A 55,945-nucleotide genomic window follows, 5' to 3' on the forward strand; every position below is an offset into this window, starting at 1 on the left:
CGGGTCGAGCCCGGCGGCGCTCTGCTCGACGCCCGGCCACGTGCCGCCGAGCACCCGGGTCGCGGCCGCCCGGACGTTGCCCCGCCCGGTCTCACCCAGCAGCGTCAGCAGGATCTGGTCCGCCGACGGGCGCAGCCGCGGGTCGCGGCCCAGCGTCGCGGCGACGACGGCGCGCAGCTCGGACGGGAGGCCGGAGAGGTCGGGTTTGCCGACGAGCACCCGTTCGGAGATCTCGTAGAAGGTGCCCTCGCCGTACGGGTGCACGCCCGTCGCGGCGTAGCCGATCAGTAGGCCCCAGGCGAAGATGTCGGTGGCGGGCCCGACCGGGCTGCCCTCCATCTGCTCGGGGGCCATCCAGCCGAGCGACCCGAGCACGATGCCGGAACGGGTCCGGTTCGCGACGGCGTCCAGCGCGCGGGCGATCCCGAAGTCGATCACCCGGGGGCCCGAGTAGGACAGCATGACGTTGCTGGGCTTGAGGTCGCGGTGCACGATCCCGGCGCCGTGGATCGCGGTCAGCGCGCTCGCCACGCCGATGGCGACGCCCTGCAGCGTGGACGTACCCAGCGGGCCGGACTCCTCGACGACGGTGTCCAGCCGCTTGCCGTCGATGTACTCGGTGACGAGGTACGGCTGCCGGGCGTCCGGGTCGGCGTCGAGGACCTCGGCGGTGCAGAAGGGCGCGACCCGCCGGGCGGCCGTCACCTCGTCGCCGAATCGGGCCCGGAACTCGGGGTCGTTGGCCAGCTCGCCGCGGATCACCTTGATCGCGACCCGTCGGCCATTGGAGTTCCGGCCGAGGTAGACGGCGCCCATCCCACCGGCGCCGAGCCGGCTCAGCAGCTCGTACCGGCCGATCATGCGCGGGTCGGACGAGCGCAGCGGCTCACCGGGAACCGGCGGCCCCGCGGCCCGCTCCGTCCAGACCGATCGCTCCGACACTGGCACCCCGCTCGTCGACCTCATTCTATCGTCCACGATCGTCCGCACATCCGGACCATGATCCGGATCGCATGGCGCTCGACTCCCTGGCGGCCTGAAGCTTCCGAAGGCTCCCGAAGACCACTGGACCAGGCCACTGAACCCGTCTCCTGAGCTGGTCTCCTGAGTCCGTCTTCTGAGGACGGTGATCCTGGACCTCTGGCCTTGTACTGGCCGACGGTAACCCGCCGGCCAGCGCCCGCCGGCAACTTGTCTAAGTTCTGACCTTTCCAGCGCAAAAGGCGCGACGGTCGTCACAGTCCACCGGCCACCGCCGACCACCGCGGGCGCTACCGCCCACGTCCGGCGGTCAGCGCGACGCGAGCCGGCCGACTCTCCGACAAGCCGGATCAGGGCACGTGACCCGGGCGTCGGGCAGTATGAGGGCCCAGGAGTACTCCAGTGGCATCGAACCGGAGCCTGGGCGGCCCGAGCGGAAGGACTCCGCCGGGCCGGGGCGTTGTCCTATTAGATCCTTGGGGCAACGGCCGCCGGGCGTGCATAGGAAGATCACTTCCGCACGCCCTTGGCCCTCTGGCACGGTCGGGCCATCGGTGGTCCGGGCCCAGCCGGGCCCGGAGCGATCCCCAGGGCCGGAGCCCGGCTGCCAGCGGATGGAGATACGGCATGGGTGACACGTCCGTCGACCAGTCGGTCGACATGCTCATCGTCGGCGCCGGCCCGGCCGGGCTGTTCGGCGCTTACTACGCGGGCTTCCGCGGCATGTCGGTCGCGCTGATGGACTCACTTCCCGAGCCCGGCGGCCAGGTGACCGCCATGTACCCAGAGAAGGTCATCTACGACGTCGCAGGCTTTCCCGCCATTCGTGGGCGTGAGCTGGTTAACGCCCTGGTGGAGCAGGTAGCGCCGTTCAACCCCACCTACCTGCTCGGCCACCAGGCCGCCGAGATCGACCACCAGCCGGATGGCGTGCTGGTGACCAGCGCACAGGGCCTGCGGGTGCATGCCAAGGTCATCGTCATCACCGGCGGCCTCGGCACCTTCACCCCGCGCCCGCTGCCGACGGGCACCGAGCACCTGGGCCGGGGTCTGGTGTACTTCGTGCCTCGCCTGGACGACTACCGCGACCTCGACGTCGTGGTCGTCGGCGGCGGCGACAGCGCCTTCGACTGGGCGCTGGCACTCGAGCCGCTGGCGAAGTCGGTCACCATCGTGCACCGCCGGGACAAGTTCCGCGCCCACCAGCACACCGTCGACCGCGTGAACGCGTCCTCCTGCGAGGTGCTCACCTTCACCGAGGTCGCCAGCATCACCGGCGACGATCGGATCGAGAAGGTCGAGCTGGTGCACAGCAAGTCCGGCGAGCGTCAGGTCCGCGAGGCCCAGGCCGTCGTCGCGGCCCTCGGCTTCACCGCCGACCTCGGCCCGCTCACCCGCTGGGGCCTCAACATCGACAAGCGGCACATCGTGGTGGACACGACGATGTACACCGGCGTCGAGCGCATCTTCGCCGCGGGCGACATCACCGAGTACCCCGGCAAGGTCCGCCTGATCGCCACCGGCTTCGGCGAGGTCGCGACCGCCGTCAACAACGCGGCCCCGGTCATCGACCCGTCCCTCAAGGTCTTCCCCGGCCACAGCTCCGACGACGGCACCCCCGCCGCCTGAGGCCCCGCGCGGCGGTTGATCGCCACCGGGACCACGCCCGCCCACCAGACGGTGGCGAGTGCGCTTGATCGCCATATCTGTATGGCAATCCGCACTAACGAAGGCTCGCAGTTCGGATTCGGCTACAGATCTGGCGATCTTCAGTGCCCTGAGGGGCGACGCCTGTGTGGCGGCGCAGACTGGGGGCATGCGTGGGCTGCTGGTCATCGGGCACGGGTCGCGACGGGAAGAGGCCAACGCGACCGTGCGGGCCCTCGCGACGGCGCTGGCGGCCGAGCCGACGGTTGACACCGCAACCGGAACATCGCCGGCCTGGGACGCGGTGGAGGCGGCCTTCCTGGACGTGCTGCGGCCGGACATCGCCGACGGGTATGCCGCGCTGGTCACGGCCGGATGTACCGAGATCGTCGCGCATCCGTTCTTCCTGTTCGCGGGAAAGCACACCGCACGGGATATTCCGGACGCGCTGGCGGCGGCCCAGGCGAGGCATCCACACACCACCTGGACGGTGACCGAGCCGCTCGGCCTGCATCCCGGCGTCGTCGCGACGGTCCGGGCCCGCATCGCCGATCGCCTGCCCTAAGTCAGGTCTGGCGGTCCTCGGGGGGCGCCGCCAGGCGGCAGAGGGCGGTGACGAGGCCGGCGATGCCGGGCTCGTCGGCGACCGCGTCGACCCGGATGCCGGCCTCGCGGCAGGCGACGACCGTGCGCCGGCCCATCGCGGCCACCAGGAGGCCGGGCGGCAGCGGGCCGTAGAGCTCGGCGGTCACCCGGGCGGCCGTGGACGAGGCGAACGCGACGGCGTGGAGCGCGGCGCGGCGAAGCTCGTGGGCGATCATCGGGTCCGCCTGCGCCGGGATGTCGGTCTGCAGGGTGATCCGGCGGACCGTCCGGACGCCCATCGGCGGCGCGGCGGCGGCGCAGACGGCGACCCGCAGGCCGGTCACCGGGATCTCGGGGACTATGACGTGTGCCACCTGCACCTGGGCCGAGGACGGGACGTTCGCGAGCCCGAGCGCGTCCAGGGCCGCCACGGCGGACTCGGACGCGGAGACCAGCGTGAGGCCGGCGAGCGCCCGGACGTCCCGCCCGGCGCCACGAAGCAGCGTGACCACGGCGGACACCTCGTCCGCGTCAGCGAGCACCAGCGCGTCCGCGCCAGGCAGCGCCTCCAGGAGCGCGCCCGCGTCCGGTACCGGTGCCAGGCGCGACACCACCGTCTCGACCACCTCGGCGCCCTGGCGGCGCAGGTCGCGCGCGAGCAGGCCGGGGCGGTCCCTGGTGCGCGGCACCAGCACCCGCATGCCCGTCAGCGGGCAGGCGGCGCCGTCCGCCGGCGCCGTGGGCAGCGCCAGCCGGCCCGGCTGGCCACCGCGCTCCTCCGGGGCACCCCGCCTGTCCACGTCCTCGCGTTCCTCCTGCTCACGGTCAGGCCCCGGCCCTGGCCCCAACCCTGGCTGTGGCCTCGACCCGGGATTCGGCTCTGGCCCCGGTTCTGGCCATGACCGCGTTCTCGTCCTGGCCGGCGCCGGGAGGCGCGGCGGGAGGGGACGCGCCGACGCTGGCCGGGAGGCCGTGCCGCGGGCGTCGATGCGGGCCGCGACGTCACCGACGACGATCACGGCCGGCGACCGCACCCCCGTCTCGACCGCGTCCGCGCCCAGCGACTCCAGCGTGGTGCGCAGCACCCGCTGGGCTGGGGTGGTGGCGCGCTCCACCACGGCGACCGGGGTGCTCGGCTCGCGGCCGGCCGCGAGCAGCGCCTCCGCGATCGCGACCAGGTGCGCGACCCCCATCATGATCACGACGGTGAGCGACGGCGAGACGAGCGCCGACCAGTCCACCGTCGAGTCCGGGTGGCCCGGCGGCAGATGGCCGGCGACGATCGCGACGTCCTGGGCGATGCCCCGGTGGGTGACCGGGATGCCGGCGTAGGCCGGACCCGCGAGCGCGGACGACACCCCCGGCACGACGGTCACGCCGATGCCGGCCGCCGCGCACATCTCGGACTCCTCGCCGCCCCGACCCAGCAGGTAGGGGTCACCCACCTTGAGCCGCACGACCCGGGCACCGCTACGCGCGCGGTCGACCAGCACCGCGTTCGCCTCGTCCTGGCCGCGCACGTCCCCATCCGGGCCGACGCGCACGATCTCGGCGCCGGCGCGGAGGTAGCCGTGCAGGGGGGCATCCGCCGCCAGGTCGGTGACGATGACATCGGCGCCCGCGAGGAGTTCGGCACCACGCACGGTGATCAGGCCGGGGTCGCCGGGGCCCGCGCCGACCAGCCAGACGTGACCACGGCGCCCTCCCCCGGCGCCGCCCGAGCGCGACGAGGTCCCGGCGCCGTTCCGCCCCCCGCTGGCCACCCACGGAACGTTACCGACCTAGGGCGCCAACCCGCCGCCCAGTCGCCCCAAGGGCATTGCTCCCACCCAACCCACGGGTCTTCGCGAGCATGTCGACGAGGACGGCCTCGCCATCGACGCGGCGACGACGAGCTTGGTGCCGAACTTGTCGACGCGCTCGACCCAGCCGGCTGTCGGCGACCTGGAAGCGTGCGCAGGCGTTCGGGCAGCCGTTGATGTTGATGCCGATCGGCTCGTCGAAGTCCGGCAGGCGGCGTTCCAGCTCCTCGAGGAGGTTGCCGGCGTTGGCCATGCTCCCCAACCGGACCGGTCAGCCCCGACCTCGCGGCGGCTTCGAGTCGTGCGGCCGGCCGGAGCCTCTGGACTGACCGACGGACGACGGCCGCGCCGCGGTTCTCGGCTTGCCCGAGCCAGGCTCGCTCGGCGACGGGTCGGGCGCGGTGGACAGCGGTTGGGATGCCGCCGGCTCGCCGATCCGCTGGCCTGCCGGATCGGTTCCCACAGCGACGGGCGCGGCGGTCGTCACCGGGTCGGCCGGTGCGGGCACCGTCGAGGCAGGGGCTACGGAGGCCGTCAGCGGCGACCGCTGCGTGTTGGCCGTTCCGGGAGAGCTTTCCGGCGCCGCGGCGACCAGTGCGGTCGCCGTGACGGCAAGTGCGGCGGCCGCACTGGCCGCCGGGAGCAGGACACGCCGTCGCCGCGCACCCGTCCCGGCCCGGGATGCGGGTCGCGGGCCGGGCCTCGTCTCGGCCTGGTCGGCAGGGTGGCCAGCCCAGGCAGGCAGGGATTCGGCGGACCGGTCCCCGCGCGCCGCCCCCTCGGTCGGCCCGAGGACGGCGGCGGCGGTCGAGCCCACCGCGGGTCGCACGCGTAGATCCGTCGTCGGCGCATCCGCCGAGGGCGCGTCGAGAACCGGCCTGTCCGCGCCGGGACCACCCGGGGTTCCCTCAAGCTGCCGCAGGATCTCGCTCGCGGTGGGACGACGCCGCGGGTCCTTGTCGAGGGCCGCCGCGACAAGGCCGCGCAGGCTGCCCCGGATGGCGCGCAAATCCGGAACGGTGTTGACGGTCCGGTAGAGCAGCGCCTCGACCGGACCGTCGCCGAACGGCGACCGCCCGGTCGAGGCGAAGACCAATGTCAGCGCCCAGGCGAAGATGTCGGCCTTGGGGCTCGGCCGGCCACCGTCGACGAGAAGCTCCGGAGCGATGTAGCCGAGGCTGCCCAGCACGATGCCGGACGCGGTCACCGTCTCCGGCAGGCCGGCCACAATGCCGAAATCGATGATCTTCGGACCGTCGGCGGCCAGCATGATGTTGCTGGGCTTGAGATCCCGGTGTACCACGCCCGCCTCGTGGACCGCGCGCAGCGCGTCGGCCACCCCGGCTGCCAAGGCACGCAGCCCGTCATCGGACATCGGCCCGTCCGCCAGCACCGAGTCCGTCAGCGTCAGCCCTGGCACGTACTCGGTCGCCAGCCACGGCTGCTCGGCGAGCGGGTCGGCGTCCAGCAACCTGGCCACCCGCGGGCTGTCGATCGCCGCGACGACGACGACCTCCCGGGCGAACCGGCGGCGCAGGGCCTGGTCGCCGTGGTGGTCGTCGCGCAGCACCTTGACCGCGGCCTGCCCGCCCCAGGGGTCCGAGCCGAGGTAGACAATGCCCATCCCGCCGCTGCCAAGCCGAGCACTGAGCCGATAGTGGCCTACGGCTGTCGGGTCGCTCGCCCGCAAAACCTTGCGGGTCCCATCGCTCGACGACATAGCCACCTCGCTCACAGCGCACTCGACCGGCGCTCTCCCCCGCGTCACCAGCACAAATCGGGATGGGTGGGGCGTTACCCGTCTCATCGGCCGCGAAACGACGTTCGCGACGCCGTGAGGGATCGGGCCGCCGGGACCATCTCGGAGCGAGCGGCGGGGGGTAGGCGGCGGCGATCGAGCGCCGGCGGACCTCCGCCCTTGCCCAAACCATCCGGGCGAGGGCCCCACCTACTGGTCACACCCAACAGGCATTGCTCCCGCCCGGCCCGCGGCGAGGGACCCAGCTATCTTTGCTGGCGCAAAAATAGCTGGGGAGCAATCAATGGATTCCGCACTCGGTCTTGGTGGAGCCGGCCCAGCGGCCGGCGCGGCCGGCGCCGCGCTGGGTGCAGGGCCAGCAGCCGACCGACTCGTAGCCGTCGGACAGCAGCGGGTTGACGATGACGTTGTGCTCGGCGACGTAGCGTTCGACGTCCTCGTCCGTCCAGGTCGCGAGCGGGTGGATCTTCACCTTGCCGCGCCGCTCGTCCCAGCCGACGACCGGCAGTTCGCGCCGGCCGGCCGACTCGGCCCGCCGCGAGCCGGCCGCCCAGGCCTTGTACGGGGCGAGCGCCCGGTCCAGCGGGACGACCTTGCGCATCCGGCAGCACAGGTCCGGATCGCTGGCGTACAGATCCTTGCCGTGGACGGCGTCCTGGCCGGCGACCGTCAGCTGCGGCCGGACGCTGATCAGCGGCAGGTTGTAGGTGGCGGCCACCGCGTCGCGGGTCCCGACCGTCTCGGCGAAGTGGTAACCGGTGTCGATGAAGACGACCGGCACGTCCGAACGGATCTTCGCGAGCATGTCGACGAGGACGGCTTCGGCCATCGACGCCGCGACGACGAGCTTGGTGCCGAACTCGTCGACGGCCCAGCGCAGCACCTCCTCGGCGGGTGCGTCGGCGAGGTTCCTGCCGGCGTGCTCCGCGCGGGTCTTCAATCCGGCGTCCATCAGCCGTTCTCCTCTGGTGCGGTGGTGCCAGTTGTGCGCGGGGTGCGAGAGGTGGTGCTGGTGGTCGTGGTGGCGCTGGCGAGCGCGGTGAGGCTCAGCCGGAAGGAGCGCTGGCAGGCGCGGCACGCCCAGTGGCCGTGGCCCTCGCCCGTCGCGCCCTCCGGGATGTCGGGGACGAGGTCCTCCTCGCCGCAGTACGGGCAGTAGAAAGGCACCGCGCGACCCGTGCTCGCCATCTCAGGTTCGCTCCCGGGGTGCCTGCCGGATCGGCGGAGCCTGCGGAGCCGATCCGGCAGGTCCGGCTTCACTCGCTCCTGCGCTCACAAGGTGCGCCATGACCGCGTCGTGGGTGAGGATCGACTCGTCCGCTCGCTCGACCCAGTCGGCGAACGCCTCGCCGTCGGCGCGCTCGGCCTGGTAGGTCTTCAGCAGCCCGACGACGTAGTCGACCAGCTCGGCCGAGGTGATCTTCAGGCCGCGTGACTTGCGGCCAAGCCGCGAGCGGGTGCCGAGATGTCCACCGAGGTGCAGCTGGAAGCCCTCGACCATCTCGCCGCCCGGCCCGGGGACGAGCGACCCCTTCAGGCCGATGTCGGCGACCTGGAAACGGGCGCAGGCGTTCGGGCAGCCGTTGACGTTGATCCCGATCGGCTCGTCGAACTCGGGCAGCCGCCGCTCCAGCTCCTCGATGAGAGTGGCGGCGTTGGCCTTGGTCTCGACGATCGCGAGCTTGCAGAACTCGATGCCGGTGCAGGCCATCGTGCCGCGGCGGAACACGCTCGGGCGCACCACCAGGTCGAGCGCCGCCAGGTCCTGCTCGAGCGCCGGTACGTCGCTCTCGGCGACGTCGAGGATGACCAGTTTCTGCGACGTGGTCGCACGGATGCGGCCCTGGCCGTACTGGTCGGCGAGGTTCGCGACGGTCGTCAGCGTCGTCCCGGTGAGCCGGCCGGCGCGCGGCGCGAAACCGACGGCGAACCTGCCGTCCGCCTGCCGGTGGATGCCGACGTGGTCGCGCCCTTCGGAGCGCGGGGGCGCCGGCGGCGGGCCGTCCGGCAGCGGCGTGTCGAGGTACTCCTTCTCCAGGGTGGCCCGCACCCACTCGGTGCCCATGTCCGCGACCAGGAACTTCAGCCGGGCACGGGTGCGCATCCGGCGGTAGCCGTAGTCGCGGAACAGGGAGGCGACGCCATGCCAGACCTCGGCGACCCGCTCCGGCTGCACGAACGTTCCCAGCCGGACGCCCAGCTTCGGGTTCGTGGACAGGCCGCCGCCGACCCACAGGTCGTAGCCGGGCCCGAGCTCCGGGTGGACGACGCCGACGAAGGCGATGTCGTTGATCTCGTGGAGCGTGCAGTGGTCGGCACAGCCGGACATCGCCGACTTGAACTTGCGCGGCAGGTTCGCCAGCGACGGGTCACCGACGAAGCGGCGCACGGTCTCCTCGATCGCCGGGGTGGCGTCGATGATCTCGTCGCCGTCGACGCCGGCGAGCGGGCAGCCGAGCATGACGCGCGGGGTGTCGCCGCAGGACTCCTCGGTGGTCATGCCGGCGCCCTCGAGCGCGCCCCAGATCGCGGGGACGTCCTCGATGCGGATCCAGTGCAGCTGGATGTTCTGCCGGTCGGTGACGTCGGCGACGTCCCGGCCGTAACGGGTCGAGATGTCGCCGATCACCCGCAGCTGGTCGGACGTCATCCGGCCGCCGTCGAGGCGGATCCGCTGCATGAAGTAGGAGTCCTCGATCTCCTCGGGCTCCAGGATCGCGGTACGGCCACCGTCGATGCCGGGCTTGCGCTGGGTGTAAAGACCCCACCAGCGGAATCGGCCGCGCAGGTCCTGCGGGTCGATGCTGTCGAACCCGGTATAGGGGTAACGGTTGAGAATCCGGTCACGGACCTCGAGGCCGCCCTGGTCCTTCTTCATCCGCTCGTTGGCGTTGAGCGGCTCGGTGTAGCCAAGGGCCCACTGGCCCTGGCCCTTCGGACGGGCCGGACGGGCGGGCCGTGCAGGAGAAGTCATCTGATCTCTCGCGACGCGGTTAGCGGAGCGCCGAACGGCTGGACGGCGCCAGGATCCGGGAACGTCCCCGGCAGGCAGGACGGACCCAGGGAACTGGGCCGTGACCGGCGAAAGGGAACGGCGGGGTCAGCAGGCGCGACGACAGCAGGCGCTGGCTACCCGGAGCAGGTCGACGTGTAGCCGCTCGACCAGCAGAAGCTCCGGAACATCCTCAACCGCCATGGCCAGTGGCCGCATGGTCGGTTGGGGCGCAGACATGGGACCTATGGTTTCACAGATGTGACCGCCGTGCCGCAGTTGTGGCCTAATCGATCCTCTGCACGCTGAGCTAACCACAATTACCCACCGGATGAATGGGAATAGTGGATGCCGGCGCAGCAGGGGCGGCGGATCGCGGGGATCAGCGGCTGGGGGCCGGACGCCGGCAGACGGCGCGCAGGCGGTCGACGAGCGGGCCCGAGCCGAGCCCCTTCTCCATCACGTCGTCGGCTCCGAGCGCGAGAGCCTCGTCGCGCACGGTGTACGCGGAGAAGCCGGTGAAGACGACGACCCGGGCGGCCGGCGCCAGCCGGCGGACCCTGGGCAGCGCGGCGATCCCGTCGAGCACCGGCATCGCGACGTCGAGGATGACGAGATCGGGACCGGTCTCGGCGACGAGGTCGATCGCCTCGGCGCCGTTGGCGGCCCGGCCCACCACGGTGAAGTCCGGCTCCAGGTCCAGCAGGAGGCAGATCAGGTCGCGCACGCCGTCGGCGTCATCCGCGACGACCACTCGCAACGGGCCCGCCCCGTGGCGGGGCACCGCCCCTTCGGCGCCAGCCCCGGCCAGGCCCGGACCCACGGCCCGGGACGGCTCGACGACCCGGGGACCACTCCCTGGGCTTCCTGGACGCGCGACACCGTCCGGACGGATCTCGCTTCCGACGGGGAAGCTGTCCGGACGGCGACGAACAGCTTGGAGCGCCTCGATCTCAACCGCCTCGGTCTCAACCGCCTCGGCGCCCGTCTGGAGGTGCCGGTCCACTCGTACCGTTCTACCGGACCACACAAGGTGTGCCCATCGTCATTCAGGGTGGTATTCGCGCATGGCCCGGGCGGGGGCCTCACCACGCCCCGGGCGCCCCGGAAGCCGTCGCGATGTGCAGTCGCGCCACATACAACCAGTAATCAAGGTGACCGTACGCGTATGGGACCTTTGGCCTCTAGCCGGATATGGTGCTCGACGCAATAGACTGATCACCAACAGTGACACGCACGTGGGTCATGTGGCGACATGGTCATGCGGCGACCTAATCCCGTCGGTAGGGCCTCCTCGAAGGGCCTCGCCGGTCGGCCTTCGCGGCATGGTCGCCGTACAGCCCGACTGTGCGGCGGGCTGCCGCATCGCGACAGTATGACCGCGGCCGGGACGAGTGGAGCGCAGATGCGGCATTCGGGCAACCGGCAGAGCAGCCGTGGCCCGGAAGGCGCGGCCACCGCCGAGGAGATCTTCCATCAGGAGGTTCGTCGGCACAGGTGCGCCCGCGGGCTCTCCCGTGACGACGTGGCGCGGCGGACCGGCTACAGCCGTCAGTACGTCAGCCAGCTCGAACAGCCGAGCAAGGGAATTCCTCCTCGGCCCGTGGTCGTCGCCGTCGACGCGGCGCTGAGCGCCGACGGGGCGCTGGTCGCGCTGCGCGACCAGGCCATGGCGGCGCGCGCCGAACGGGCCGGCCGGCCGCGCGACCCGGAGCGTGAGTCCCGCCGCCGGGTCGACGACCTGCTGCACAACCGCCGCCGCGACAATGACCTCGACTACCTGGACCGCATGGTGGGCGAGCTGATCGCGATGGCGGACGGCCTCAGCCCCCAGGACGTCTGCGACCAGGTCCTCGACCAGCAGGAGTTCGTCGACGCCCTGCTGCGCACCCCGATGCTGCCGCACCAGCAGTTCCGGCTCTACATGATCGCCGGGCACCTGGCGGGGCTGCTCGCGATCGCTCTGCTCGACATGGGCGACCTCGGCGGCGCGAGCACCTGCTGCCTGGAGGCCGCGGTCTTCACCGAGCTCACCGGCCACGAGGGGCTGCGGGCCTGGACGCTGGCGGTCAACCGGCTGGTGGGTGAGGCGGCGCGGCACGCGGAAACGGTCGTCCACCGCGACGGTGACGACCGCGCGGACCCGTCCCGCGAGGCGGGCCCGGCGCGGTTCATCGACCCGGCCGCCTTCGCCGACCAGCTGAAGCTCACCGACGAGGCCGAGCTGGCCGACACCGGCCAGATCTTCCTGGCCGACGGTTATGTCGACGGCTATGACGAGCCCGACCGGATCGGCTACGCGGCCACCGCCGGCGCCACCGAGGCGTCGTCCGACCCGATCATGCGCCGCGCCGACGAGCTGGCGGCCGGTCGGCCGGACGCCCACGAGCGGGCATTTCTCGACGCCGAGCCGGCCAGCCCGCCGTGGCGCGGCCTCTCGGACCTGATGACCGCCCCCGGCGGGCGGGCCAGCACTCCGCGGCTGGTCGCGCTGGTCAAGGGCCGGATCGCCCGGTTCGCCACCACCAGCGCGCGGCGCGAACGCCCGCCGTACGGCATCTCGCGCGCGTTCCACCCCCCGGTCTAACAGGGGTTCAGTCTGACGAAGACCCAGTCCGACGAGGGCGTCCGAGCCCCCGTCAGACGTCGGCGAAGAGGATCTCGCGCAGCGGGGGGACGGCGCCGCGGGTGCTGGCGCGGCGCGCGAACTCGGTGATGCCCTCGAGCTGACGGGGGCCGAGCCGGAAGTCCAGCGTCGTGAAGTAGCGGACGAGCGAAGCCGGGTCGAAGACCTCCCAGCGCGCCGCGCTGGTCGCGACCGTCGTCACCTCGGCGAGCGCGAGGTCGAGGCTCGCCCGGAAGGCGCCGTGGACCTCCTTCACCAGACCGGGGTGTGCCCGCGCGAAGTCGCGGCGAGCCGCCCAGAGGGCGAAGACCATCGGCAGGCCGGTCCACTCCCGCCAGGCCGCGCCCAGGTCGAGCACGGTCGGCTGGTGGCCCGGCCCACCCTGCTCGTGCTCGTAGTAGGCCCGCAGTGCGACGTCTCCGATCGTCACCGCCGCGTCGGCCTCACGCAGCATCATCGGCACGTCCGGCGGCATCGTGAGGTAGTCGGGACGCACCCCGAAGCGGTCCTCGAGCATCATCCGGGCCAGCAACACGCTGGTGCGCGACGTGGAGCCGAGCGCCACCGAGCGGATCTCGCCGATCGGCACCTGGGTGCTCAGCACCACCGACAGCACCGGCCCATCCGAGCCGACGGCGAGGTCGGGCAGCACGACGAGCTCGTCGGCGTGCCGCAGGTACTCGACGAGGCTGATCGGGCCGATGTCCAGGTCCCCGGCGACGAGCGCCTCGCTCAGGCGGTCCGGCGTGTCCTTGAACAGGTCGAGGTCGAGCAGCGCGCCCGAGTGCACCAGGCCCCAGTAGAGGGGCAGGCAGTTGAGGAACTGGATGTGACCCACCCGCGGCCGGCTCGGGACGCCGGCCGCCCCGGTATGTGGGCCGTCCGCCCCGTCGGGCGCCTCGCCCGCGGCGGCCTCGGAGGCGCCGACGCCGTCGACGCCGCCGGGACCTGCCCGCAGCGTCACTGCTGCCCCCGGCGGGCCTCGAACGCCCGCTGCGCGGCCCGTCGCTGGCGCAGCGCGAGCGGGAAACTCATCACCCCGCTGACGACGAGCGCGGCGAAGAAGGCGAGCCACCCGTTGACGCCGAGCAACAGCACGGCCGCCAGCACCCCGCCGAACAGCACGGCGCGCAGCGCGAAGTAGCGGAGGTTGATCGCAAGCAGCCCCGGCGGCGCCTTGGACGAGGCCACCAGGCCCGTCTCGGGCTTCAGCGGCACGGACTTGGTCATCTGCCCCTCCAGTACTTCCGGCGAGCCATCCGGTGATTTCCAGAATTCTCCGGAACTAACGACGACGGGGACGCTTACGTACCCATCCCAGCCGGAGCAGCACGCTTGGGTAACAGGCCAGGCAGACGATGACCGTCAGCAACCCCAGCAGCGAAGCCGGGCCGAGCCCCAGGCCGAGCGCGTGCAGGACAAGGTAGACCGCGATCCCGGGCACCAGGATCACGATGAACGCCAGTACGAAGATGGACCCGATGCCGGCGTGGCCGGGCGGGAGGGGAGCCGGACGCCCCGCCCGGTCCGGGCCGGGCGCCGGCCGGCCGGCCGGCGCCGAGCCCGCGGACGTGACCGCGGGCGACGACGGCGCGCCGCCGGGCGCCTGGGCGGCCGCGGGAGTCCTCTCCTGATCGGCGGTCACGTCAGCCCTCGTTCACGCGTCGATCGGCTGGGGAACGTCGCGGCGGGCCGGGTCCGGACCGTCGAAAGTGCGGATCACCCGGTAGCGGGTGTCGCGCTCGACCGGCTGGAAGCCGGCGTCGCGAATCAGCGTGAGCAGGTCGTCCCGGGTCATCGTGTTCGGTGTGCCGAACCGGTCGGCATCGTGAGTGATCTTGTATTCGACGACCGAGCCGTCCAGATCGTCCGCGCCGAAGTTCAGCGCGAGCTGGGCGGTCGTCAGGCCGTGCATCACCCAGAAGCACTTCACGTGGTCGATGTTGTCGAACAGCAGCCTGGAGACAGCGAACGTCTTGAGTGCTTCCGCGCCGGTGGCCATCGGCTGGTTCATCAGCCGGTTGCGCGGGTCGCCGGCGGCGTCGTGCTGGAAACGCAGCGGGATGAAGACGGTGAAGCCACCCGTCTCGTCCTGCAGCTCACGCAGCCGGAGCACGTGGTCGACGCGGTGCCGGGGCTGCTCGACGTGGCCGTAGAGCATCGTGCACGGCGTGCGCAGACCCTTGGCGTGCGCGAGCCGGTGGATGCGCGACCAGTCTTCCCAGTGCGTCTCGTGACCGACGATCTGCTGCCGGATCTCCCAGTCGAAGATCTCGGCGCCACCGCCGGTCAGCGACTCCAGACCCGCGTCGATCAGCTCATCGAGGATCGCGTCCGCGGTCAGGCCGCTGATCTTCTCGAACCAGTGGATCTCGGTCGCGGTGAATGCCTTGAGCGCGACGCCCGGCAGCGCGGCCTTCAGCTCGCGCAGCGAGCGGGGGTAGTACCGCCACGGCAGCGTCGGGTGCAGGCCGTTGACGATGTGCAGCTCGGTGATGCCGGACGGCTCCATCTCCTTGGCCAGCCGAACGGCTTCCTCGATGCGCATCGTGTACGCGTCGGCCTCGCCCGGCTTCCGCTGGAAGGAGCAGTAGGCGCAGGAGGCTGAGCAGACGTTCGTCAGGTTGAGATGCCGGTTGACGTTGAAGAACGTCTGGTTCCCGTTCTTGCGGGTCCGCACCTCGTGCGCGAGACCGCCGAGCCAGGCGAGGTCGTCGGTCGCGTACAGCGCCTCTCCGTCGGCCTGGTCCAGCCGTTCTCCGGCAAGGACCTTCTGCTCGAGCTCCCGCTTCAGTCCGGCATCCATAACGAAGAGCGTAGACCCACGGACGACGCGATCATCAACGACGAGACCACCGGCACAAGGGACGCCGGGCCGCCGGCCTCCCCCTGCGTCTCCCTACCCGGCCGAGCTGGCCGAGCTACTTGCCCGGCTTGGCGGTGTCGCGGTGGGCGACGCGCTTCTGGATGCGCGCGATCGGCCAGGTCACGACGGAGGCCGCGATCATCCCGATCAGCAATGCCCAGAGGACGTAGAAGCCGACGAGAATGAGAACCACTGTGATCACGGCGAAGACCGCGATCCGGATGAGGAAGTAGGGAAGCGCCGCCTTCAGGTCTGCCGGCTCGTGCACGGGCTTCTCAGGCTTCTCGGCCGTCGCCTTCTTCGGCCTCACCGTCGTCACGGGCCTCGCCTTGGCCTCCGACGCCTTCGACTTGGCCGACGCCTTCGGCTGCGCCGCGGCCCCCTGGTTCCGCCCGCGTGCCATCCCGATCTCCTTCAGTCCCTTGGTCCGCCGAGGCGCTGGCCCATTCCGGTGCCCGCGTCCGCGTCCGCCCCGTTTTCGCCGTTCTCGCCGGTCGGCGTGTCGTCTACTGTGCCAGGTCCCGGCCGGTACGTACGCGCCGCGCCGAGTTCTCCCGCCCACCGCCGGAAAAGCGTGTTGGGCACACCCGCCGCGTCGAGCACCCGGCCGGCGACGAAGTCGACGAGCGCCTGCGCGTCCGCCGCGCCGGCGTAGAAGCCGGGACTCGCCGCGGCGACGACCGCGCCCGCGTCGTGCAGCGCCAGGAGATGGCGCAGCGTGGCACCGGTGAACGGCATCTCGCGTGGCACCACCACCAGGCGCCGGCCCTCCTTGAGGGTCACGTCGGCGGCGCGCTGCAGCAGGTCCTTGGACAGGCCGAGCGCGATTCCCGCGATCGACGCGGTGCTGGCCGGTACGACGATCATTCCCCGGGTCGGGTAGGAACCGCTGCTCGGCCCGGCGGCCAGGTTGTCGGCGCCGTGCACCCGCACCAGCCGAGCGGCCTGCTCGGCGATGAGCCCGCGGTCGGGACGGCCGGCACCGGCGAGCGTCGTCCCGAGCCACTGGGCGAGCGCCCCGGGCCACGCGCCGTCGCCGTCGCGCCAGGCGATCCCGGTCTCGTCCAGCAGGGTGAGCCGCGCGGCCCTGGAGAGCACCAGGTCCACCGGTCGGTCGGCGGCCAGCAGGCCGCGCAGCACCGACGCGGCGTACGGCGTCCCGCTTGCCCCACTGACCCCGACGACCCATGGGCGCCGCGCCTCGCTGGGGCCCTCACCAGGCCCGTCGCCGAGCTCCTCGCTGGACGCGGCGCCGTCGCGGACGTCGCCCGACCATCCGCCGGGGAACGCGGTCACGCGGCGAGGCCGCGCGCGATCAGGTCGAGGAGCGCGAAGCCGAACAGCGCTATGCCGACGAAGCCGTTCGCCGTGAAGAACGCGCGGTTGACCTTGGACAGGTCGTTCGGGGTGACGATCGCGTGCTCGTAGCCGAACGCGACCGCGGTCAGCCCCAGCCCCACCCACCAGAGGGCGCCGAACCCCTCGGCCAGCCCGAACAGCACGAACAGGGCGAACGTCACGACGTGGGTGACCGCCGAGGCGACGAGCGCCGCTCGCACCCCGAACCGCGCCGGCACGGACCTGACCCCGATCCGGCGGTCAACCTCGACGTCCTGGCAGGCGTAGATCAGGTCGAAGCCGCCGATCCAGCTGCCGACCGCCAGCCCGAGCAACACGGCGTGCCATGACCAGTGGCCGGTGATCGCGATCCAGGCGCCGATCGGTGCCACCGCCTGCGCGACCCCGAGGACCACCTGCGGGAAGTTCGTGAACCGCTTGGCATAGGGGTAGACGACCAACGGGGCGACGGCCGCCGGGGCGAGCGCCAGACACAGCCAGCCGAGGGCCGCCGCCGCGGCGAGGAACACCGCCAGCGCCACGACCGCCCCGATGATCGCGGTACGAACGGCCACCACACCGGTGACCAGCTCCCGGTGCGCGGTACGCGGGTTACGGGCGTCGATCTCCCGGTCGATGATCCGATTGGCCGCCATCGCGAACGTCCGGGCGGCGACCATCGCCACGGTCACCAGCGCCAGATCGGCCCAGTGCACCGACCGCGAGACCCGAAACCCAGCCGCAAGCGCCGCCACATAGGCAAACGGCAAGGCGAACACCGAGTGTTCGATCATCACCAGCCGCAGGAATGCCCGCGGCCGCGCCGTCACCCCCGGCAACCACGCAGCTTCAGTCATCAGAGTCCGTACTCCTTCCAGCGGTTGGTGACCAGGGTGCGGGTCGCGTCGTCCATCACGCATTCGGCCGGCCAGCCGCCGGCTCGGCGATAGCCCTCGGTCGGGAGCTTCCTGGTGGCGTCGATGCCGGCCTTGCCGCCCCAGAACTGCTCGTAGGACGAGTGGTCGAGGTGGTCGACCGGGCCGATCGTCGTGACCAGGTCGTGGGCGTAGTCGACGTTGCCGAACGCCCGCCAGGCGACCTCGGTGTAGTCGTGCACGTTGCAGTCGGCGTCGACGACGATCACCAGTTTGGACAGCGACAGCAGCCCGGCGCCCCAGACGGCGTGCATGACCTTCTGCGCCTGCTTCGGGTAGCGCTTGTCGATCGAGACGATCGCGCAGTTGTGGAAGACGCCGGCCTCGGGAAGGTCGTAGTCGACGATCTCGGGGACCAGCATCCTGATGAGCGGCCGGAAGATGCGCTCGGTGGCCTTTCCCATCGGGCCGTCCTCCTGCGGGGGCCGGCCGACGACGATCGTCTGGTAGATCGGGTCCTTCCGCATCGTCATCACCTCGACGTGCAGCGCGGGGAAGGGCTCGACCGGGGTGTAGAAGCCGGTGTGGTCGCCGAACGGCCCCTCCGGGCGGCGTTCCCCCGGCTCGAGCCAGCCCTCCAGCACGATCTGCGCGTTCGCCGGGACCTGCAACGGGACGCTCACGCAGTCGACCAGCTCGACCCGCTCGCCGCGCAGGAAGCCCGCGAACAGGTACTCGTCGATGTCGGCGGGCAGCGGCGCGGACGCGGCGTAGGTGACCGCCGGGTCGCAACCGAACGCGATCGCGACCGGCAGCCGCTCGCCGCGCCGTTCGGCGACCGCGTGGTGGGCGTTGGAGTCCTTGTGGATCTGCCAGTGCATGCCGACGGTGCGTTCGTCATGCCGCTGCAGCCGGTACATGCCGAGGTTGCGGGCGCCGGTCTCCGGATGGCGGGTGTGCGTGAGGCCCAGGTTGAGGAACGCGCCGCCGTCGTCCGGCCAGGAGGTGACGCCCGGCAGCCGGAACAGGTCGACCTCGTCGCCCTTGTAGACGACCTCCTGGCAGGGCGCCGTGCGGACCTTCTTCGGCGGCATGTTCGTCAGCCGGGCGGCCTTGCCGAGCGCCTCGCGCATGCCGGAGAAGCCCTGCGGCAGCTCGGGGCGAAGCATGTCGGCGATCCGGTCGCCCAGGTCGTCGAGCCGCTCGACGCCGAGAGCCCTCGCCATCCGCTTCTCGGTGCCGAAGACGTTGATGGCCAGCGGCATGTCCGAGCCGGCCGGGTTCTCGAACAGCAGGGCCGGACCGCCGGCGCGCACGACCCGCTGGACGATCTCGGTCACCTCCAGCGCCGGGTCCACCGTCGCCTTCACGCGACGCAGCTCACCGTGCTTCTCCAGGTCGACCAGAAACGCGCGCAGATCCGCCCATGCCATGCCGCCATCCTCCCAGCGCACCTCCTCCCCACGTCCAGTGCGCTCGGCCGTCCGCCTGGTCACCCACCTCGCCGTCCGGCGGCATATCGGTGGACGACTCGGCGTTGGTCAGGACGAACGGGCGGGTGGCGCGGCACCGGTCGCCCGATCGGTGGGAAGGGCGGTTCTCGCCACTGGCCAGACGGCGCCACCAGCCAGGGCGCACACTGGCTTCAACGGGACACCACCCGCACCCAGCCGATGAGCCACCCCTGCCGAGATGAAGACCCTGGTCAGAGCACTGGCTCGGACGCGGCCACTGGGCGGGGCACGTCTCGTCGACGTCGTAGGGTGGGTCAAGGGCCGTAAACGGCGCAAGAGGAACGGCTAGCCGGAAAGGGGGGCGACGAGCCGATGGTTCTCCTGCTCTACGTCGTGGTCTGCGCGGCCATGGCCTATGTGATCGTGGACATCGCGCGAACCCCTCGGGACAACATCCGGGTGCTGTCCAAGCCCGTCTGGATCATGATCATCCTGCTTTTCGGCCTGTTGCTCGGGCCGATCGGCTGCGTGCTCTGGTTCATCTTCGGCCGGCCGCGGTCGGCCATCGGCCGGGGCGGCGCGCGCTCCGCCCGTCGCCAGCACCCGGCCTACGGCGGCTCCGGCCGGTGGGACGCCGTGCCGCCGCGCCGCTCCAGCGGCCTGGGCCGTGCGCGGGGGCGCGTCCACTGGCTCGAGCAGCCCGACCGCCCGCGCGGCCCCGACGACGACCCCGAGTTCCTGCTCGAACTCTCCGAGCGCCTGCGCCGCCAGGACCCCGACGGCCCGTCCCCCCGCGCCTGAGGCAGTCACCCGCAGCCATCCGGCTGAGGCAGTCACCCGGCGAGACGCGGAGCGCCTCGCCGGGTTCCGCTCGTCCCGGTCAGACGCCCGCGTAGGAGTGGAGGCCGGAGATGACGAGGTTGACCAGGTAGTAGTCGACGAACAGGGCGCTGAAGGCGACCAGGGAGACGGCCGCGGCCTTGCGGCCGCGCCAGCCGGCGGTCGCCCGTGCGTGCAGGTAGGCGGCGTAACAGACCCAGGTGATGAACGACCAGGTCTCCTTCGGGTCCCAGCCCCAGTACCGGCCCCAGGCGGCCTCGGCCCAGATCGCGCCGGCGATGACGGCGAACGTCCAGATCGGGAAGCCAAAGGCGATCAGCCGGTAGGTCAGCGTGTCGAGCGTGCCCGACGACGGCAGCCGCATCACGATGCCGCCTCGGCTGCGCATCGCTCCCGAGACATCGGCCCGGCCGGCGGCGACCTCCGCCAGCCTGTGCTCCCAGCGGTCCCTGACCAGGAACAGCACCGTCATCACCGCGGACACCAGGAAGATGCCGCTGGACAGGATCGCGGCGACCACGTGGATCTTCAGCCAGTACGAGTTCAGCGCCGGCACCAGTGGCCCGGCCGCGACGTAGAGCACCGTCCCGGCGAACCCCATGTACACCAGCACCGGGAACGTGACGAACACGCCGAGCCAACGCACCGGGTAACGGATCATCAGCGCGAGGAACGCCGTGATCGCGATCAGGCAGATCATCGACGAGAACTCGTACATGTTGCCCCAGGGCACCCGGTGGGCCGCGAAGCCGCGGGTCGCCATGGAACTGATGTGCAGCCCCCAGCCGAGCACCGTGAGCACCACGGCGATCCGGCCGATGAGACGCGCCCTGGCCGGCTCGGCCTCGCCGTCGGCCGAGTCCGGGGCGTCGCCACCGGCGCGCCCGGCTGTCGTGCCGACGGCTGGCGCCGCCTTCCCGGCTGGGGTCGCCAGCTCAGAGCCAGGGGCGCTGCCGGCGAGCTGGGCGGTCCCGGCCGCGGCGGCCGACCGGGCGGCGGCGCCGACGAGCGCCGGCTCGCGCGCCGCGCCCGCCGCCACCGCCTCGCCGGCACCGGCGCCGGCCGCGTCCGTCGCGGTTCGGCCGAAGCGGTTGAAGGCGAACTCGGCGGCGTAGCCGAGCATCGCGGCCGCGTAGACCGCCATGCTGCCGCCATAGAGATGATCGGACAGCTGGGCGAGGCCCTCGTTGACGGCCATCACGGCTCCCGTCTGGTGCTGGAGGGGTTGTTCTGGTCATCGGGTTCGGCGGAGGGTTCCGCCTGCCCGCTGGTGTCCGTGGCGTCCCGGGCTGGGCTGGTCGCCGCCGGGGCGGCCGATGGCTGAACTGGCGACGGCTGAGCCTGGGGTGGCTGAGCCGGCGATGGCTGAGCCGGGGGCGGCGATGCGGCCAGGCCGGGAGGCTCCGTGGCCACCCGGATCTGGCCGGTGAGGGCGGCGAGCTCGGCCGCGAAGCCCTCCGCGTCCGAGCGGGACAGGCCGCCGATCTCGACGGTGCTCCCCGCGCCGGCAGCCGGGCGGGCGCGGACCCAGACCCGGCGGCGGCGAATCCGCAGACTCGTCACCAGCCCGGCGATGATCGCGATCGCCGCGTAGAGCACCAGGCTCTTGTACGGGTCGGACTTCGTCTCGAAGGTGGCGAACTCGCGCAGGCCGTCGACCTCGAGCGACAGGCCACCGGGCAGGCCGGTCATCGTGCGGTTCTTCGGGTCGTTCGGGGCCAGCAGCTGGGCGATCCTCGCGTCCCCGCTCGGGCCGTTGGTGCTGAACTGCTTGAGGTCCCGTGTGTCGAGCGCGTAGATGTTCTGCGGGATGCCCTCGTTGACGTGCAGGTTGCCGACCCAGCCGGTGAGGATCACCCCGGGCGCGACCGCCCCCGGGTAGATCGAGACGGGGCCCCGGGCCGGGTCGAAGCTGGTCGTCGGGGTGAAGAAGCCGGAGAAGGCCAGCTGCTGCGGCGTCCTGAGCTGCCCGGTGGCCGGCAGCCCGGTGTCGGGGATCTTGACGGTGCAGGTCGAGGTGAACATCGCGTCCCGCGGGGTGCACGGCACGTACGACTCCCACACCGTCTTGCCGCTCTTGTCGCGCAGCACGAAGTGCGGCGCGTAGCCATGCCCCAACAGGTAGATCTTGCTGCTGCCGATCTTCAGCGGGTGGTTCACCCGGATCTCGGCGCGCTTCGCCGGGGCGTCCAGGTCGTCGGCGTAGGCGACCGTCGCCACGAAGTCCTTGGGCTGGCCGTTCGCCTCATAGGTGGCCTTGAAGTCGTCCAGGTTGAGGGAGAACGGTCGCAGCTTGGCCGTGTCGACCAGTTGGCCGGAGCTGAACTGGTCGTAGGAGATCAGCGTGTTCGAGTAGCCGTCGCCCTGGATCACCAGGACGGTGCCCTGGTAACCGAACCAGGAGCCGAGGCCGACGCCGAGCAGGACGACAACGAGCGCGATGTGGAAGATCAGGTTCCCGGTCTCGCGCAGGTAGCCCTTCTCCGCCGCGACCGAGTGGTCGGGGCCGCCGCCGGGGCGGGTCGCGCCGGGCGGCGCCACCGCCACCCGGAACCGCCGGCGGCGCAGCACCTTGGCCGCCGACGCCACGGCCTGTTCGGGCGGGAGCGTGCTCGCCCAGGACGACCCGCCGGCCAGCCGGCCTGGCCTTGCCGGCGCCGCCGGCGGCCGGCCGACGAGCGCCCGCAGGTGCCACTGCACACGCGACCACAGGCAGCCGATCAGCGAGATGAACAGCAGCAGGTAGATCGCCGCGAACCACGGCGCCCCGAAGACGTGGAATCCACCGAGCCGGTTCAGGATCGGCGCCCAGGTCGGGTGGGCGGCGTAGTACTCCTGCACCTTCAGCGGGTTGATGGTGCGCTGCGGGATGAGCGAGCCGGGGATGGCCGCCACCGCCAGGAGGAACAGCAGGATCAGCGCGGTGCGCATGCTGGTGAGCACCCGCCAGGCCCGCCGCGGCGGGTCGAGCAGCCGCGCGATCTGGCCGCGCCCACCGGCTCGGGCCGGGCTGCCGTCCCCGCCGTCCACGCCGTCCCTACCGGCGGCGCCTCCGCCGGCGCCGGCGGCCGTGGCATTCGCCTTCGACCTCGGCTTCGTCGCGGCCGCCCGCGCGGCGGGCGTCTCCGGGATGGAGAACTCATCCGGATGGGCGACGATCTGGTCGGTACCAGCGCCCGCGGCGGGCAGCGGAGCGTCCGGCTCTCCCGAGCCCGGCCCGTTCGCGGCCGGTGCCTTCGGTACGGAAGTCGTCGAGGGTGGCGTCACAGCGGCGTCTCCGCGAATCCGGGGGCGTAGGGGCGCAGCGTCGCGACCAGGTCCGCCCACTGCCCGGTCACCTGCAGGACCCCGACGGCGACGAGCAGCACGCCGCCCGCGACCGTCAGCAGCCGGGCGTGCGAACGCACCACGCGCAGCGCGCCGGCGACCCGTCGGAAGGCGAGCCCGACGACGACGAACGGCACCCCGAGGCCGAGGCAGTACACCGCGGACAGGAACGCGCCGCGGCCGGGAGTACCACTCTGCACTGCCAGCCCCTGCACGGCCGCGAGGGTCGGGCCGAGGCACGGCGTCCAGCCGAGGCCGAACAGCGCGCCCAGCACCGGCGCGCCCAGCAGGCCCTTGGCGGGCAGCCGGTGAATCCGGAACTCCCGGTTGGCCAGGGAGAGCCGGGAGAACGCGCCGGCGAACAACAGGCCCATGGCGATCGTGACCGCGCCGAGCACCTGGGCGACCCCGGCCTGGTGCACCGTCAACCACTGCCCGAGCCCGCCGAAGGCCGCGCCGTAGGACACGAACACCACCGTGAACCCGAGCACGAACAGCCCGGTCCCCGCGGTCACCCGCCCCGCTCGACGAAGGGCGCCCAGCCGGCCCAGCCCGCGCCGGACGGCCGTCGTGGTCGCAGCCGTGGTCGTGCTCGCGGTCGGCCGCGGCCGACCCGCGACCCGCTGGCCGGAGGCCGGTCCCTCGGTCGAGGGCCTGGTGGGCGGCGACTGATGCGCCGGCCGCACGCCGTCGGCGACCAGGCCGGGCGGCGGCGACGCGGCCACTCCGGCGGCCACGAGCGCCGCCTCAGGCACCGCGTCCGCCGGGTCGGCGTCCGTATCCGAGGCTGAGGAAACGGCGGCCTGTCGCTTCCTCGCCGTCGAAGGCTCGCCTTCCAGGTCGGCGCCGGACAGGCCGGTGACATAAGAGAGGTAGCCCGGGATGAGCGGCAGAACGCAGGGCGAGAAGAAGGACAACAGGCCGGCAGCGGCGGCGACCGGGGTCGCGAGCAACAGGGGTCCGTCGGTGACCAACCCGGTGACGCTCACTCGCCGTCCCCCGCGTGCGGGGCCAGCGAGTCGCTGCTCGGGGCGATCACGTCTCGGCCGACAGCTGGTCGAGGACCGCGGTGAGCCCCTCGGTCGAGACGGCGCCGGTGAACCGGGCCGCGATCTGGCCCTTCGCGTCGAGCACGACCGTGGACGGCAGCCCCAGCGCGATCGGCCAGCCCACCGCGAGGATGCCGTTCTTGTCGAAGATGCTGGGGTAGGTGACCCCGTGGTCCCGGGCGAACGCCAGACCCGGCGAGACGCCCTGCTCCTTCTCGTTTACCCCGACGAACGCGACGCCCGGTCTCTTCCCCGCTAGCTCGACGAGGTGGGGCGTCTCCTCGCGACAGGGCGCGCACCAGCTCGCCCAGAAGTTGATCACAACGGGCTTGCCGCGTAGCGACGCGATATCCAGCTTCTCTCCGGTCAGCGTGGTACCGGCCAGCCTGGGAGCCGGCTTACGGTCGGCCGGCGGGACGAAGTCCTGCCCGGCGGCCTGCTGCACGAACCCGAAACTGCCGCCGCCGGTCGCGTCGACCGCGTTCGAGCCCGTCGAGCAGCCGGCAAGCACCAGGCCCACGACCAGCGCCAGCGCGGCCGGCACCCCCGCGATCCTGGCGAACCGCCGCCGGGTCACCGGCAGCGCATCGGGCACCGGCGCACGCCCGGGGTCCCTGCCGGATCGCGAAGCGATCTGGGAGGTCCGCGGCACACACGAGTCCCGCCGTCGCATCTCCAGCACGCCACCCAGTATGTGCGCCACGCCCGCCGCTCCGACACGGTGTCTACGACCACTCGTAGAACTTCCCCTACACAGTAAGTCGCGCCGTTCGTACACGCCCCACTCGGCCCCGGTCCATCACGGTCGCGTACCCGTGCTCGGTTGATGCGGGCCCAGGCGTGATGGGCGGAACGCGGACGCGACGTTGGGTGTGACGGCGGTGCGGCGTGGTGAAGCTCACCGGCCATCGATCGGGCCCGAACGGCCCCGCCACGCGCCTTCCGCTCTCCCTGCCGGCCGGCGACCCCGCGACGCGCCGATGCCGACGTCGACGCACCGGACCGCGACGGCGACGGCGACGGCGACGGCGACGGCGACGGCCCGATCACAGATCATCGCTCTGCGTATATGTATGGTCACCCTTTGTGTTGTCACTCTGCGTAGCAGCGTCTGGGGTGCGAAGCGTGCTGAAGTGGAAGCCGGTCCTGGTTGGCACTCTTTCGGGCCGGACACGGCGGGTCACGTATGCGGCGGCGGCGTTCGCGGTGGTCCTCAACCTTCTGTTCATGGCGATGAGTTCCGCGGGGGCCTGGGCCGCCGACACCACGCAGTTCCCGAAAGACCCATCGCGCCGTTATGGCGTCGCGATACCGTTCGAGGGTTACACCGACCTCCATGGCGGGCTGCTGCCGATTTCCGGCGCGGTGGGCGTGGATTTGGTGCTTGGCTCCCCCACGAACAAGTACCTGCCCTGCCAGAATCTGGCAGAAACATACATCAATGCCTGTGAAGAGCGTGGAAGCTATACCACCTACACCCGGTTCCAAGCCGGCCAGGGGCTACTTTTCCCGTTCGGGTACTTCATGGGAAACATTCAGCGGGACATCGTCACCGGCCGCTACGTGCGGACGGACTGGGGTCGGCGCACCGCAACCCTGTCGGTGGAGTTCTACCCCGACATCAACCGCGACCGGGAGTACGTTCACCCGCGCTTCGAAGTCGAACGTTTCAACCCCAACACCGACGGCTGGGCCTACTCCGCGCCCATCGGGCGAATCGCCGTCCCCACCCTCGCGGACCCGGGGACGACCCGTGTCAGCGGAAGCATCACCGATGGGGGTACGGCAATCCCCAAGGACCGAGTCAGGATCCTCGTTTTCGGCGGTCGCGCCAGCTCCTCCACCGGCTTCCCGATCTCGTCGTTCGCGGTGTGGGACAGCGCGGGCGAGACGTCCTGGACTTCTGGAGCGATGTACGAGGGCCCGCAGGTGATCACAGTGACCGACAAGGCGACCGGCCATACCTGCGACGTGGTGTATCACAACATGACCGGCCGGGACAACACCTTGGATTTCGACATCTCTCGCCCCGGTTTCGGGGGTACCGGGCACAAGTGCAACTTCGGCACCGGCACCCTCTCGAACCGCTAAGCGGCCTACCGAAGGACTGACGGCGGGTGCAGACCCGCCGTTGCCACACCGGTGCCGACGCGCCGGGCCCGCGTGCGTGGTGTCCACCGATCGGTGGACACCACGGCCCAACTCCCGGTGGTTCCGCGAGAGGCATTCCGGCGGAGATCGTGGCGGTATGCCAGCGATAGAGATTTCGGGATTGCGCAAGACGTATGACGGGCGGGCCGTCGTCCATGATCTCGATCTGACCATCGAGGCCGGAGAGTGCTTCGCGCTGCTGGGGCCCAACGGGGCGGGCAAGACGACCACCGTCGAGATCCTCGAAGGGTTCCGCTCCAGGGACGGCGGCGGCGTCACCGTGCTCGGCCGCGATCCCGCCAGCGCGAACCGGGGCTGGCGCTCACGGATCGGCGTCGTCGCGCAGACCACCGGCGCGGCGCTCGACCTCAGCGTCGCCGAGGCCGTCCGCCATTTCGCCGCGTACCACGCGTCGCCGCGGCCCGCCGACGAGCTGATCGAGGCCGTCGGTCTCAGTGACAAGGCGAACACCCGGATCGTCAACCTGTCCGGCGGTCAGCGCCGCCGGCTCGACGTCGCGCTCGGCGTGCAGGGCCGTCCGGAGCTGCTCTTCCTGGACGAGCCGACGACCGGCCTCGACCCCCAGGGCCGCCGGCAGCTGTGGGAGCTGGTCACGAAGCTGCGCGCCGACGGGACGACGATCCTGCTCACCACCCACTACCTGGACGAGGCGGCGCGGCTGTCCGACCGGGTCGGGGTGATCGCGCACGGGCGGCTGCTCGAGGTCGCGCCGACGGCCGAGTTCGGCGGCGAGCTACGCGACGGCGCGACCGTCCGCTGGCGCACCGGCGATCTGGTCCACGAGGTCACCACCCGGACCCCGACGGCGGTCGTCCGCCAGCTGCTGGCCGAGACGCCCGGCGGCGATGAGATCGAGGACCTGGAGATCCGCCGCCCCACCCTCGAGGACATCTACCTCGAGCTGCTGAGCGCCGCCGACGGCGAGACCCCGCGACCGGCCGAACCCGCCCAGCCAGCCGAGCCCGACCCGACCTCCGAACCCGACCTGCCGCACCAGCCGCGCGTCACCACCAGGAGTGGGTCATGACCACCACCACTACCACCGCCACCGAACCCGTCCTCGCCCGCGGCCCGGTCGCGGCACCCCCGAGCGCGGCGCGGATCGCCCGGGCGCGGGCCGCGCTCGAGCTTCGGCTCTACCTGCGCGCTCGCCAGGCGCTGGTCTTCTCCTTCTTCTACCCGATCATCATGCTGGTGATCTTCGGGTCGATCGACATGGGCGGCGACGTCGCGGGCGGCGTCACCTACGTCCAGTACTTCACCGCCGGCATCGCCGCGACCGGCATCATCCTCAACACGTTCCAGCAGCTGGGCATCCGGATCGCAGGCGAGCGAGACGCCGGCGAGCTGGCCCGGCTGCAGGCGCTCGGCACGCCGGCGATCTCCTACCTGGCCGGCAAGGCGGCCCAGGTGCTGGTGACGACCGTCTCCCAGCTGGCCCTGCTGGTCGTGGTGGCACGCTTCGCCTTCGACGTCCCGTTCCCCGTGGACGCCGCCCACTGGCTGACGTTCGGCTGGGTGACGCTGCTGGGCACGCTGGCCGGGACGGCGCTCGGCTTCGCCGTGTCGCTGCTGCCGAAATCAGCGAAGAACGCGGACACGATCATCGTGCCGATCGCGCTCGTGCTGCAGTTCTTCTCCGGAGTCTTCTTCGTCTACAGCGACCTGCCCGGCTGGATGCAGACGATCGCGAGCATCTTCCCGCTGAAGTGGCTGACACAGGGGATGCGCTCGGTGTTCCTGCCCGACGCCGCCGCGAGCGCAGAGGTGGCCGGTGGCTGGGAGCACGGCCGGACGGCTCTCATCCTCGCCGCCTGGGTCGTCGTCGGCATCATCGTCTGCGCCCGTCGCTTCCGCTGGCGCCGCGTCTCCTAAGGGCCAAGGGTGCGCGAAAATGCTCTTCTTCGCGCACCCGGCGGCCTCTGTCCCCAGAGTCGTTAGACCATCTGTCGTGGCGCAATGGGTCCTGTCGTGGCGCAGTGGGTCGAGGCGGAGGTTCACAGGTGAACTCGGGCGCGGCACTGGTGACGAGGTGTTGGCGCGGCGTCGGCTCGTTCCTGCTGCCCAGCCAGGCCGACCCGTCGACGCACGAGGGCCCGCCCATGGGCGCGCGCGTCTGGCGCCGGGTGCTGGTGGGCCTGCACGGGTCCTTCGTCATCCTCGCGGCGCTCGCCGTGCTCACGATCCTGACCAACGACCTGTCCGAGCCCTGGTGCCGCCCGGCGGCGCTGGCCGCGATCGGCGCGATCGTGCTCGCCTACGCGGTGGCCGGCCGGGTGGGCCTGACCGCGGCCAGGGTGTCACCCCGCGGCCGCGCGCTCATCGTCGTCTACCTGGTCGTGCTCGTCGCCGGGATCGGCGTGCTGGCCAGGACCGATCCGGACACGCTGTTCATCTTCTTCATCGTCTACGCCCAGGTGTGGTCCCTGGTCGACCGGCCACTCCCGGGCACCTTCTGGTCGCTCGCGCTGGTCACCGCCAGCATCGTCGGGATGGCGCTGCGCCCGGCGCGGGACCGGCCGGATCTCGTCAGCCTGATCGCCAACCAGGCGATCGGGGTCGCGTTCGCTCTGCTGATGGGCATCTGGGTCCACAGCCTGTTCGACCGCAGCCGCGAGCAGGCGCGTCTGATCGAGAAGCTGGAGAGCGCGCGGGCGGAGGTCGCGGCGCTGGAGCGCGAGCGCGGCGCGCAGGCCGAGCGGGACCGGATGGCCCGTGACGTCCACGACACGCTCGCGCAGGGTTACACGAGCATCCTCATGCTGGCCCGCACCGCCATCGCCCAGCTCGGCGCCGACCCGGCGGCCGCGCGCGAACGCCTCGAGCTGGTCGAGGAGGTCGCGAGCGAGAACCTGGCGCAGGCACGCGCCCTGGTGGCGGCCCAGTCGCCGGTCGAGTTGGACGGCACCAGCCTTCGCGACGCGCTCACCCAGCTCGCCGGCCGCTTCACCCGGGAGACCGGCATCGAGGTCGACATCCGGTTCACCCCCGAGCCGACCGGCAACGACGGCGACGGCGACGGCGACGGCGACGGCGGCACAATCGCCACCGGCGGCCCGTCGGGCCTGCTCCCGGCCGAGGAGCTGATGCTGCTGCGCGCCGCCCAGGAAGCCCTCACGAACGCCCGTCGGCACGCCTCGCCGTCCGGGGTGACCGTCGCCCTGGACACGGCCCGGCCTGGCGAGGCGACGTTGCGGGTCGTGGACGACGGGGTCGGCTTCGCGGTGGGTACCGAGACCGGCAGCGGGCTGGTCGGCATGCGCCGCCGGGTGGAGGAGGCCGGTGGCGAGCTGCTGGTCACGTCGGCGCCGGGCGCCGGCACGCAGGTGGTAGCCCGGGTCATACGCCAGCGGTGACGCCACAGGCACCTGCACCACCGGCACAGGCACAGGCACAGGCACAGGCACCCGGATGGAAGCGGAGATCGTGATGACGGGCGAGGAGCAGGCGACGATCGGGGTCCTCGTCGCCGACGACCACCCGGTGGTGCGGTCGGGACTGGTCGGGATGCTCGCCAGCCAGCCCGGCCTGCGGATCGTCGGCACCGCCGCCGACGGCGAGCAGGCCGTCGCCCAGACCGGGGAGCTGCTGCCCGACGTAGTGCTCATGGATCTACGGATGCCGCGCCTGGACGGCGTGGCGGCCATCGAGCGGATCAGCGCGAGCCATCCGCGCGTCGCGGTGCTCGTGCTGACCACCTACGACGGCGACGCGGACATCGTCCGCGCCGTCGCGGCCGGCGCCGCCGGCTACCTGCTCAAGGACGCCCCGCTCGACACGCTCGCCGAGGCGATCCGCGCGGCGGCGCGCGGCGAGACCGTGCTCGCCCCGCCCGTCGCCGCCCGGCTGGCCTCCCGCCTGCGCGCGCCGGAGCCGGTCACCCTGACGCGCCGCGAGACCGAGGTGCTCGCGGCGGTCGCCCGCGGCGGCACCAACGCCGAGATCGCCCGCGAGCTGTTCATCGGCGAGGCCACCGTCAAGACCCACCTGCTGCGGATCTTCGCCAAGCTCCAGGTCGACGACCGCACCCGCGCCGTCACCATCGCCCTCGAACGCGGCCTCCTCCCACCCATCACGCCGAGCTGACCGGCCGGGCCCCGAGCTCGGCGGTGGACGCGCCGGGTCGCGGGTCCCAGGTGGAAAGCAGACCGAGCTTCTCCGCCGTGGGCGACCCGGCGAGCGCCGTGTACAGGATGAGGTTCTGGCCCGGGTCCTGCGGGAGCACTAGTGACTGGTAGCGCAGATCCATATCGCCGACGAGATCATGGTGGACGGTCTTCGCCCCGTGGGTGTGCTGGAAGAGCGCGTGGTCGGCCCACCACCGCGCGAAATCGCCGGAACGTACGGTGAGCTCACCGACGAGATCGTTCAGCGCCGGGTCGTCGACCCGCTGTCCCGCCGCCCGGCGAAGAATCGCCACCATCTGCGCGGCCACGGTCTCCCAGCGCGGGTACACGGCGCGCGCCCGGGGGTCCAGAAATGTCCAGCGAGCCATGTTCCGTTCCCGCACGGGCATGGCCGCGAAGTCGTCGAAGAGGATCGCGCCCATCCGGTTGATCGCCAGCACCTCCAGCAGTGGGCCGTGCAGGATCGCCGGTACGGGATCGAGTGCGTCGACCATGGCGCGGACCGCGGCGGACGCTTTGGGCCGTGCCTGCCCGGCCACACCGCCCGCGGCGCGGCCAGCGCCATCGACACCGCCGACGCCGCGGGCGCCGAAATCCGCACCGCCCGGGTGAGCGGTCTCGGGCATCGAGCGCCGCGGGCGGGCGAGCAGGCGCAGGTGGTCGCGTTCCAGGCCGTCGAGTCGCAGCGCCGCCGAGAGGGCGTCGAGTACCTGGTCGGAGACGTTGCGGGCACGGCCCTGCTCCAGCCGGGTGTAGTAGTCGACGCTGACCCCGGCGAGGATCGCGACCTCCTCGCGGCGCAGCCCCGGCACCCGGCGGCCGTCGTGCCGCCAGGGAAGCCCGACGTCCGCGGGGCTGAGCCGAGCGCGTCGCGAACGTAGGAAGTCCCGCAGCTCAGCCGATCGGTCCATCGCCTCCAGAGCCATCCCGCGAGTATCCGCGCGGCCGTGGCCACGGCGGAAGACGGAACCTGGTACGGCCAGAACCAGGTTCAGCGGACCCCGCCCGAGCAGGGCCGGTCAGCGTGGGGCGGACGGTTGTCCCGCCGGTGTTGACTTCGAACGACCCGGACCACCGCCTCGGCTCACCGAGAGCCGCCGTTCCCAGGAGCCCGCAATGCCGATGCCCCCGCATCCGCCGAAGAACACCTCGAGCCCTTTCGCCTCGGTCACCGGACACCACGTCGGTGTCCGCGTCCCGGACTACGAGGCCGCAAAGCGCTGGTACACCGAGAAGCTCGACTTCAGGGTCCTACGGGAATGGCCATACGGAGAACTGCTGCTGGCCTATCTGAGCCCGGCCGCGGATGACGACTTCCATCTCGAGCTGCTCGGCGGGCCGGTGCCGAATCCGAACCCCGTCCTCGACGACCTGGCGGTCAGTCTGGAATACGGCGGATACCAGCATCTGTGCCTTCATGTCGACAACGTCGACCGGGCCCGGGCGGAGCTCGCCGCCCGAGGGGTCGACCTGATCGGGGAACCGTTCGAGATCGAGGCCATCAGCCGGCGGCTCGCCTTCCTGCGCGACCCCTGGGGCAACATGATCGAACTCTCCGAGACACTGCCCGGCGCCGGCAGCTGACCGGACCCGTCGCCGGTCGCCGCCTGGCCGTCCCGCGTGCCGCTCCGGGCGGCCGCTCCAGGTGGCCGGCCCGACCGTCCCGGTGGCAGCGCACGGCCGGCCCCTAGGATCACGCATCGTGTCCGGGGAAGGGGGCGGGTTGACTACTGACATCAGGACGCCGCGACCGGTCCGCGACCTGCGGTTCGTCGTGGTCGGCTCGTACCACGCCGACTGCCTGATCGGCACCCCGCGTCTCCCGGACTGGGGCGACGACCTGCGCCCCGAGTCGGTCCGGACGGTCCCGGGCGGCAAGGGCCTAAACCAGGCCGTCGCCCTCGCCCGTACTGGCGCCCGTGTCTCGGCCGTCGGGGTGCTCGGCGTAGACCCGGTCGGATCGTCGCTGCTCGCGACGCTCGCCGCCGAGGGCATCGACGTGACCACGATCGCCCAGCACCCGACCGTGCCGACCCCCATCTGTCTCGTGTTCACCGCCCCCGACGGCCGGAACGCCTTCGTCTGGCGCGTCCCGGACGAGTACGCCGTCACGTCCGAGGTCATCGCCCGGGCGGAGCAGGCCATTCGCGGCGCCGACGCCGTCCTGCTCACCTTCGAGACTCCCGAGGCGATCTCCCCCGTCGCCGGGATCGCCCGGGCCGTGGGCGCCCTGGTCATCGTCAACCCCGCGCCGCGACCCGCCGATCGCCAGCAGTTCGACGCCGTGCGGTGGGATCTCGTCGACGTCCTCATCCCGAACGAGCTTGAGGCGCGCGCCCTCCTGCCCGACGGCCACCCGGCCCGCGACGGTCCCGCCGAGAACCTGGCCGAAGCCGTCGGCCGGATGCTCGCCGTCCCACTGGTCTGCGTCACCCTCGCCGAACGCGGCTGCGCGGTCTACGACGGCGCGACGACCCGCGCTTACCCGGCGCATCCCACGGAGGTCATCGACACGACCGGCGCCAGCGACGCCTTCACCGCGGTCTTCTCCGCCCACCACGTCGCAAGGGCGACCCAGGCCGACACCGTCTACCGGGCACAGTCGGCCGCCGCCCTGACCATCACCCGCCCCGGCGCCTACGACGCCCTGCCCGCCCGGGCCGACCTCTCCTGACCGCTGGGTCAGGGACGGCCCGCGAGGACCTCGATGACCTTTTCGGCGACCCCGGTGGCGCTGGCCGGGTTCTGCCCGGTGACCAGTCGGCCGTCGACGACGACCTGCGCCGCGAAGTTGGGGGCGCCGAGGTGCTTGGCGCCGAGGTCCTCCAGCCTGCTCTGCAGCAGGAACGGAACGGTGTCGGCGAGGCCGACCGCGTGCTCCTCGTCGTTGGTGAACGCGGCGAGGCTCTTTCCCTCGACGAGGGGGCGGCCGTTGGAAAGGGTGATGTTGACCAGTCCGGCCGGGCCGTGGCAGACCGCGGCGATGACGCCCTCGTTGTCCTCGTAGATGCGACGGGCGAGCTCCGCCAGGTCGGTGTCGCCGGGGAAGTCCCACATGGTGCCGTGGCCGCCCGCGTAGAGGATCGCGTCGTACGCCGCCGGGTCGAGCTGGTCGGGGGTCGGGGTCGCGCGCAGCTTGGCGGCGATGTCGGGGTCCGTGAGGAACCTCCGCTGGGTCGGGTCGTCGGGCTTCACGCCGTCTCGGGGCGGCTCGCCGCCGGCGGTGCTGACGAGGTCGACCTCGTAGCCGTGCGCCCGGAACACCTGCCACGGGTCCGCGGCCTCGGAGACGTAGAAACCGGTACCGCGCCCGGTCGCACCCAGGTCGCTGTGGCTGGTGAGGGCGATCAGGATTCGCTTGTTCGGAGCCATCGTCGGCAGCCTCTCCGTGTCGTCCTGAAGATCTGGGTCGTGCTGAAGATCTGTCGGGGCCGACGGTAGGTGCGGGAGCAGGTGCCGTCTAATGTGCGCCAAGGCCCGGGCCATAAGATTTTTTATGGCTGGCGGCATCGGCGACAAGCTGCATGGTGATCCGGGCGGCTTCGGGGGCGCTCGCCGGGTTCTGGCCGGTGACGACCCTCGAGTCGACCACCACCCGAGGGGCGTAGCTACGGCCGGACTCGTAGTGCGCCCCCAGCGCGGTCAGCGCATCGGGAAGCAGCAGCGGGACGACGCCGATCATGCTGGCCTTGCGCTCCTCGTCGTGGCTGAAGCCGGTGACCCGCAGACCTCGCACAAGCGGGGTTCCGTCGTCGCGCCGAGCAGGGAGCAACCCCGCCGGCCCGTGGCAGACGGCGTTCACGACGCCACCCGCGGTCCAGACCGCCGCGACCAGCGCACCGAGGGCCGGGTTGTCCGGCATGTCCCACATGGCGGCGTATCCGCCGGCGAGGAAGACCGCCGCGTAGTCCGCCGGATCGACCTCGCTCACCGCCGGAGTGCCGTCCAGCGCGTCGCGGACGTCCTGGGAGCCGAGAAAGAGGCGTTGCACCGGGTCGCTGTGGTCGACTCCGTCGGCCTGTGGGCGGCCGCCGAGGATGCTCGCGATGTCGACCTGGTAGCCGGCGGCGCTCGCCTCCCACCAGGGATACGCGGCCTCTGGCAGCCAGAAACCCGTGGCCCGGCCGGTGTTCCCCAGCCGGGTCCAGCTGCTGACGACGATCAGGACCCGTGGTGGTCCGGAGCTGCGGATCATGCTCATCCCCTCGATCATGCTCCCTCCCGCCGAGTCTCGCAGGCCGAGGCGGGTCGGTCCGCCGGCGCGCGCCGCGGGTGGCCGCCGTGAGCGTTCACCGGCCGGTACCGCGCGGCGCAGCGGCAACACACCGCCGCATGCCTTCCGAACGCGCCGTATTGCGCTGACAATCCGAAGAAAACAACGAAGTGTCCGGAACCACCTTGTCCGCGGCCCGAGGGAGCGCACAGTGGCCCGTGATCGGAAGTGGTGATAATTGACCGGTGCCGGGTGAACAACGACCTGGCCCGGCGGCTTTTCGCCCGGAAGCACGGCCGCGCCGAAATCCGCCCGCGCCCGGGAGATACCGGTGACCGCGCAACGAAGAGGAACGGCACGAGCCTGAAACACACTCCGACCGCTGGGGGAAGACGTGCAGCAGAGGCCCGACCTTGACCTTCTCCGCACCTTTCTCGCCGTCTACCGGTCCGGCGGGCTCACCCGCGCCGCGCGGGAGCTCGGGCTCAGCCAGCCCGCGGTGACCGGTCAGGTCAAGGCCCTGGAAACCGCCATCGGCCGTCCGCTGTTCGACCGCACCAGCCGGGGCGTGCTGCCCACCGGAGACGCGGAACGGCTGGCGACCGAGATCGCCAACCACGTCGACGCGCTGGAGCAGGTGATCGTCGCGCGCATCACGGGCGACGGTGGGCCGCTGAGCCGGGTGGTGCATCTCGGCGGGCCGCCGGAGCTGACCTCGGCGCGGGTACTGCCCTCCCTGGCCGACCTGGTCCGCCAGGGCCTGCGCATCCAGGTGACGCTCGGGACGGCGGAGAACCTGCTGGAAGGCCTGACCGAGGGCCACCAGGACATCGTCATCAGCAGCGTGTACAGCCGCGACCGGCGGCTGCAGGTGACCGCCCTGTGCGACGAGGACCTCGTCCTGGTCGGCACCGACGACTGGGCCCGCCTGCTCACCCCGGAGCGGTTCTCCCAGTGGGGGGCCGTCGCGCTGCAGGACGTCGCCGTGGTCACCGGCTCCAGCGGCGACTCACTGCTGCACCAGTACTGTTCGCTCGCCTTCGGGGTGCTGCCCCGGCTGCGGGTGGTCGTGACCGTCGACGACCTGCGCGGGGTGATCTCCACGCTGCTGGCGGGGGCCGGGGTGGGAGTCGTGCCGCGCTACCTGATCGCCGACCATCTCGCCGACGGATCCCTGCGGGAGCTGCACACCCCGGAGATCCCGCCCATCAACACCCTGTTCCTCGCGGTCCGCGCCGGATCGTTGACCCAGCCTCACCTGGCTGAGGTGCACACCCGGCTGCTGCTGCAGGCCCGGCTGTGGTGACGGCCCGGCCGTACTGACGGGCGGGCCGCACTGACGGGCAGGCCGTACTGACACGTCGGCGATGCCGATGGGCCAGCGATGCCAACGGGCCGGGCCCACGGCGGCGAAGGCTTCGCCGTGTCGTGTCGGCTATCCGTCACCGCTGTCGGCTACTAATCATCGCCATCGCCGCGATGATGACGCGGCGCCAATTCGTTATTGGCCGGGACGCGATTCCCGTGGCAGCATGCTGCCCGAGGCGATCACCTCCCGACACCTCCACGAATTGCGGGCCGATAGTAAATCGGAGTAGTGCGTGATGTCTTCTTCGGTGACAATAGTCCGGCAGCCCTCCGCCGAGACGATCGATCGTATCGCCATACGGACGTCCGAAAAGGACGTACGCGAGCTGGAACGGTTGCTGCGCCGGGGCAGCCGGGCCCAACAGGAAAACCCGGAACACCACGAGCACCTCAACGAACATATCGACAAACCATGGGGCTGCGAGTACCGGGTCTTCGCCGACGACTTCCATGACGTCTGGGAGCTGCGTATCGAGCCCGGGCACGCGACCTCCGTGCATGCCCATCCCCGCAAGGTGACCTATCTGCTGTGCCTGGGGGGAACCGGCGAGATCTCGACACTGGACGGGGCGTTCGAGGTCGGCCCGGGAACGGCGGTGCGCATCGGCGCGGGGGCCTTCCACGGCACCACCAACACCGGCTCCGCCCAGCTGGCCCTGGTGGAGGTGGAGCTGCCGCGCAACAAGTTCGACCTGGTCCGCCTGACGGACAGCTACGACCGCGCGACGACCGCCTACGAGCCCACGGCCAGCCATCTCGACGGCAGCCCGCTGCGCCGCGCCCCGCACATCCCGCACGCGGTCATCCGCCGGGCGTCCCCGGACCGCCGGTTCAGCTACGAGATCAGAACCGGGATGGACCTGTACTACCGCCGGCTGCCGACCGAGCTCTTCCACGTTCCCATCGGCATGAGCGGTGTGGTGCACGGCAGCGTCGACGTGCTGGGCGGCGCGTCCCGCGACGAGGTCGCCACCGACAGGAGCTACCTGTCGATCAGCGGCGCCCAGTAGCGCCGGCCCCGCCCCGCCTGCCTTCGCCAGACAGCCAGGCCATTGCCGGGCAGCCAGGCCATTGCCATGTCATTGCCATGCCGCCGCGCCTTCGTCAGTACGCCCTGGCGCGCGTCGGACCTCTGGTCGTCTCTCCGAAAGGACCCACCATGAGCAGCGCCGTCATCCTCACCGGTCCCGGCTTCCAGGACCACGACGTGGTCTACACCTACTACCGACTGCTGGAGGAGGGCTGGACGGTGGACGTCGCCACCCGCGATGGCGAGCCCGTCACCGGCAAGTACGGCGTTCCCCTGCCGATGGACAAGACCGCCAGCCCCAACATCAGCTTCGACGACCTCGACGTCGCCGCCTACGACGCGGTGATCTGCACGGGTGGCCACGAGGCACCGGACCGGGTCCGCCAGGACCGTCGCGTGCGCTCGTTCGTCGCCGGCATGGCCGAGTCCGGCCGCGTCGTCGCCGGGCTGTGCCACGGACCGTGGATCATGGTGAGCGCCGGCGTGCTGCGCGGCCGCAACGCCTGCGCCTACATCGGTCTGCGGGACGACGTCGTCAATGCCGGCGCCCATGTCATCGACAGCGACGTGGTGGTCGACGGCAACATCATCACCTGCTCCTACTACGCCTACGTCGGCCGGTTCATGCGGGCGGTCTTCGAGACCACCGCGGCCCTCGCCGCCCAGGCCGTCACCGCCGACGCCGGTACCGCCGCCGCGCCGGTACTGGCCGCGGGCTGACGACGGCGCCGAGCCCGTTCACGCGGATCCAACACGGAGCTTGCGACGATGCTCTTCCTTGATTTCGACGGCGTCATCTGTGACGCCTTCACCGAATGCGCGGTGGTCGCCTGGCACGGCCACCACCGGGCCCCGGACGGGCCGCCGCCGGAGCTGGACGCCACGATCCTGCCTGCCCGGTTCGTGGACGACTTCCGGCGGATCAGGCCGTATGCCCGCACCCTCGGCGGGTTCCTCGTCGCCCACCACCCCGACGTCGACGCCGTCGACTCTCAGGATGGCTACGAGATGCTGCTCGCGACGTTCAGCGCCGATGACGTCGCGGGCTTCGAGCGGCGGGCGGGCGCGGTGCGCACGAGGCTGCGGCTGACCGCGCCGCGGCGGTGGCTGGAAGCGCACCGGGTGTACCCACAGGTCGGGGCGGCGATCGCCCGCCACGACGGGCGGGTGGTGGTCGTGACCGCCAAGGACGCCGTGTCGGCGGGGAGGATCCTGGCCCACCACGGCCTGCGCGAACACGTCGCGGACATCATCGGCGACTGCGTGGACAAGCCCGCGGCGATCAACGCGGCGCGGGCGCGGGCGGGGCATCCCGCCCGGGTGCTGTTCGTCGACGACAACCTCGGCAACGTCGTCGCCGCGGTCCGCGCGGGGGTGCCGAGCCTGTGGGCCCGGTGGGGATACCACACCGCCGAGCAGCTGCGGCTGGCCGACCGGGACGGGGTCACACCGATCGAGCTCGCCGAGCTCGCCGAGCTCACGGTGTAGGGGGCTGAGGCTCATGCGCGGCCGCGACGAAGTCCGCGTACGAGTTCTGGCCAGTCCGGCCAGTCCGGCCAGTCCGGCGAACCGTGAGCAGGTCACCGCGCTGGACGCGACGACCGTCCTGCTGGCGATCTGCGCGCTGCTGATCCCGGCTGCGCTGTACGCCGGGGTACCGCTGGCCGGACCTACCGGGCTCCGGTTCGGCGTCGACGACGCGGCGGCGGGCTGGACCAGCGGCGCCTTCGCGCTGGCCTACGCGGCGGGCTTCCTCGCCGCGGGGCTGGTCGCGGCGCGGTGGGGCCCGCGGCGGACGCTGGCCGGCGCGACCGGGATATTGGCCGTCGTGACCGCGGCGGCGCCGCTGACCGGTGACTTTGGCGTGTTCCTCGCCGTGCGCGCCGGGCAGGGGCTGGCCGCGGCGATGTTCGCGCCGGTCGCGCTGGTCCTCACCGCCGAGCGCACCGCGCCGGCCCGGCGCGGGCCGGCCCTGGCCCTGCTGACCACCGGCCTGCTCGGTGCCGGCATCGTCGGCCAGCTCCTTGGCACCGGCGTTCTCGCCTGGGCCGGCTGGGCGGCGGTGTTCTGGGTCAGCGCGGGGATCTACGGCCTGCTGGCCGCGGCACTCTGGCTCGTCCTGGCGCCTGATCCGCCGTCGGGCGGTGGATCGGGTGAAGGCCTGGCGCGGTCGGTCGGGGCACTGGTGGGCGACCGCCGGATCTGGCCGGTGTTCGGTGCCGCGTTCGGGGTCTTCGGGACCTTCGTGGCGATGTACCGCGCGGTCGATGGACGCCTGATCCACGGCCATCAGGCGGGAACGGGCCTGCTGCTGGCGTTCGAGGCGGTGGGCTGTGTGGGGCTGCTGGCGGCTCCACTGGTGGCCCGCACCAGGGTGGGGCGTTCTCCACGGCTACAGAGCGCGGCCGGTTTCCTGACCGCGGCCGCCGGGCTGGGCGTACTGCAGCTCGGGGCGCTGCCGGCGATGGTCCTCGGCAGCGTCGTCTACGTCGCGGGCACGAGCCTGGTCGTCCCCGGCCTGGTGGGCCTACTGACGCTCAGCGCCGGCGAACGGCGCACGGCCGCGGTCGGGGTGAACACCTCGGTGCTCTTCGTGGGTGCGGCGGCGGTTCCGGCACTCGTCACGGGCCTGCCCTACCACTCCTGCCTGCTCGTCCTTACCGCCCTGCCGCTGGTCGGCGCGGCGCTCGTCGGCACCGTGCGCCCGGCGGGCGGGATTCCAGGCCCGACGAAACTCACGCGGAAGCGCCAGGCGCTGACGGACCCAAAGCCGGCGGGGCGGTAGGACCATCGGGCTCGAGGCAGACCGGCGGGTGAGCAGCGTGGCGACCGGGCCCGTCGCGTGCGGCCGGCATGCAGGCAGGCAGGCAGGCAGCAAGTACCAGCAGCTGCGTCAGCCGGCGGTAGAGGGCAGCGGGGTCGGGGCGAGGCGGGGGCCCAGGAGGCTGCCGCCGTCCACTACCAGGACCTCGCCGGTGATCCAGGCGGCCGCGTCACTCACCAGGAACAGGGCGGCCGACGCGATGTCGGGGGGCTGGCCGATACGACCGAGCGCCCAGCCGTAGTCGGCCTCAGGGCCGGCGCCCGTCCACAGGTAACGGGCGAAGTCGGTCTGGACCAGGCCGGGCGCGATCGCGTTGACCCGCACGCCGGGTCCCAGCTCGGTCGCCAGGTGGCGCGTCTGGTAGATCAGAGCCGCCTTCGTCATGTCGTAGACGCCGAGCGGCCCGCCGTACTTCAGCCCTCCGATGGAGGCGATGTTCAGCACTGTCCCGCCGTGCTCGCGCAGCCGCGCCCGCCAGGCCGCCTGCGTCCAGACCAGCGGGCCGCGCAGGTTGACCTCGATGGTCTTGTCCAGCCTCGGCAGGTCGATGTCGATCAACGGGCCGGCGTACGGGTTGGTCGCGGCGTTGTTGACCAGGATGTCGAGCCCGCCGAACCGCTCGACCGTCGCGGCCACCGCGGCCTCGGCTCCCTCCGGGCTACCGGCATGAGCCGCGAACACCGCCACCTCGCCGGCCCCCTCGGCATCGGCAAGGTCACCAGAGATCTCCGCGGCTGCTTCCTCCAGCGCGGGCAGCTTGCGGGCGGTCAGCATCACCCGCGCACCGTTCTGGGCCAGCGCCCGCGCGATGGCAAGCCCGATCCCCCGCGACGCGCCGGTGACCAGTGCCACCCGCTCGCCCAACTCCACCCGCATGTTTCCTCCTCTTTCACCGCCAGGACGGCTCCTGTTCAGAGCCAAGAGGAGGATCATCGGACCGACAACCGTCGCGACGCCAGGACCGGCACGAAACGCCACCTGCGCCCGGCGCCCCGGTGGTCGGGCCCGCGACCTGATCGCCGTTGCGCCCTCCGGTGGTCACGATCTGGCCCGCTGGCAACCACGGCAGGGCACAAACGGCGATCATCGGGGGCGAGGGGAGGGGCGACGGCGGCAAAGCATGACGCCGCACCACCAAGGACCAAGGTCAGTCGCGGGGTTTGATCAGGCGCCGACGGAGCCGGAGCCGGTGGCGGTGGGGCCGTTGGGCTCGGCGTAGTCGACGCGCAGGAGGGTGCCGTCGTCGCCGTAGACGGCGGAGGTGACGCTGGCCAGCGCGCACTGGCGGCGGTCAGGGCGGTGGAAGAGGCGGCGACCTTCGAGGGCCCGGCGGGCGGTCCAGACGGGCAGCTGGTGGCTGACCAGCACGATGTGCCGGCCGGAGAAGGCATCGCGCCACTCCGCGGCGGCCCCCAGCATCCGCTCGGCGATCTCGGTGTAGGGCTCGCCCCAGGACGGGCGCAGCGGGTTGCGCAGCACCGACCACATCTTCGGGTCGCGCAGCAGGCGGGGGCTCGCCTCGAACGCCCTGCCCTCGAAGAAGTTGCGGCTCTCGATCAGCCGGTGGTCGGCGAGCACGGGCAGCCGGTGGGCGGCGGCGATCGGCGCGGCGGTCTGCTGGGCGCGCATCAGCGGGCTCGCGACGACAGCCGCGACGTCGAGCCGGGCGAGGAACTCCGCGGTGACCTTCGCCTGCTTCTCCCCCGCCTCCGAGAGCCGGTAGTTCGGCAGCCGGCCGTAGAGGATCTTCTCGGGGTTGAACACCTCGCCGTGGCGGACCAGGTGAACGGTCGTCGTCCCCTGCTCGGCCACCTCCCGGAGCGGCGCCGCATCCGGGACCGTGACAACCGGGGCCGCGGCCTCCGGGGTCACGGCCTCCGGGGTTGGCTCCGCCGCCGCCTCGTTCACGGGGCCACCGCCCCGTGCGCGCCAGCGGCCGGCGGGTCGGCCACCGACGCGGCGGCGCGGGCGGCGGCGGGGGCCGCGTCGGCGATGCGGTTGACGGCGTCGTCGTCGTGGGCGGCGGAGACGAACCAGGCCTCGAAGGCGGACGGCGGCAGGTAGATGCCAGCGTCGAGCATGCTGTGGAAGAAGGCCGCGTAGCGGGCGGTGTGCTGGGCGGCGGCACCCGCGTAGTCGATGACGGCGGCGGCGTCGGTGAAGAAGAAGCTGAACAGGTTGCCAGCGCTGGCCGGCAGGTGCGCGACGCCGGCCTCGGTCAGGGCGGTGGACACGATCCCGGCGACGTCGGCGGCGCGGGCGTCGACGGTGGCGTAGACCTCGTCCGTACAGGCCCGCAACGTGGCCAGCCCCGCGGCGACGGCCAGCGGGTTCCCGGACAGGGTGCCGGCCTGGTAGACGGGGCCGGCCGGCGCCAGCCGGGCCATCACGTCGGCCCGGCCGCCGAAGGCCGCGGCGGGCAGCCCACCGCCCATGACCTTGCCGAAGGTGAACAGGTCGGGCGCCCAGCCCTCGGCCACGCCTTCCAGGCCCCACCAGCCGGCGCGGGAGACCCGGAAGCCCGTCATGACCTCGTCGAAGATGAACAACGCCCCGTGCTGGTCGCACAGCCGGCGAAGGCCGGCGTTGAAGCCAGGCAGGGGTGGGACGACACCCATGTTCGCCGCCACCGCCTCGGTGATCACCGCCGCGATCGTGTCGCCGTGCTCCGAGAACGCGGCCTCGACCAGGGCGAGGTCGTTGTAGGGCAGGACGATGGTGTCGGCGGTGGCCGCGCCGGTCACCCCGGGGGTGTCGGGCAGGCCGAGGGTGGCGATGCCCGAGCCCGCGGCGGCCAGCAGGGCGTCGACGTGGCCGTGGTAGCAGCCGGCGAACTTCACGATCTTCGACCGACCGGTGAACCCGCGGGCCAGCCGGATCGCGCTCATCGTCGCCTCGGTGCCGGAGTTGACCAGGCGGACCTGCTCCAACGGGGCGACCCGGTCGACGAGCGTCTCGGCGAGCTCGACCTCGCCGGGGGTCGGGGTGCCGAAGCTGGTGCCGCTGGCGGCGGCGCGGTGCAGCGCGTCGACGACGTCCGGGTGCGCGTGGCCGAGGATCATCGGCCCCCACGAGCAGACCAGGTCGACATAGTGCCGGCCGTCCGCGTCCGTCAGATAGGCACCCTTGCCGGACACCATGAACCGCGGCACGCCCCCGACCGCCCGGAACGCCCGGACCGGGGAGTTGACGCCGCCAGGAGTGACCCGCCCGGCGCGGGCGAACAGATGCTCGGAAGCCGGTGCCGCGGACGGGGTCACCGCGGCGGCCGCTGGAACGTGCATGCCCCGATCCTCGCAGGTCCGTCGGGCATGGCTCGCGACCCGCTCGCCATTGAGTCCTTTCCCTCGATGGTTGGCCCCTCGGCGGTCGACCCCGATGGTCCGGTCCGCGATAGTGACAGGCGCCGCACATCGCGCCAACCACCGCCCGCGCCCCGGCGTAGCTCGCTCGCGCCCCGCGGGCAGGACGATCGGAGTCGCCATGCGCATCGGGATCCTGCTATCGGCCACGGACGAGCCGGACGCGCTCACGAAGATGCGCGACACGCTGGCCCGCGCCGCCGACGAGGGGTTCACCTCGGCCTGGCTGTCGAACATCTTCGGCCTGGACGCGCTGACGACGCTGGCCGTCGTCGGCAGCCAGGTGCCCGGGATCGAGGTGGGCACGGCGGTGGTGCCGACATACCCGCGTCATCCGGTCGCACTCGCGCAGCAGGCACTGACGACGGCGCTCGCGACCGGTGGCCGGCTCACCCTTGGCATCGGCCTGTCACACAAGATCGTGATCGAGGACATGCTCGGTTACAGCTTCGAGCGCCCGGTCCGCCACATGTCGGAGTACCTGTCCGCGCTGGTGCCGTTGCTCGCCGGCGAGTCCGTGGACGTGAAGGGCGAGACGCTGCGGGCCGCGGCCAGGCTCTCGACACCCCGGCTCGGGCGGGTGCCCGTGCTGGTCGCGGCCCTCGGGCCGGCGATGCTGCGGCTGGCGGGCGAGCGCGCCGACGGCACCGTGCTGTGGATGACCGGGCCCGCGACCGTGCGCGACCACATCGCGCCGACGATCCGGGCGGCGGCCGAGGCGGCCGGCCGCCCTGAGCCCCGGGTGGTCGCCTCCCTGCCGGTCTGCGTCACCGACGACCCGGCCACCGCCCACGCCCAGGCCGGCAAGATCTTCGCGATCTATGGCAACCTGCCGTCGTACCGGGCGATGCTCGACCGGGAGGGCGCCGCCGGGCCCGCCGACGTCGCGCTCATCGGCGACGAGGACACCGTCTCGGCCCGGATCGCCGAGCTCGCGTCCGCCGGGACGACCGACTTCATCGCCAACGTGTTCGCCGCCCCCGGCACCGCCGAGGAGCGACGCACCCATGCCCTGCTGAGCGGCCTCACCAGCGCCAGCTGAGCGGCGCCGTCAGGAACCGGCGTCGTGGATGCCGGCGTCGTGGATGGCCGAGAAGCCGTCGTCGCCGCCGAAACCGGCGTCGGCGTGGCCGGCCTCGTGGGTCCAGACCTCCTCGTGGCCGGCGTGGACGTGGTGGTCGTCGGCCGCCTCGGCTGTGCTCGTCTCGGCGAACAGCTGGTGGGCGGCCTGGCCGGACGCCTCCCCCAGGTGGTCCGTCTCATGGCCGGCGTCCACGGTCCCGGCGTGGCCGCCGGCGGCCAGCCGATGGCTGGAGTCGGCGTCCCACCCGGCGTCCCAGCCATTCCCCCAACCAGCGCCCCAGGCGTCGGCGTGCCCGTGGGCGCCCGCCCCGCCGGCATCCCCACCGGCGTCCGCGCCGGCGTGCGCGTTGGCCATGGCGTCCGCGTGGCCACCCGAGCCGGCGTCCGAGCCGGCGTCCGGGTGGCCGTCGTGGTGCGGATCGGCGGGCGCGTCCTGGTGAGCGTGGGAGTCCGCGCCCGAGCCCGAGTCATCGCCGAAGAACGCGTCGATGGCCGTCGCCGCGGCGAGGCCGGCGACCACACCGCCCGCGGCCAGGGCGGCGACCACACCGCCGGCCAGCAGCCCGCCGCCGCCGGTGGCGGCACCGCGGGGCGTTCGCCAGGTCGTGTCGTCGGGCCGGCCGGTGTACATGCCCGTGTAGACCCGAGCACGGTCGAACTGGCTCGCAAAGATGGACATGGCGGCTCCCTCGCGGCTCGGGCTCGGGTAAGGGATCGGGCTCGGGTAGGGAATCAGAAGTCGACGAACCGGGGGGTGCTGACCGAGTCGCGCGCGACCCGAAGGTGGTGCGCGATCTCGCCCCGGGTGAGCCGGATACCGCTGTTGGCCGGGTAGCGACGCAGCACGTCGAGCCGGGCGAGCCGCCGGGCGACGCCGCCCATCGCGGCCCCCCGCGCCGTCGGCGCCGCCCGCCGCAGCTCCTCGGCGAGCTGGCGGGCGGTCTCCCAGCGCAGCGCGAACAGGTTCTCGGTCAGGACGTAGCCGAGCACCGGGATCGTGGCGGTGACCAGTGTGTTCCACCGGTCGAGGGCGCTCGCCCAGCCGCTCGCCGCCTGGGTGCTCATCAGCGCGGACCGCTGCGCCCGCTGGTTGTACTGGCTGAATGCCTGGGTCGCGCCGGAGACCAGGAACACCGGGTTCAGCAGTGCCGCTCCGAGCGCGACGGCGGCGCCCGCGTAGTTGGCCTTCGGCAGCGCGGACGGGTCCAGGTCCATCAGGCGCTGCACCTGTGCCGACAGCGCTCCGGTCTCGGCGGCCGCGCGCTGGGCCGGGGCGAGCGCCGCGCGCAGCCGGGTCTCGTGCGCCTTCAGCCACTCCGGCTCCGGCCGGCCGCCGGTGACCGGAGCCAGCAGCAACCCGTCGCGGTGGCGGATGAAGGCGGGCAGGACCGAGCCGACCTGGTCGAGGTGACGCCGCAGCTCGTCGAGGCCCTCCGACAGCGCGGCGGCGGTGCGCAGCCGGCCCTCGTCGTCCGCCGGCAGCGCCACCTGGTCGGCGAGGCCGCCCGCGGCCGCGTCGCCGAGCAGGGCGGCGTGCAGCTCGTAGAACGGGCCGAAGATCGTATAGAGGAAGTAGTCGTCCTCGAGGCCCGCGGCCGCCCGCAGCATGTCGGGGAGGTGCCGTGGGTCCTCGGTGGCGTAGTTACCGGCGGCGATGTCCGTGTGCAGCGCCCGGACCAGCTCCAGCGGGCCGACGACCGTGACGTCCTCGCCCTCGGCCGCCACCCGCAGGCTGGCGCGCGCCGCGTCGGCCGCGCCCTCGACGGCCCGGATCGCCGGGAACGGCACCCGCAGGTCGACTCCGGGCCCCTTCACCCGCAGCGCGCCGGCCGCGACCGCGCAGGCCACCGGCCCCCCGTCGGCCAGCTCCGCCGGGTAGGGGCCGACCGCCAGCGTCCGCTCGGCCGCCGCCCGCACGCCGGGATGAGCCGCCACCCGCCCGCCGAACGCCTCCGAGTCGCTTTCGACGACCACCGGGCCATGGTCCGGGTCGAAGATGACGAACCGCTGCGCCGATCCGGCGACCCGCAGCCGGGAGTCGGTCAGCTCGAACCGGGTCAGCGCCGTGGCGCTCTCCCGCGGCTGCAGCTCCAGCACGGTGTCGCCGAGCACGCAGTCCGCCCGGCCGCGCGCCGCGTCACCGCCCAGGCCGCCCGCCCACACCGGGGCGGACGTGCCGATGGCCGTGGGCTCGGCCTCACGCCGCTCGACCCGCGTGGTGGCCAGGAACGCGCCGAGCACGTCCGGCGTGGCCAGGTGCAGCGTCACCCCGGTGAGGAACCGGCCGTCGAGCACGGCACCGCCGCGTACCGCCGCACTCGTGGGACCGGTCGGCTCGACGGCGACCCGGTTGAGCGGCCAGTCGATGATCGACCGCCCCCGGGAACGCAGCTCCAGCCGGCCGTCCTTCACGACGACATAGGCCGTGAGTTCCCCGTCAGGAGGGCCGGAGACACCCGCCGGGCCCTGACCCTGACCCTGGGCAGAGCTCTGGCCCTGGCCCGCGGACGCGCCCCGGGCGGCCGCCGCGACCTTGGCGGCGGCGCCCTTGACGGAGGCCGTGGACAGCGCGCCGGGGGCGGCCGTCCCCGGGGGTGGGGTCACGGCGGTCGGGGGCGGGGTGACGCCGCCGGTGGCGTCGGCATTCGCGGACTGCTCGTAGTGCGGGGTGACGGAGATGGCGCAGGGGCTGGCGAACGCCGTCGACGACACGTCCGGCAGCAGCCGGCCGAACAGGCCGGTGAGCGCGATGAGCAGCTCCGGCGGCAGCGGGGTGACGGTCGCGGCCTGGTAGGTCCGCCCGTCGGGGAACGCGACGTCGACGGCGAGTCGGGTACCGCCCTCGAACAGCTCGACGGTCGCGACCGGGTCGAAGGCCGGCTCCAGCGTGCTCAGGACGGCGGCGCCGAACCCACCGGTGTCGTGCACGTACACCGCAGGCAGGTCGGTGAGCAGCAGCTGACGGCTGCCCATCATCGAGAAGCCGCTGGTCCGCCCCTCCCGCAGCGGGCACCAGGCGCTGTCGAACACCACCCGGCCCCGCACCTGTGCCCAGTGCGCCGGCACCGGCGCTGGCGCCGGCGCTGGACCGCCTCGCGGCGCGGGACCCGGAGGTGCCGGAGTCGGCGGCCTGACGACGGTGGGCGAGGTGACAGCGAAGGGGGCCATCGGAGGTCCCATGACGGACTCGGGCACGGGAGCCGTCATGCCGGCGATGGGTGGCCCAGCGATGGGTGGCCCAGCGAACGGCGGACCGACGAACGGCGGACCCACGAGCGGAGGGCCAGCGGGTGGCGGACCGACAGGGGGCGGACCGACAGGGGGCGGCGGGGCGGCCTGGACCGGGCCCTCGCGGACCTCCCCGATCGGCTTCGCCGATCCGGCAGGGACCCCGGGGTCGGGGGCGGTCCGCGGCCAGTTCCAGTCCGTCGGCTGGCCGCCCTGATGGGGATCGCCGGGATTGCTGCTCACGTGGATTCGCCGCCCCCAGGTAGGACGTCACCGACCGCCCGGGCCGCGCGCCGGCCTGCCGATCGGATGCCAGCGGCCGGGCGCGCCAGGGTCGTGACCTTTCCTGGAAAGTACCGGCTCACCCGACCTCATGCACGGGCCGGTTACGAGCCGCCACTATCGGGGGTCGTGGCCGGTGCCGGGCGCGGTGGGTTCCGGGTCCTCGTCGCGGACCTCCCCCATCGCTGACCTCCCAGCAGACCTCCCAGATCGGCTTCGCCGATCCGGCAGGGACCCCGGGCTTCGCCGATCCGGCAGGGACCCCGGGCTTTGCCGATCCGGCAGGGACCCAGCCGCCGATTGGGGAGGAACCCCGGGGGCGCGCTGGCCGACGACGGCGCCGGGGGCCTGGCTCGAGGCGGCCGCGCCGCGGTCGCGGGTGGGTGGCTGCGCGGGGAGGAGAAGCCGGCGCAGCGCGTCGACCTGGTCGGCGGCGAGATCCGTGGCCCGGGTGGGCGCCGCGGCCGCGGCGGCGGACACGTCGGCGGCGGGCTCGCCAGCCGGATCGGCGGCCTGGGCGGCGGCCGGGGCGCCGTAGGTGCGGCCCTTCCAGGCGGCGCCGCGGCCGGCGAGGTGGCGGCGGGCCGAGTCGACGGTCATCGCCAGGTAGAGCATCGCCGTCACCGGCAGCAGCAGCGCGGCGGGCGGTGGCTGGCGGTAGTAGCGGATCATCGGCAGGTAGGTTCCGGCGAGCACCAGCCAGCCGGCCGCTCCGAGCGCCGCCAGCACCGGGTCACCGGCCGCGAGTCCCGTCACCGTCGCCACCACCGGTACGGCGAACAGCAGCAGCATGCCGACGGCGGTCCCGACGAGCAGCGCCACCGAGTGCCGCAGCTGGGTGAAGGCGCTGCGGGCGACCATGTTCCACAGGTCCGCGAGCGCCGGGTATGGCCGCACGCTGTCGACCCGGTCGGCAAGGCCGAGCCATGTCCGCCCACCGGCCTTCTTGACCAGCCGGGCGATCGCGACGTCGTCGATGACCGCGCCGCGCACGACGGCGAGCCCACCCGCGTCCCGCAGCAGCCGCCGACGGACGAGAGAGCAACCGCCCGCCGCCGCCGCGATCGCCGACCGCGGCCGGTTCGACCAGCGGAACGGGTAGAGCATCGCGAAGAAGTACACGAAGGCCGGGACGATGAGTCGCTCCCAGCGAGTGGTGACGTTCAGCCGGGCCATCTGGGAGACCATGTCGAGCCGGTGCGTCATCGCCGCCTCGACGAGCGCCCGCAGCGACCCTGGCCGATGCGCGATGTCGGCGTCGGTGAGCAGCACGAACTCGGCCTCGCCCGCGAACTCCACGCCGTGCTGAAGTGCCCAGAGCTTGCCGGTCCAGCCGGGCGGCGGCGGGGTGGACGCGAGCACGGTGAGCCCGACGCCACCGAGCGCGGTGGGGTCGCCGGCGTCGCGCGCCGCGGCCCGGCGGGCCAGCTCCCGCGCGGCGAGGTCACGGGCGACCTCGGCGGTGCCGTCGGTGCTCGCGTCGTCGACGAGCACCAACGTCACCGGGCCGGGATAGTCCTGGGCGAGCAGGGTCGGCAGGGTCACCGGCAGCACGGCCGCCTCCTCCCTGGCGGGGACGACGATCGCGACCGCGGGCCACTGCGCCGGCGTGCGCCGGGACGGCAGGCGCTGGTCGGTCCGCCAGTACCCACCCCAGCAGGTCACGAGCGACACCCAGGAGGCCAGCGCGACGATCGCTACGCCCGTCAGCACCGTCAGAACCGTCTGTTCAGTCACCCTCCGTAGCGTGCCACGCGTGCCCGGTTACCGCTCGACCACGCCTCCGTCAGTTGTTAAGGCGACCGGGTATCTCCTCAGCGCACAACGACCGAGCTGGCGCGGAGGCGCGCCTCGCGGAGGCCCGACCCCCGAGCGCAGCGAAGTGCCACCTGTATGGGCGCTGTGCTCTTCGGTTTGGTGACGTTCAGCGGCGGGTGACCGTGCGGCGCGGAGGCGCGCCTCGCGGAGGCCCGACCCACGAGCGAAGCGAGGTGGGCCGGGCCGCAGCGAGGTCGCCGGAGCGCCCGTGAGCGGAGGAGGACACCGCGCGGAGGTCCCTCGGGAGCGAAGCGAGTGAGGGGCCGGAGCGCGGTGCCCGCACGGAGCGAACCAATGTCACAGCGAACGGAGGTACCCACGGAAGGCGCGAACCGTGACCGCCGAGGCGAGGCCGGCCAGCGAGAAGAGCACGAGGAAGTACCCCAGTACGGACATCCAGTCGGGATGTGCCTCGAGGGCGGTCCGTGAGCCGGTAACTGCCCAGTTCGCCGGGTTGTAGGCGGACGCCACGCGGATCCAGCCGGGCAGCAGGTGCGTGGGCATCATCGCGCTCGACAGGAACGTCAGGGGCAGCACCAGCAGGTTCGCCGCCGCGATCAGTGCCTCCCGTCGACGCACCACCAGCGCGAGCGCCCCCGACAGCGCCGTCACCACCGAGCCCAGGGTGACCGCCAGGACGATCATCACCAGTACTCCGGCGATACCGGAGTGGAAGCTGGCACCCAGCGCCCAGCCGAGCAGCACCACCAGCGTCACCTGCACGGCGACGAGCAGCGCCTGGTAGACGAGCATGCTGCCGACCATCGTCCAGCGCCTGGTCGGCGAGGCGAGCAGTCGCTCCATCACCCCGCTCTCCATGTCGTCGATGAACCGAATCCCCGACCAGCCGGCCGAGAACAGCACGCTCATCGTCGCCACGCCGGGGGTCAGGTAGTCGATGTAGTTCGTGGCGCCGAACCCCGGGATCGCCGCCACGCCGTGGAACAACGACCCGAACAGCGGCAGCCAGACCACCGCCTGCACCAGCGTGATCGCGAGGAACGCCGGATGGCGCAGCATCGCGCGCACCATGCGTGCGGTGAGCGCGCCGAACTGCCGCCACCCGGCGGGGTAGGGGGCGCCACTCTCGAACACGCCGACCGGGGCCGCCGCGAACTCGACCGGGAAGCCCGACGATGCGTTGGCCGGTACTGCTGGCACGTTCGCCGGTACTGCCGGCACGTTCACCGGGACCGCCGACGCGTTCACCGGGACCGCCGACGCGTTCGCCGGGACCGCCGGTGGACTCGCCGGGATGTCAGACGGATCCCGGGGGACGCCCACCATGGCCGGCTCCGGCTGGTCCGGGAGCCGCTCCGCCGCCGTCGCCATCAGGCCACCTCCTCGCTCTGACCGAGCCGGTGACCGACGTGGCGCAGGTAGACGTCGTCCAGGGACGGCCGCGCCACGGTGGCCGCCATGACGGACAGGCCGGCGCCGTCCACGGCCGCGAAGATCGCTGGCAGTTTCGCGGCGCCCTCGTTCACCCGGGTCCGCACCGCGCGGCCGTCGAACACCACCTCCACCACGCCCGGCAGGGCCGCGAGCCGAGCGTGCAGGTCCGCGGCCTGCGGGGCGGTCGGCTCGGCGGCCAGGTCGACGTCGACGGCGTCACCGCGCAGCTCGCTCTTGAGCTCGTTGGGGGTGCCTTCGACGACCACCCGGCCGCTGTCGACGATCGCGACCCTGGTGGCGAGCCGGTCGGCCTCTTCCAGGTAGTGGGTGGTGAGCAGGATCGACAGCCCGTCGGCGATAAGCGTCGCGATCTCGTCCCACATCACCGCCCGCGCGTGCGGGTCGAGACCCGTCGTCGGCTCGTCGAGGAAGAGCACGGCCGGGCGCTGTACGAGGCCGATCGCCACGTCGAGACGGCGCAGCATGCCGCCGGAGTAGGTGCGGGCCAGCCGGTCGGCCGCGCCGGTGAGGTCGAAGCGCTCGAGCAGGTCACCCGCGCGCCGGGCGAGCTGGGCGCCGCCGAGGCCGTAGAGCCGGCCCTGCAGCAGCAGGTTCTCCCGGCCCGTGGCGTCGAGGTCGGCGCTGGTCTTCTGCGACACGATCCCGATCGCGCGGCGGACCTCCCACGGGCTGCGCAGCAGGTCGTGGCCGGCGACGACGGCCGACCCGCTGTCCGGCCGGGAAAGCGTGGCGAGCATCCGCACCATGGTCGACTTGCCGGCGCCGTTCGGGCCGAGCAGGCCGAAGATCGTGCCTGCGGGAACGCGCAGGCTCACGCCGCGAACAGCCTCAATCCGCGGATCACCACGCCGACGCCCGCGGTAGGTCTTGACCAGGTCGCGCGCGTCGATCGCCCATACCGGCTCGGCACCCCCGGCGACGAGAGGCTCGACCGCCGCCCCGCCTTCGGCACCGGACAGATCACCAGCCCCGGACACGTCATCAATCCTGGACGCGCCGAGCTCCGCTGTCCCCCCAACTTCGGCGGGAGGATGCTCCTCACCCTCGGCCGTGTCAGGCTCCGCCGCCGCCTCGCCGCCGGCGGGAGTCTCCTCGTCGCCTTCGGTCACAGCAGGGCCCGCTGCCTCGCCTTCGTCGGCGGCGGGTGGCTCCGGCTCAGGTGCCGAACCGGGTAGTTCCGTCGGTGACGCGGGTCTGCGCGCCGGATGCGTCGTGGTCATGCCGCGTCTTGGTGATCCTCCGCTCGGCGGACCAGCCCAACGGCCGGCCCGGCGCCCCCTGATCGGCGCGGGCAGCGGCCCGCTCCGTGGATCCGATGCGGGTCGCGGCAGACCGGCGCCGCGGTCGATGCCGAGACGCCGGTCTGTGCCGTTGCGTGGGCAAACTTATGCGTTGCGGTGGATATGGGGAACCCATCCACCCACCGCACCCGTGGCAGCTACCGGTCAGGCGGTAACGGAAACGGAGCGCCAGCGGGCGAAGCGACGCAGGCGCAGGCTGTTCGAGACGACGAACAGGGAGCTGAACGCCATCGCCGCGCCGGCGATCATCGGGTTGAGCAGCCCGAGAGCCGCGACCGGCAGCGCCGCCACGTTGTAGGCGAACGCCCAGAACAGGTTGCCGCGGATCGTGCGCAGCGTCGCCCTGGACAGCCGGATCGCGTCGGCCGCCGCCATCGGGTCACCGCCGACGAGCACCAGGTCGCCCGCCTCGATCGCGACGTCGCTGCCCGTGCCCATCGCGAGCCCGAGATCGGCCAGCGCGAGTGCCGGGGCGTCGTTCACCCCGTCACCGACCATGGCCACGACCAACCCCTGCTCCCGCAACCCACGTACGGTCTCGACCTTTCCGGCCGGCAGCACGCCCGCGACGACGTCCGCGGCGTCGATCCCGACCTGGGCCGCGACGGCCAGCGCGACCGGCTCCGCGTCCCCGGTCACCAGCATCGGCCGCAGCCCCAGCCCACGCAGCGCGGCGACCGCGGCGGCCGCGCTCGGGCGCACGGTGTCCGCGACCACGACCGCACCCCGAGCACGCAGGTCGATCGTGTCGCCGGTGTCGCCGGGCCGCGGTGCGCGGTCTGGCGCGGCGCCCCAGGCGACGAGAACCACGGTGCGGCCAGCGGCCTCGGTGGCCGCCTGCCACGCGGCCAGGTCATCGTCGACCGGCACACCCCGCTCGGCGAGCAGCCGTGCCCGGCCGACGAGCACCCGACGCCCGTCGACGATGCCGCCGGCGCCGAGCCCGGGCAGCGCGACGAAGTCCGTCACCGCCGGCCCGGCGATCGCCAGGCCGGCACCAGCCACACCGTCGACCCCAGCCGTGCCGGCCACCCCAGCCGTGCCGGCCACCCCAGCCGTGCCGGCTGCCTCAGCCGCGCGGGCGGCCGCGGCGATCGCCTGGGCGATCGGGTGCTCGCTGGCCGCCTCGACGGCGCCCGCCAGGCGCAACACCTCGCTCGCGGAGGCACCGGCGGCGGCGGTTCCGGCGGCGGGGCGCACCTCGACCACACTCATCCGGCCGATGGTGACCGTGCCGGTCTTGTCGAGCACGATGACCTGAGCCCGCCGGGTCGACTCCAGCACCTCCGGCCCGCGGATCAGGATGCCGAGCTGGGCGCCGCGCCCGGTGCCGACCAGCAGCGCCATCGGGGTGGCGAGGCCGAGCGCGCACGGGCAGGCGACGATCAGCACGGCTACGGCGGCGGTGAAGGCGGCGGCCACCGGCCGGCCGGTGGCCAGCCAGCCGGCGAGGGTTCCGGCGGCAAGCACGAGGACGACCGGGACGAACACCGCCGACACCCTGTCGGCCAGCCGGGCGATCTCGGCCTTGCCCGACTGGGCGGCGGCGAGCATCCTGGCCATCTGCGCGAGCTGAGTGTCCGCGCCGACCCTGGTCGCCCGCACGACGAGCCGGCCGCCGGCCGCGACGGTCCCGCCAGTCACCGCCGCGCCAGGGCCGACGTCGACGGGCACCGATTCGCCGGTGACCAGGCTGGCGTCGATCGCGGCCGCTCCGTCGACGACGACCCCGTCGGTGGCGATCCGCTCGCCCGGTCGGGCCACGAACAGGTCGCCGACGGCGAGCGCTTCGACCGCCACCCGATGCTCGGCCCCGTCCGGGCCCACCACGGCGACGTCCCGCGCGCCGTGCTCCAGCAGCGCCCGCAGCGCCGCCCCGGCCCGGCGGCGTGACCGTAGCTCCAGGTATCGACCGACGAGCAGGAACACGGTGACGCCGGCCGCCACCTCGAAGTAGATCGTGTCGAGGCTTTCCCCGAGGCCGTCGTCCGTCCAGCCGACGGCCAGGTCGAAGCCGTGCCGCATGCCGATCATGCCCGCGTCCCCGAAGACCAGCGCGTACAGCGACCAGCCGAAGGCGGCGAGTGTGCCCAGGGAGATCAGCGTGTCCATCGTGAGCGCGCCGTGGCGCAGGTTGCGCCAGGTGGCCCGGTGGAACGGCAGCCCGCCCCAGCCGACCACCGGCGCGGCGAGCGCCAGCGACACCCATTGCCAGCCGGGGAACTGCGCCGGCGGCACCATCGCCAGCACGATCACCGGGACGGCGAGCAGGGCGCTCACCCACAGCCGCGTCCACGACCGGCGGGTCTCGGCCGCCTCCCGCGCCTCGGCCTCGGCGATCGCGTCGACGGTGGGCGGCTGGTCCACGTCGGCCCCACCAGCCTGGCCCTTCTGATCTTCCCAGCCAGGCCCGTCCGCCAGCCGGCGCGTGCCGGCTGGGGCGAGCGGCGCGGCCGAGTAGCCGGCGGCCTCCACCGCGTGGACGAGGTCGACGACGGTCGTCGGCTCCTCGGCGGGGCCGACCAGGCGGACGGTCGCGCGCTCGGTCGCGTAGTTCACCGCGGCGTCGACGCCCGGCAGCTTGTTCAGCCTGCGCTGCACCCTGGCGGCGCAGGAGGCACAGGTCATCCCGCCGACCATCAGCTCGACGGTGTCACCCGCGCCGATCGGGTCGACTTCCCGGATCGCGGCCATCGTCGTCCTCCCGCCCACGAGGCGCGTCGCCGCGCCCGCGCGTCACACGAGCTGGCGTCACACGAGCTGGTAGCCAGCCTCTTCGACGGCGGCCCGCACCGCCTCGCGATCAAGGGGGGCGTCGCTGACCACCTCGGCCGTGCCGGAGGCGAGGTCGACCCGGACGTCCGATACTCCCGGCAGGTGCGAGATCTCCTCGGTCACGGCGTTCACGCAGTGCCCGCAGGTCATCCCCGTCACGGTGTACGTGCTGGCGACCATGACTTCCCCCTCCGTTTCACGCCCGAGCCCGCCGGTGCCCCCGGCGGCCCTTCGAATATACCCCTGGGGGGTACCACGAAGCCAGGCATACGCCCGCGGCGGACCCCGGGAGGGATCACGGTGAAGAAGCGTCTCGCGGCGGGGCCAGCCGGTCGGCCGGTCAGCCGCGGGCGAGCCTGGTGGCGAACTCGGTGGCCCAGTAGGTGAGGATGATGTCCGCGCCCGCGCGGTGGATGGCGGTCAGCGTCTCGGCGATGATCCGCTCGCGGTCGACCCAGCCGTTCGCGGCGGCGGCCTCGACCATCGCGTACTCCCCGGAGACCTGGTAGGCCGCCACCGGCACGTCCACGTTGTCGGACACCGCCCGCAGGATGTCCAGGTACGCCAGCGCGGGCTTGACCATCACCGCGTCCGCGCCCTCGGCCAGGTCCAGCGCCACCTCGCGCAGCGCCTCTGCGGCGGAGCGGGCCGGGTCCTGCTGGTAGCCCGACCGGTCGCCGAACTGGGGCGCGCACTCGGCGGCCTCCCGGAACGGCCCGTAGAACGCCGACGCGTACTTCACCGAGTACGCCAGGATCGGCAGGTCCGGGTAGCCGGCGCCGTCCAGCGCGGCACGGATCGCGCC

At 72.7% G+C, this 55,945-nt stretch carries 52 protein-coding genes (1 of these 52 running past the window's edge); 17 read left to right on the top strand and 35 right to left on the bottom strand.

Annotated features, from left to right (window positions below; all coding sequences use genetic code 11):
* Positions 1 to 861 (bottom strand): serine/threonine-protein kinase (locus FRCN3DRAFT_RS42195; protein WP_232794254.1); only part of this gene is annotated, 861 nt, incomplete at its 3' end.
* Between the two features lie 747 nt (positions 862 to 1,608).
* Between FRCN3DRAFT_RS42195 and FRCN3DRAFT_RS0201995 the strand changes: the two genes are divergently transcribed.
* Together FRCN3DRAFT_RS0201995 and FRCN3DRAFT_RS0202000 are read left to right on the top strand one after the other, a co-directional pair.
* Positions 1,609 to 2,610, top strand: a complete 1,002-nt coding sequence (locus FRCN3DRAFT_RS0201995) for an NAD(P)/FAD-dependent oxidoreductase (RefSeq protein WP_007519687.1) — start codon at positions 1,609 to 1,611, stop codon at positions 2,608 to 2,610.
* A gap of 187 nt (positions 2,611 to 2,797) precedes the next feature.
* Positions 2,798 to 3,193 carry a sirohydrochlorin chelatase gene (locus tag FRCN3DRAFT_RS0202000; RefSeq protein ID WP_027140169.1) on the top strand — a complete coding sequence of 132 codons (396 nt, stop codon included), beginning with the start codon at positions 2,798 to 2,800 and terminating at the stop codon, positions 3,191 to 3,193.
* Position 3,194: 1 nt separating this feature from the next.
* Here the strand turns inward: FRCN3DRAFT_RS0202000 and cobA are convergent, their stop codons facing one another.
* The 8 genes from cobA to FRCN3DRAFT_RS0202035 all read right to left on the bottom strand — a co-directional run bounded on the left by cobA (position 3,195) and on the right by FRCN3DRAFT_RS0202035 (position 10,520).
* Positions 3,195 to 4,976 carry a uroporphyrinogen-III C-methyltransferase gene (gene cobA, locus FRCN3DRAFT_RS0202005; protein ID WP_007519685.1) on the bottom strand — a complete coding sequence of 594 codons (1,782 nt, stop codon included), beginning with the start codon at positions 4,974 to 4,976 and terminating at the stop codon, positions 3,195 to 3,197.
* Between the two features lie 10 nt (positions 4,977 to 4,986).
* A complete protein-coding gene (locus FRCN3DRAFT_RS0202010) occupies positions 4,987 to 5,268 on the bottom strand; it encodes a hypothetical protein (RefSeq protein WP_007519684.1) in 282 nt (93 codons plus the stop codon).
* Positions 5,269 to 5,286: 18 nt separating this feature from the next.
* Complete coding sequence (locus tag FRCN3DRAFT_RS42200) at positions 5,287 to 6,750, bottom strand: serine/threonine-protein kinase (protein WP_232793888.1); 1,464 nt, start codon at positions 6,748 to 6,750, stop codon at positions 5,287 to 5,289.
* Positions 6,751 to 7,054: 304 nt separating this feature from the next.
* Positions 7,055 to 7,726: a phosphoadenylyl-sulfate reductase gene (locus FRCN3DRAFT_RS0202020; RefSeq protein WP_007519682.1), complete on the bottom strand. Its 672-nt coding sequence runs from the start codon at positions 7,724 to 7,726 to the stop codon at positions 7,055 to 7,057.
* Positions 7,726 to 7,962, bottom strand: a complete 237-nt coding sequence (locus FRCN3DRAFT_RS42205) for a hypothetical protein (protein WP_007519681.1) — start codon at positions 7,960 to 7,962, stop codon at positions 7,726 to 7,728. Before FRCN3DRAFT_RS42205 ends, FRCN3DRAFT_RS0202020 begins: the two co-directional genes overlap by 1 nt.
* 1 nt (position 7,963) lies before the next feature.
* Complete coding sequence (locus FRCN3DRAFT_RS0202030; RefSeq protein WP_007519680.1) at positions 7,964 to 9,748, bottom strand: nitrite/sulfite reductase; 1,785 nt, start codon at positions 9,746 to 9,748, stop codon at positions 7,964 to 7,966.
* A 126-nt stretch (positions 9,749 to 9,874) separates the two neighbouring features.
* Positions 9,875 to 10,006 carry a putative leader peptide gene (locus tag FRCN3DRAFT_RS57545; protein ID WP_425343315.1) on the bottom strand — a complete coding sequence of 44 codons (132 nt, stop codon included), beginning with the start codon at positions 10,004 to 10,006 and terminating at the stop codon, positions 9,875 to 9,877.
* A 142-nt stretch (positions 10,007 to 10,148) separates the two neighbouring features.
* Complete coding sequence (locus tag FRCN3DRAFT_RS0202035; RefSeq protein WP_232794255.1) at positions 10,149 to 10,520, bottom strand: response regulator transcription factor; 372 nt, start codon at positions 10,518 to 10,520, stop codon at positions 10,149 to 10,151.
* Between the two features lie 651 nt (positions 10,521 to 11,171).
* Between FRCN3DRAFT_RS0202035 and FRCN3DRAFT_RS0202040 the strand changes: the two genes are divergently transcribed.
* The gene (locus FRCN3DRAFT_RS0202040) at positions 11,172 to 12,353 is read left to right on the top strand and encodes a helix-turn-helix domain-containing protein (protein ID WP_007519678.1); all 1,182 of its coding nucleotides are present in this window, start codon (positions 11,172 to 11,174) and stop codon (positions 12,351 to 12,353) included.
* A gap of 52 nt (positions 12,354 to 12,405) precedes the next feature.
* Here FRCN3DRAFT_RS0202040 and FRCN3DRAFT_RS0202045 read toward each other — a convergent pair whose 3' ends face one another.
* From FRCN3DRAFT_RS0202045 to FRCN3DRAFT_RS0202080, 8 genes are all read right to left on the bottom strand, one after another.
* On the bottom strand, positions 12,406 to 13,356 hold the full coding sequence (locus FRCN3DRAFT_RS0202045; RefSeq protein ID WP_007519677.1) for a menaquinone biosynthetic enzyme MqnA/MqnD family protein: 951 nt from the start codon (positions 13,354 to 13,356) through the stop codon (positions 12,406 to 12,408).
* Positions 13,353 to 13,622, bottom strand: coding sequence for a DUF4229 domain-containing protein (locus FRCN3DRAFT_RS0202050; protein WP_007519675.1), 270 nt, complete (start codon positions 13,620 to 13,622; stop codon positions 13,353 to 13,355). Before FRCN3DRAFT_RS0202050 ends, FRCN3DRAFT_RS0202045 begins: the two co-directional genes overlap by 4 nt.
* 55 nt (positions 13,623 to 13,677) lie before the next feature.
* The gene (locus FRCN3DRAFT_RS55780; protein ID WP_232793889.1) at positions 13,678 to 14,037 is read right to left on the bottom strand and encodes a hypothetical protein; all 360 of its coding nucleotides are present in this window, start codon (positions 14,035 to 14,037) and stop codon (positions 13,678 to 13,680) included.
* Positions 14,038 to 14,049: 12 nt separating this feature from the next.
* Positions 14,050 to 15,198, bottom strand: a complete 1,149-nt coding sequence (gene mqnE / locus FRCN3DRAFT_RS0202060; RefSeq protein ID WP_007520297.1) for an aminofutalosine synthase MqnE — start codon at positions 15,196 to 15,198, stop codon at positions 14,050 to 14,052.
* Positions 15,199 to 15,313: 115 nt separating this feature from the next.
* Positions 15,314 to 15,661 carry a hypothetical protein gene (locus tag FRCN3DRAFT_RS49080; RefSeq protein ID WP_007520295.1) on the bottom strand — a complete coding sequence of 116 codons (348 nt, stop codon included), beginning with the start codon at positions 15,659 to 15,661 and terminating at the stop codon, positions 15,314 to 15,316.
* A gap of 11 nt (positions 15,662 to 15,672) precedes the next feature.
* Complete coding sequence (locus FRCN3DRAFT_RS42215) at positions 15,673 to 16,554, bottom strand: UbiX family flavin prenyltransferase (RefSeq protein ID WP_007520294.1); 882 nt, start codon at positions 16,552 to 16,554, stop codon at positions 15,673 to 15,675.
* The gene (gene mqnP / locus FRCN3DRAFT_RS0202075; protein ID WP_007520292.1) at positions 16,551 to 17,453 is read right to left on the bottom strand and encodes a menaquinone biosynthesis prenyltransferase MqnP; all 903 of its coding nucleotides are present in this window, start codon (positions 17,451 to 17,453) and stop codon (positions 16,551 to 16,553) included. Before mqnP ends, FRCN3DRAFT_RS42215 begins: the two co-directional genes overlap by 4 nt.
* Positions 17,453 to 18,904, bottom strand: coding sequence for a menaquinone biosynthesis decarboxylase (locus FRCN3DRAFT_RS0202080; RefSeq protein WP_007520291.1), 1,452 nt, complete (start codon positions 18,902 to 18,904; stop codon positions 17,453 to 17,455). The genes mqnP and FRCN3DRAFT_RS0202080 overlap by 1 nt, the downstream gene beginning before the upstream one ends.
* 393 nt (positions 18,905 to 19,297) lie before the next feature.
* On the opposite strand from FRCN3DRAFT_RS0202080, the gene FRCN3DRAFT_RS0202085 reads away from it, so the two are divergent.
* Positions 19,298 to 19,726: a PLDc N-terminal domain-containing protein gene (locus FRCN3DRAFT_RS0202085; protein ID WP_007520289.1), complete on the top strand. Its 429-nt coding sequence runs from the start codon at positions 19,298 to 19,300 to the stop codon at positions 19,724 to 19,726.
* A gap of 79 nt (positions 19,727 to 19,805) precedes the next feature.
* Here FRCN3DRAFT_RS0202085 and ccsB read toward each other — a convergent pair whose 3' ends face one another.
* The 4 genes from ccsB to FRCN3DRAFT_RS42225 are packed head-to-tail and all read right to left on the bottom strand — an operon-like array spanning position 19,806 to position 24,736.
* Positions 19,806 to 20,963 carry a c-type cytochrome biogenesis protein CcsB gene (ccsB, locus tag FRCN3DRAFT_RS0202090; protein ID WP_027140171.1) on the bottom strand — a complete coding sequence of 386 codons (1,158 nt, stop codon included), beginning with the start codon at positions 20,961 to 20,963 and terminating at the stop codon, positions 19,806 to 19,808.
* A complete protein-coding gene (gene resB, locus FRCN3DRAFT_RS42220) occupies positions 20,963 to 23,032 on the bottom strand; it encodes a cytochrome c biogenesis protein ResB (protein WP_007516796.1) in 2,070 nt (689 codons plus the stop codon). The genes ccsB and resB overlap by 1 nt, the downstream gene beginning before the upstream one ends.
* Positions 23,029 to 24,081, bottom strand: coding sequence for a cytochrome c biogenesis CcdA family protein (locus FRCN3DRAFT_RS0202100; protein WP_007516798.1), 1,053 nt, complete (start codon positions 24,079 to 24,081; stop codon positions 23,029 to 23,031). The genes resB and FRCN3DRAFT_RS0202100 overlap by 4 nt, the downstream gene beginning before the upstream one ends.
* A 46-nt stretch (positions 24,082 to 24,127) precedes the next feature.
* On the bottom strand, positions 24,128 to 24,736 hold the full coding sequence (locus tag FRCN3DRAFT_RS42225) for a TlpA family protein disulfide reductase (protein ID WP_232793890.1): 609 nt from the start codon (positions 24,734 to 24,736) through the stop codon (positions 24,128 to 24,130).
* Positions 24,737 to 25,266: 530 nt separating this feature from the next.
* Between FRCN3DRAFT_RS42225 and FRCN3DRAFT_RS42230 the strand changes: the two genes are divergently transcribed.
* The 5 genes from FRCN3DRAFT_RS42230 (at position 25,267) to FRCN3DRAFT_RS0202130 (ending at position 30,399) form a co-directional block, all read left to right on the top strand.
* The gene (locus FRCN3DRAFT_RS42230; RefSeq protein WP_232793891.1) at positions 25,267 to 26,232 is read left to right on the top strand and encodes a hypothetical protein; all 966 of its coding nucleotides are present in this window, start codon (positions 25,267 to 25,269) and stop codon (positions 26,230 to 26,232) included.
* 157 nt (positions 26,233 to 26,389) lie between these two features.
* The gene (locus FRCN3DRAFT_RS42235) at positions 26,390 to 27,340 is read left to right on the top strand and encodes an ABC transporter ATP-binding protein (RefSeq protein WP_007516804.1); all 951 of its coding nucleotides are present in this window, start codon (positions 26,390 to 26,392) and stop codon (positions 27,338 to 27,340) included.
* Positions 27,337 to 28,188: an ABC transporter permease gene (locus tag FRCN3DRAFT_RS0202120; RefSeq protein ID WP_007516805.1), complete on the top strand. Its 852-nt coding sequence runs from the start codon at positions 27,337 to 27,339 to the stop codon at positions 28,186 to 28,188. Before FRCN3DRAFT_RS42235 ends, FRCN3DRAFT_RS0202120 begins: the two co-directional genes overlap by 4 nt.
* Before the next feature lie 128 nt (positions 28,189 to 28,316).
* The gene (locus FRCN3DRAFT_RS0202125; RefSeq protein ID WP_007516807.1) at positions 28,317 to 29,669 is read left to right on the top strand and encodes a sensor histidine kinase; all 1,353 of its coding nucleotides are present in this window, start codon (positions 28,317 to 28,319) and stop codon (positions 29,667 to 29,669) included.
* 55 nt (positions 29,670 to 29,724) lie between these two features.
* On the top strand, positions 29,725 to 30,399 hold the full coding sequence (locus FRCN3DRAFT_RS0202130) for a response regulator (RefSeq protein WP_007516809.1): 675 nt from the start codon (positions 29,725 to 29,727) through the stop codon (positions 30,397 to 30,399).
* Here FRCN3DRAFT_RS0202130 and FRCN3DRAFT_RS0202135 read toward each other — a convergent pair.
* On the bottom strand, positions 30,386 to 31,366 hold the full coding sequence (locus tag FRCN3DRAFT_RS0202135) for a helix-turn-helix transcriptional regulator (RefSeq protein WP_007516810.1): 981 nt from the start codon (positions 31,364 to 31,366) through the stop codon (positions 30,386 to 30,388). The two genes, FRCN3DRAFT_RS0202130 and FRCN3DRAFT_RS0202135, sit on opposite strands and share 14 nt — an antisense overlap.
* Before the next feature lie 190 nt (positions 31,367 to 31,556).
* On the opposite strand from FRCN3DRAFT_RS0202135, the gene FRCN3DRAFT_RS0202140 reads away from it, so the two are divergent.
* Both FRCN3DRAFT_RS0202140 and FRCN3DRAFT_RS0202145 read left to right on the top strand, forming a co-directional pair.
* On the top strand, positions 31,557 to 32,024 hold the full coding sequence (locus FRCN3DRAFT_RS0202140) for a VOC family protein (protein WP_007516812.1): 468 nt from the start codon (positions 31,557 to 31,559) through the stop codon (positions 32,022 to 32,024).
* A gap of 139 nt (positions 32,025 to 32,163) precedes the next feature.
* Positions 32,164 to 33,114, top strand: coding sequence for a PfkB family carbohydrate kinase (locus FRCN3DRAFT_RS0202145; protein WP_027140173.1), 951 nt, complete (start codon positions 32,164 to 32,166; stop codon positions 33,112 to 33,114).
* An 8-nt stretch (positions 33,115 to 33,122) separates the two neighbouring features.
* On the opposite strand, the gene FRCN3DRAFT_RS0202150 is transcribed toward FRCN3DRAFT_RS0202145, so the two are convergent.
* On the bottom strand, positions 33,123 to 33,812 hold the full coding sequence (locus FRCN3DRAFT_RS0202150) for a type 1 glutamine amidotransferase domain-containing protein (protein WP_007516816.1): 690 nt from the start codon (positions 33,810 to 33,812) through the stop codon (positions 33,123 to 33,125).
* 88 nt (positions 33,813 to 33,900) lie between these two features.
* A complete protein-coding gene (locus FRCN3DRAFT_RS42240; protein ID WP_198535928.1) occupies positions 33,901 to 34,641 on the bottom strand; it encodes a type 1 glutamine amidotransferase domain-containing protein in 741 nt (246 codons plus the stop codon).
* 406 nt (positions 34,642 to 35,047) lie between these two features.
* Here FRCN3DRAFT_RS42240 and FRCN3DRAFT_RS0202160 point away from each other — a divergent pair, with 406 nt between their 5' ends.
* The 5 genes from FRCN3DRAFT_RS0202160 (at position 35,048) to FRCN3DRAFT_RS0202180 (ending at position 39,836) form a co-directional block, all read left to right on the top strand.
* Positions 35,048 to 35,959, top strand: a complete 912-nt coding sequence (locus FRCN3DRAFT_RS0202160; RefSeq protein WP_007516818.1) for a LysR family transcriptional regulator — start codon at positions 35,048 to 35,050, stop codon at positions 35,957 to 35,959.
* Positions 35,960 to 36,269: 310 nt separating this feature from the next.
* Positions 36,270 to 37,031: a cupin domain-containing protein gene (locus FRCN3DRAFT_RS0202165; protein WP_051466109.1), complete on the top strand. Its 762-nt coding sequence runs from the start codon at positions 36,270 to 36,272 to the stop codon at positions 37,029 to 37,031.
* A gap of 149 nt (positions 37,032 to 37,180) precedes the next feature.
* Entirely contained in the window at positions 37,181 to 37,771 is a 591-nt protein-coding gene (locus FRCN3DRAFT_RS0202170) for a DJ-1/PfpI family protein (protein ID WP_007516820.1), read from the top strand.
* 48 nt (positions 37,772 to 37,819) lie between these two features.
* The gene (locus FRCN3DRAFT_RS42245; protein ID WP_007516822.1) at positions 37,820 to 38,539 is read left to right on the top strand and encodes an HAD family hydrolase; all 720 of its coding nucleotides are present in this window, start codon (positions 37,820 to 37,822) and stop codon (positions 38,537 to 38,539) included.
* A 13-nt stretch (positions 38,540 to 38,552) separates the two neighbouring features.
* The gene (locus FRCN3DRAFT_RS0202180) at positions 38,553 to 39,836 is read left to right on the top strand and encodes an MFS transporter (protein WP_007516823.1); all 1,284 of its coding nucleotides are present in this window, start codon (positions 38,553 to 38,555) and stop codon (positions 39,834 to 39,836) included.
* A 108-nt stretch (positions 39,837 to 39,944) separates the two neighbouring features.
* On the opposite strand, the gene FRCN3DRAFT_RS0202185 is transcribed toward FRCN3DRAFT_RS0202180, so the two are convergent.
* The 3 genes from FRCN3DRAFT_RS0202185 to hemL all read right to left on the bottom strand — a co-directional run bounded on the left by FRCN3DRAFT_RS0202185 (position 39,945) and on the right by hemL (position 43,159).
* Positions 39,945 to 40,751 carry an SDR family oxidoreductase gene (locus FRCN3DRAFT_RS0202185; protein WP_007516825.1) on the bottom strand — a complete coding sequence of 269 codons (807 nt, stop codon included), beginning with the start codon at positions 40,749 to 40,751 and terminating at the stop codon, positions 39,945 to 39,947.
* Positions 40,752 to 41,039: 288 nt separating this feature from the next.
* Entirely contained in the window at positions 41,040 to 41,687 is a 648-nt protein-coding gene (locus tag FRCN3DRAFT_RS0202190; RefSeq protein WP_027140176.1) for a histidine phosphatase family protein, read from the bottom strand.
* A gap of 92 nt (positions 41,688 to 41,779) precedes the next feature.
* On the bottom strand, positions 41,780 to 43,159 hold the full coding sequence (gene hemL / locus FRCN3DRAFT_RS0202195) for a glutamate-1-semialdehyde 2,1-aminomutase (RefSeq protein WP_007516828.1): 1,380 nt from the start codon (positions 43,157 to 43,159) through the stop codon (positions 41,780 to 41,782).
* Between the two features lie 199 nt (positions 43,160 to 43,358).
* Between hemL and FRCN3DRAFT_RS0202200 the strand changes: the two genes are divergently transcribed.
* Positions 43,359 to 44,279 (top strand): LLM class F420-dependent oxidoreductase, encoded by a 921-nt coding sequence (locus tag FRCN3DRAFT_RS0202200; protein WP_007516829.1) that lies wholly within the window; start codon positions 43,359 to 43,361, stop codon positions 44,277 to 44,279.
* A 9-nt stretch (positions 44,280 to 44,288) separates the two neighbouring features.
* On the opposite strand, the gene FRCN3DRAFT_RS0202205 is transcribed toward FRCN3DRAFT_RS0202200, so the two are convergent.
* From FRCN3DRAFT_RS0202205 to hemB, 8 genes are all read right to left on the bottom strand, one after another.
* Entirely contained in the window at positions 44,289 to 44,999 is a 711-nt protein-coding gene (locus tag FRCN3DRAFT_RS0202205) for a hypothetical protein (protein ID WP_007516831.1), read from the bottom strand.
* Positions 45,000 to 45,052: 53 nt separating this feature from the next.
* Positions 45,053 to 47,353, bottom strand: coding sequence for a hypothetical protein (locus tag FRCN3DRAFT_RS0202210; protein WP_232793892.1), 2,301 nt, complete (start codon positions 47,351 to 47,353; stop codon positions 45,053 to 45,055).
* A 594-nt stretch (positions 47,354 to 47,947) separates the two neighbouring features.
* Positions 47,948 to 49,567 carry a glycosyltransferase gene (locus FRCN3DRAFT_RS0202220; protein WP_007516837.1) on the bottom strand — a complete coding sequence of 540 codons (1,620 nt, stop codon included), beginning with the start codon at positions 49,565 to 49,567 and terminating at the stop codon, positions 47,948 to 47,950.
* Between the two features lie 378 nt (positions 49,568 to 49,945).
* Positions 49,946 to 50,980, bottom strand: coding sequence for an ABC transporter permease (locus tag FRCN3DRAFT_RS0202225; RefSeq protein ID WP_007516838.1), 1,035 nt, complete (start codon positions 50,978 to 50,980; stop codon positions 49,946 to 49,948).
* Positions 50,980 to 52,173, bottom strand: coding sequence for an ATP-binding cassette domain-containing protein (locus FRCN3DRAFT_RS0202230; RefSeq protein ID WP_007516841.1), 1,194 nt, complete (start codon positions 52,171 to 52,173; stop codon positions 50,980 to 50,982). Before FRCN3DRAFT_RS0202230 ends, FRCN3DRAFT_RS0202225 begins: the two co-directional genes overlap by 1 nt.
* 336 nt (positions 52,174 to 52,509) lie before the next feature.
* Entirely contained in the window at positions 52,510 to 55,059 is a 2,550-nt protein-coding gene (locus FRCN3DRAFT_RS0202235) for a heavy metal translocating P-type ATPase (protein ID WP_007516843.1), read from the bottom strand.
* 57 nt (positions 55,060 to 55,116) lie between these two features.
* Positions 55,117 to 55,320 carry a heavy-metal-associated domain-containing protein gene (locus FRCN3DRAFT_RS0202240; RefSeq protein WP_007516845.1) on the bottom strand — a complete coding sequence of 68 codons (204 nt, stop codon included), beginning with the start codon at positions 55,318 to 55,320 and terminating at the stop codon, positions 55,117 to 55,119.
* Between the two features lie 160 nt (positions 55,321 to 55,480).
* A protein-coding gene (gene hemB, locus FRCN3DRAFT_RS0202245) for a porphobilinogen synthase (protein ID WP_007516847.1) crosses the window boundary here: on the bottom strand, positions 55,481 to 55,945 show its 3' portion. 561 nt of this gene lie beyond the right edge of the window; the window shows 465 of its 1,026 coding nt (coding positions 562–1,026); its start codon lies beyond the right edge, outside the window; it ends in the stop codon at positions 55,481 to 55,483.

This window comes from Pseudofrankia saprophytica (assembly GCF_000235425.2).
GTDB lineage: Bacteria > Actinomycetota > Actinomycetes > Frankiales > Frankiaceae > Pseudofrankia > Pseudofrankia saprophytica.

Coding starts and splice junctions, on each gene's coding strand:
- FRCN3DRAFT_RS42235 (WP_007516804.1), top strand. CDS start 26,390: ATGCCAGCGATAGAGATTTCGGGATTGCGCAAGACGTATGACGGGCGG.
- FRCN3DRAFT_RS0202030 (WP_007519680.1), bottom strand. CDS start 9,748: ATGACTTCTCCTGCACGGCCCGCCCGTCCGGCCCGTCCGAAGGGCCAG.
- FRCN3DRAFT_RS0202000 (WP_027140169.1), top strand. CDS start 2,798: ATGCGTGGGCTGCTGGTCATCGGGCACGGGTCGCGACGGGAAGAGGCC.
- mqnE (WP_007520297.1), bottom strand. CDS start 15,198: ATGGATGCCGGACTGAAGCGGGAGCTCGAGCAGAAGGTCCTTGCCGGA.
- FRCN3DRAFT_RS0202200 (WP_007516829.1), top strand. CDS start 43,359: ATGCGCATCGGGATCCTGCTATCGGCCACGGACGAGCCGGACGCGCTC.
- FRCN3DRAFT_RS0202010 (WP_007519684.1), bottom strand. CDS start 5,268: ATGGCCAACGCCGGCAACCTCCTCGAGGAGCTGGAACGCCGCCTGCCG.
- FRCN3DRAFT_RS0202235 (WP_007516843.1), bottom strand. CDS start 55,059: ATGGCCGCGATCCGGGAAGTCGACCCGATCGGCGCGGGTGACACCGTC.
- FRCN3DRAFT_RS0202185 (WP_007516825.1), bottom strand. CDS start 40,751: ATGCGGGTGGAGTTGGGCGAGCGGGTGGCACTGGTCACCGGCGCGTCG.
- FRCN3DRAFT_RS0202085 (WP_007520289.1), top strand. CDS start 19,298: ATGGTTCTCCTGCTCTACGTCGTGGTCTGCGCGGCCATGGCCTATGTG.
- FRCN3DRAFT_RS0202205 (WP_007516831.1), bottom strand. CDS start 44,999: ATGTCCATCTTTGCGAGCCAGTTCGACCGTGCTCGGGTCTACACGGGC.
- FRCN3DRAFT_RS0202225 (WP_007516838.1), bottom strand. CDS start 50,980: ATGGCGACGGCGGCGGAGCGGCTCCCGGACCAGCCGGAGCCGGCCATG.
- FRCN3DRAFT_RS0202150 (WP_007516816.1), bottom strand. CDS start 33,812: ATGGCTCCGAACAAGCGAATCCTGATCGCCCTCACCAGCCACAGCGAC.
- FRCN3DRAFT_RS0201995 (WP_007519687.1), top strand. CDS start 1,609: ATGGGTGACACGTCCGTCGACCAGTCGGTCGACATGCTCATCGTCGGC.
- FRCN3DRAFT_RS0202135 (WP_007516810.1), bottom strand. CDS start 31,366: ATGGCTCTGGAGGCGATGGACCGATCGGCTGAGCTGCGGGACTTCCTA.
- hemL (WP_007516828.1), bottom strand. CDS start 43,159: ATGCACGTTCCAGCGGCCGCCGCGGTGACCCCGTCCGCGGCACCGGCT.
- FRCN3DRAFT_RS0202040 (WP_007519678.1), top strand. CDS start 11,172: ATGCGGCATTCGGGCAACCGGCAGAGCAGCCGTGGCCCGGAAGGCGCG.
- mqnP (WP_007520292.1), bottom strand. CDS start 17,453: ATGACTGAAGCTGCGTGGTTGCCGGGGGTGACGGCGCGGCCGCGGGCA.
- FRCN3DRAFT_RS0202140 (WP_007516812.1), top strand. CDS start 31,557: ATGCCGATGCCCCCGCATCCGCCGAAGAACACCTCGAGCCCTTTCGCC.
- ccsB (WP_027140171.1), bottom strand. CDS start 20,963: ATGGCCGTCAACGAGGGCCTCGCCCAGCTGTCCGATCATCTCTATGGC.
- FRCN3DRAFT_RS0202120 (WP_007516805.1), top strand. CDS start 27,337: ATGACCACCACCACTACCACCGCCACCGAACCCGTCCTCGCCCGCGGC.
- FRCN3DRAFT_RS42245 (WP_007516822.1), top strand. CDS start 37,820: ATGCTCTTCCTTGATTTCGACGGCGTCATCTGTGACGCCTTCACCGAA.
- FRCN3DRAFT_RS57545 (WP_425343315.1), bottom strand. CDS start 10,006: ATGTCTGCGCCCCAACCGACCATGCGGCCACTGGCCATGGCGGTTGAG.
- FRCN3DRAFT_RS49080 (WP_007520295.1), bottom strand. CDS start 15,661: ATGGCACGCGGGCGGAACCAGGGGGCCGCGGCGCAGCCGAAGGCGTCG.
- FRCN3DRAFT_RS0202020 (WP_007519682.1), bottom strand. CDS start 7,726: ATGGACGCCGGATTGAAGACCCGCGCGGAGCACGCCGGCAGGAACCTC.
- FRCN3DRAFT_RS0202050 (WP_007519675.1), bottom strand. CDS start 13,622: ATGACCAAGTCCGTGCCGCTGAAGCCCGAGACGGGCCTGGTGGCCTCG.
- FRCN3DRAFT_RS0202170 (WP_007516820.1), top strand. CDS start 37,181: ATGAGCAGCGCCGTCATCCTCACCGGTCCCGGCTTCCAGGACCACGAC.
- FRCN3DRAFT_RS42205 (WP_007519681.1), bottom strand. CDS start 7,962: ATGGCGAGCACGGGTCGCGCGGTGCCTTTCTACTGCCCGTACTGCGGC.
- FRCN3DRAFT_RS0202130 (WP_007516809.1), top strand. CDS start 29,725: ATGGAAGCGGAGATCGTGATGACGGGCGAGGAGCAGGCGACGATCGGG.
- FRCN3DRAFT_RS42240 (WP_198535928.1), bottom strand. CDS start 34,641: ATGAGCATGATCCGCAGCTCCGGACCACCACGGGTCCTGATCGTCGTC.
- FRCN3DRAFT_RS0202080 (WP_007520291.1), bottom strand. CDS start 18,904: ATGGCATGGGCGGATCTGCGCGCGTTTCTGGTCGACCTGGAGAAGCAC.
- FRCN3DRAFT_RS0202240 (WP_007516845.1), bottom strand. CDS start 55,320: ATGGTCGCCAGCACGTACACCGTGACGGGGATGACCTGCGGGCACTGC.
- FRCN3DRAFT_RS0202180 (WP_007516823.1), top strand. CDS start 38,553: ATGCGCGGCCGCGACGAAGTCCGCGTACGAGTTCTGGCCAGTCCGGCC.